At 44.3% G+C, this 57,671-nt stretch carries 49 protein-coding genes, 2 pseudogenes, 1 riboswitch and 1 other annotated feature (1 of these 53 only partly in view); of the genes and pseudogenes, 32 read left to right on the top strand and 19 right to left on the bottom strand.

The window, feature by feature from the left end; genetic code table 11:
- The 3 genes from D1970_RS02365 to D1970_RS02355 all read left to right on the top strand — a co-directional run.
- Positions 1–364: the 3' end of a CotH kinase family protein gene (locus D1970_RS02365; RefSeq protein ID WP_119111274.1), read on the top strand. The gene continues 725 nt to the left of window position 1, outside the view; 364 of the gene's 1,089 nt are visible here — the last part of the coding sequence; its start codon lies beyond the left edge, outside the window; the stop codon is at positions 362–364.
- A 124-nt stretch (positions 365–488) separates the two neighbouring features.
- Positions 489–1,463 (top strand): spore coat protein, encoded by a 975-nt coding sequence (locus D1970_RS02360; protein WP_119111273.1) that lies wholly within the window; start codon positions 489–491, stop codon positions 1,461–1,463.
- A 78-nt stretch (positions 1,464–1,541) separates the two neighbouring features.
- Complete coding sequence (locus D1970_RS02355) at positions 1,542–2,216, top strand: YwrJ family protein (RefSeq protein WP_119111272.1); 675 nt, start codon at positions 1,542–1,544, stop codon at positions 2,214–2,216.
- Positions 2,217–2,507: 291 nt separating this feature from the next.
- On the opposite strand, the gene D1970_RS02350 is transcribed toward D1970_RS02355, so the two are convergent.
- Positions 2,508–3,863, bottom strand: a complete 1,356-nt coding sequence (locus tag D1970_RS02350) for an ArsB/NhaD family transporter (RefSeq protein WP_119111271.1) — start codon at positions 3,861–3,863, stop codon at positions 2,508–2,510.
- Between the two features lie 373 nt (positions 3,864–4,236).
- Between D1970_RS02350 and D1970_RS02345 the strand changes: the two genes are divergently transcribed.
- From D1970_RS02345 to D1970_RS02335, 3 genes are read left to right on the top strand one after another with little or no spacing between them, the layout of a single operon-like run.
- A complete protein-coding gene (locus tag D1970_RS02345; protein WP_119111270.1) occupies positions 4,237–5,382 on the top strand; it encodes an exonuclease SbcCD subunit D in 1,146 nt (381 codons plus the stop codon).
- The gene (locus D1970_RS02340) at positions 5,379–8,519 is read left to right on the top strand and encodes an AAA family ATPase (protein ID WP_119111269.1); all 3,141 of its coding nucleotides are present in this window, start codon (positions 5,379–5,381) and stop codon (positions 8,517–8,519) included. The genes D1970_RS02345 and D1970_RS02340 overlap by 4 nt, the downstream gene beginning before the upstream one ends.
- Positions 8,520–8,554: 35 nt before the next feature.
- Positions 8,555–9,616 carry a DUF3900 domain-containing protein gene (locus D1970_RS02335; RefSeq protein WP_119111268.1) on the top strand — a complete coding sequence of 354 codons (1,062 nt, stop codon included), beginning with the start codon at positions 8,555–8,557 and terminating at the stop codon, positions 9,614–9,616.
- A 102-nt stretch (positions 9,617–9,718) separates the two neighbouring features.
- Here D1970_RS02335 and D1970_RS02330 read toward each other — a convergent pair whose 3' ends face one another.
- Positions 9,719–11,146, bottom strand: coding sequence for a polysaccharide deacetylase family protein (locus tag D1970_RS02330; protein ID WP_119111267.1), 1,428 nt, complete (start codon positions 11,144–11,146; stop codon positions 9,719–9,721).
- A gap of 341 nt (positions 11,147–11,487) precedes the next feature.
- On the opposite strand from D1970_RS02330, the gene selB reads away from it, so the two are divergent.
- The gene (selB, locus tag D1970_RS02325; RefSeq protein WP_119111266.1) at positions 11,488–13,371 is read left to right on the top strand and encodes a selenocysteine-specific translation elongation factor; all 1,884 of its coding nucleotides are present in this window, start codon (positions 11,488–11,490) and stop codon (positions 13,369–13,371) included.
- A gap of 728 nt (positions 13,372–14,099) precedes the next feature.
- Here selB and D1970_RS02320 read toward each other — a convergent pair.
- Both D1970_RS02320 and D1970_RS02315 read right to left on the bottom strand, forming a co-directional pair.
- Positions 14,100–14,396, bottom strand: coding sequence for a HesB/YadR/YfhF family protein (locus D1970_RS02320; protein WP_119111265.1), 297 nt, complete (start codon positions 14,394–14,396; stop codon positions 14,100–14,102).
- A 60-nt stretch (positions 14,397–14,456) separates the two neighbouring features.
- Entirely contained in the window at positions 14,457–15,587 is a 1,131-nt protein-coding gene (locus tag D1970_RS02315; RefSeq protein WP_119111285.1) for a TIGR04053 family radical SAM/SPASM domain-containing protein, read from the bottom strand.
- A 316-nt stretch (positions 15,588–15,903) separates the two neighbouring features.
- On the opposite strand from D1970_RS02315, the gene D1970_RS02310 reads away from it, so the two are divergent.
- Together D1970_RS02310 and D1970_RS22165 are read left to right on the top strand one after the other, a co-directional pair.
- Positions 15,904–16,599, top strand: coding sequence for a DUF421 domain-containing protein (locus D1970_RS02310; protein WP_119111264.1), 696 nt, complete (start codon positions 15,904–15,906; stop codon positions 16,597–16,599).
- 378 nt (positions 16,600–16,977) lie between these two features.
- Positions 16,978–17,115, top strand: coding sequence for a hypothetical protein (locus D1970_RS22165; protein ID WP_181213399.1), 138 nt, complete (start codon positions 16,978–16,980; stop codon positions 17,113–17,115).
- Between the two features lie 109 nt (positions 17,116–17,224).
- Here D1970_RS22165 and D1970_RS02305 read toward each other — a convergent pair whose 3' ends face one another.
- Positions 17,225–18,007: a GNAT family N-acetyltransferase gene (locus tag D1970_RS02305; protein ID WP_119111263.1), complete on the bottom strand. Its 783-nt coding sequence runs from the start codon at positions 18,005–18,007 to the stop codon at positions 17,225–17,227.
- 251 nt (positions 18,008–18,258) lie between these two features.
- On the opposite strand from D1970_RS02305, the gene D1970_RS02300 reads away from it, so the two are divergent.
- The 4 genes from D1970_RS02300 (at position 18,259) to D1970_RS22160 (ending at position 21,637) form a co-directional block, all read left to right on the top strand.
- Complete coding sequence (locus tag D1970_RS02300; RefSeq protein ID WP_119111262.1) at positions 18,259–19,518, top strand: S8 family peptidase; 1,260 nt, start codon at positions 18,259–18,261, stop codon at positions 19,516–19,518.
- Between the two features lie 155 nt (positions 19,519–19,673).
- Positions 19,674–20,894, top strand: coding sequence for a tetratricopeptide repeat protein (locus D1970_RS02295; RefSeq protein ID WP_181213400.1), 1,221 nt, complete (start codon positions 19,674–19,676; stop codon positions 20,892–20,894).
- A 263-nt stretch (positions 20,895–21,157) separates the two neighbouring features.
- Positions 21,158–21,289 carry a hypothetical protein gene (locus D1970_RS22720; RefSeq protein ID WP_259339540.1) on the top strand — a complete coding sequence of 44 codons (132 nt, stop codon included), beginning with the start codon at positions 21,158–21,160 and terminating at the stop codon, positions 21,287–21,289.
- Between the two features lie 192 nt (positions 21,290–21,481).
- Positions 21,482–21,637: a hypothetical protein gene (locus tag D1970_RS22160; protein ID WP_181213401.1), complete on the top strand. Its 156-nt coding sequence runs from the start codon at positions 21,482–21,484 to the stop codon at positions 21,635–21,637.
- Between the two features lie 110 nt (positions 21,638–21,747).
- On the opposite strand, the gene D1970_RS02290 is transcribed toward D1970_RS22160, so the two are convergent.
- The 4 genes from D1970_RS02290 to galU all read right to left on the bottom strand — a co-directional run bounded on the left by D1970_RS02290 (position 21,748) and on the right by galU (position 26,673).
- Positions 21,748–23,055, bottom strand: a complete 1,308-nt coding sequence (locus D1970_RS02290) for a hemolysin family protein (protein WP_119111260.1) — start codon at positions 23,053–23,055, stop codon at positions 21,748–21,750.
- A gap of 76 nt (positions 23,056–23,131) precedes the next feature.
- Positions 23,132–23,542, bottom strand: coding sequence for a MerR family transcriptional regulator (locus tag D1970_RS02285; RefSeq protein WP_259339542.1), 411 nt, complete (start codon positions 23,540–23,542; stop codon positions 23,132–23,134).
- 239 nt (positions 23,543–23,781) lie between these two features.
- A complete protein-coding gene (locus D1970_RS02280) occupies positions 23,782–25,458 on the bottom strand; it encodes an AAA family ATPase (protein WP_374978530.1) in 1,677 nt (558 codons plus the stop codon).
- 327 nt (positions 25,459–25,785) lie between these two features.
- Complete coding sequence (gene galU / locus D1970_RS02275; protein WP_119111259.1) at positions 25,786–26,673, bottom strand: UTP--glucose-1-phosphate uridylyltransferase GalU; 888 nt, start codon at positions 26,671–26,673, stop codon at positions 25,786–25,788.
- A gap of 156 nt (positions 26,674–26,829) precedes the next feature.
- Between galU and D1970_RS02270 the strand changes: the two genes are divergently transcribed.
- From D1970_RS02270 to D1970_RS02255, 4 genes and pseudogenes are all read left to right on the top strand, one after another.
- Positions 26,830–28,509 carry a DUF6044 family protein gene (locus D1970_RS02270; RefSeq protein WP_119111258.1) on the top strand — a complete coding sequence of 560 codons (1,680 nt, stop codon included), beginning with the start codon at positions 26,830–26,832 and terminating at the stop codon, positions 28,507–28,509.
- An 18-nt stretch (positions 28,510–28,527) separates the two neighbouring features.
- The gene (locus tag D1970_RS02265; RefSeq protein WP_119111257.1) at positions 28,528–29,562 is read left to right on the top strand and encodes a glycosyltransferase family 2 protein; all 1,035 of its coding nucleotides are present in this window, start codon (positions 28,528–28,530) and stop codon (positions 29,560–29,562) included.
- Positions 29,516–29,968: a GtrA family protein gene (locus D1970_RS02260; RefSeq protein WP_181213402.1), complete on the top strand. Its 453-nt coding sequence runs from the start codon at positions 29,516–29,518 to the stop codon at positions 29,966–29,968. Before D1970_RS02265 ends, D1970_RS02260 begins: the two co-directional genes overlap by 47 nt.
- 3 nt (positions 29,969–29,971) lie before the next feature.
- A pseudogene (locus D1970_RS02255) lies at positions 29,972–30,556 on the top strand (manganese catalase family protein); the annotation flags it as partial.
- 304 nt (positions 30,557–30,860) lie between these two features.
- On the opposite strand, the gene D1970_RS02250 reads toward D1970_RS02255, so the two are convergent.
- Complete coding sequence (locus tag D1970_RS02250; protein WP_119111255.1) at positions 30,861–31,013, bottom strand: YpzG family protein; 153 nt, start codon at positions 31,011–31,013, stop codon at positions 30,861–30,863.
- Positions 31,014–31,203: 190 nt separating this feature from the next.
- Here D1970_RS02250 and D1970_RS02245 point away from each other — a divergent pair, with 190 nt between their 5' ends.
- Positions 31,204–31,446, top strand: a complete 243-nt coding sequence (locus D1970_RS02245) for a YiaA/YiaB family inner membrane protein (RefSeq protein WP_119111254.1) — start codon at positions 31,204–31,206, stop codon at positions 31,444–31,446.
- A gap of 55 nt (positions 31,447–31,501) precedes the next feature.
- Here D1970_RS02245 and D1970_RS02240 read toward each other — a convergent pair whose 3' ends face one another.
- The gene (locus D1970_RS02240) at positions 31,502–32,167 is read right to left on the bottom strand and encodes an FMN-dependent NADH-azoreductase (RefSeq protein WP_119111253.1); all 666 of its coding nucleotides are present in this window, start codon (positions 32,165–32,167) and stop codon (positions 31,502–31,504) included.
- A 198-nt stretch (positions 32,168–32,365) separates the two neighbouring features.
- Here D1970_RS02240 and D1970_RS02235 point away from each other — a divergent pair, with 198 nt between their 5' ends.
- On the top strand, positions 32,366–33,298 hold the full coding sequence (locus tag D1970_RS02235; RefSeq protein ID WP_119111252.1) for an ABC transporter ATP-binding protein: 933 nt from the start codon (positions 32,366–32,368) through the stop codon (positions 33,296–33,298).
- Complete coding sequence (locus D1970_RS02230) at positions 33,295–34,242, top strand: ABC transporter permease (RefSeq protein WP_119111251.1); 948 nt, start codon at positions 33,295–33,297, stop codon at positions 34,240–34,242. Before D1970_RS02235 ends, D1970_RS02230 begins: the two co-directional genes overlap by 4 nt.
- A 60-nt stretch (positions 34,243–34,302) precedes the next feature.
- Here D1970_RS02230 and D1970_RS02225 read toward each other — a convergent pair whose 3' ends face one another.
- Together D1970_RS02225 and D1970_RS02220 are read right to left on the bottom strand one after the other, a co-directional pair.
- On the bottom strand, positions 34,303–36,408 hold the full coding sequence (locus D1970_RS02225) for a transglycosylase domain-containing protein (protein WP_119111250.1): 2,106 nt from the start codon (positions 36,406–36,408) through the stop codon (positions 34,303–34,305).
- Positions 36,409–36,633: 225 nt separating this feature from the next.
- A complete protein-coding gene (locus tag D1970_RS02220; RefSeq protein WP_119111249.1) occupies positions 36,634–37,062 on the bottom strand; it encodes a cell wall hydrolase in 429 nt (142 codons plus the stop codon).
- Positions 37,063–37,232: 170 nt separating this feature from the next.
- On the opposite strand from D1970_RS02220, the gene D1970_RS02215 reads away from it, so the two are divergent.
- Positions 37,233–37,544, top strand: a complete 312-nt coding sequence (locus tag D1970_RS02215; protein ID WP_142920988.1) for a hypothetical protein — start codon at positions 37,233–37,235, stop codon at positions 37,542–37,544.
- A 134-nt stretch (positions 37,545–37,678) separates the two neighbouring features.
- Here the strand turns inward: D1970_RS02215 and D1970_RS02210 are convergent.
- From D1970_RS02210 to D1970_RS02200, 3 genes and pseudogenes are all read right to left on the bottom strand, one after another.
- Positions 37,679–38,098: pseudogene (locus D1970_RS02210) on the bottom strand (manganese catalase family protein).
- A gap of 102 nt (positions 38,099–38,200) precedes the next feature.
- Entirely contained in the window at positions 38,201–39,283 is a 1,083-nt protein-coding gene (locus tag D1970_RS02205) for an NAD(P)H-dependent flavin oxidoreductase (RefSeq protein WP_119111247.1), read from the bottom strand.
- Between the two features lie 407 nt (positions 39,284–39,690).
- Entirely contained in the window at positions 39,691–40,062 is a 372-nt protein-coding gene (locus D1970_RS02200) for a Na-translocating system protein MpsC family protein (RefSeq protein ID WP_119111246.1), read from the bottom strand.
- 213 nt (positions 40,063–40,275) lie between these two features.
- Positions 40,276–40,417, top strand: a riboswitch (cyclic di-AMP (ydaO/yuaA leader).
- 410 nt (positions 40,418–40,827) lie between these two features.
- Here D1970_RS02200 and D1970_RS23330 point away from each other — a divergent pair.
- The 6 genes from D1970_RS23330 to D1970_RS02165 all read left to right on the top strand — a co-directional run bounded on the left by D1970_RS23330 (position 40,828) and on the right by D1970_RS02165 (position 48,861).
- Positions 40,828–40,905 (top strand): potassium-transporting ATPase subunit F, encoded by a 78-nt coding sequence (locus D1970_RS23330; protein WP_374978529.1) that lies wholly within the window; start codon positions 40,828–40,830, stop codon positions 40,903–40,905.
- 24 nt (positions 40,906–40,929) lie between these two features.
- Complete coding sequence (gene kdpA, locus D1970_RS02185; protein ID WP_119111243.1) at positions 40,930–42,603, top strand: potassium-transporting ATPase subunit KdpA; 1,674 nt, start codon at positions 40,930–40,932, stop codon at positions 42,601–42,603.
- Positions 42,604–42,675: 72 nt separating this feature from the next.
- Complete coding sequence (gene kdpB, locus D1970_RS02180) at positions 42,676–44,709, top strand: potassium-transporting ATPase subunit KdpB (protein ID WP_246370252.1); 2,034 nt, start codon at positions 42,676–42,678, stop codon at positions 44,707–44,709.
- Positions 44,710–44,730: 21 nt separating this feature from the next.
- Complete coding sequence (gene kdpC / locus D1970_RS02175) at positions 44,731–45,282, top strand: potassium-transporting ATPase subunit KdpC (protein WP_119111241.1); 552 nt, start codon at positions 44,731–44,733, stop codon at positions 45,280–45,282.
- Between the two features lie 65 nt (positions 45,283–45,347).
- Entirely contained in the window at positions 45,348–47,672 is a 2,325-nt protein-coding gene (locus tag D1970_RS02170; protein WP_119111240.1) for a universal stress protein, read from the top strand.
- 250 nt (positions 47,673–47,922) lie between these two features.
- On the top strand, positions 47,923–48,861 hold the full coding sequence (locus D1970_RS02165) for a magnesium transporter CorA family protein (RefSeq protein WP_119111239.1): 939 nt from the start codon (positions 47,923–47,925) through the stop codon (positions 48,859–48,861).
- A gap of 59 nt (positions 48,862–48,920) precedes the next feature.
- Here the strand turns inward: D1970_RS02165 and D1970_RS22715 are convergent, their stop codons facing one another.
- The 3 genes from D1970_RS22715 to D1970_RS02150 form a co-directional block, all read right to left on the bottom strand.
- Positions 48,921–49,157 (bottom strand): DUF3953 domain-containing protein, encoded by a 237-nt coding sequence (locus D1970_RS22715; protein ID WP_246370241.1) that lies wholly within the window; start codon positions 49,155–49,157, stop codon positions 48,921–48,923.
- Positions 49,158–49,291: 134 nt separating this feature from the next.
- Positions 49,292–50,242, bottom strand: a complete 951-nt coding sequence (gene corA / locus D1970_RS02155) for a magnesium/cobalt transporter CorA (protein WP_119111238.1) — start codon at positions 50,240–50,242, stop codon at positions 49,292–49,294.
- A 109-nt stretch (positions 50,243–50,351) separates the two neighbouring features.
- A complete protein-coding gene (locus tag D1970_RS02150; protein WP_119111237.1) occupies positions 50,352–51,932 on the bottom strand; it encodes an MDR family MFS transporter in 1,581 nt (526 codons plus the stop codon).
- A gap of 192 nt (positions 51,933–52,124) precedes the next feature.
- On the opposite strand from D1970_RS02150, the gene D1970_RS02145 reads away from it, so the two are divergent.
- The 5 genes from D1970_RS02145 (at position 52,125) to argS (ending at position 57,648) form a co-directional block, all read left to right on the top strand.
- Entirely contained in the window at positions 52,125–52,358 is a 234-nt protein-coding gene (locus D1970_RS02145; protein WP_119111236.1) for a group-specific protein, read from the top strand.
- 219 nt (positions 52,359–52,577) lie between these two features.
- Positions 52,578–52,763 carry a hypothetical protein gene (locus tag D1970_RS02140; protein WP_119111235.1) on the top strand — a complete coding sequence of 62 codons (186 nt, stop codon included), beginning with the start codon at positions 52,578–52,580 and terminating at the stop codon, positions 52,761–52,763.
- 113 nt (positions 52,764–52,876) lie between these two features.
- Complete coding sequence (locus D1970_RS02135) at positions 52,877–54,124, top strand: ATP-binding protein (RefSeq protein ID WP_119111234.1); 1,248 nt, start codon at positions 52,877–52,879, stop codon at positions 54,122–54,124.
- A 465-nt stretch (positions 54,125–54,589) separates the two neighbouring features.
- Complete coding sequence (locus D1970_RS02130) at positions 54,590–55,588, top strand: NAD(P)H-dependent flavin oxidoreductase (protein ID WP_119111233.1); 999 nt, start codon at positions 54,590–54,592, stop codon at positions 55,586–55,588.
- Between the two features lie 100 nt (positions 55,589–55,688).
- Positions 55,689–55,903, top strand: a binding site (T-box leader).
- A 50-nt stretch (positions 55,904–55,953) separates the two neighbouring features.
- Positions 55,954–57,648 (top strand): arginine--tRNA ligase, encoded by a 1,695-nt coding sequence (gene argS, locus D1970_RS02125; RefSeq protein WP_119111281.1) that lies wholly within the window; start codon positions 55,954–55,956, stop codon positions 57,646–57,648.
- Positions 57,649–57,671: the final 23 nt, after the last annotated feature.

Below are 57,671 nucleotides of genomic sequence, written 5' to 3'. Positions count from 1 at the left end.
ACTGTTTGAAATTTTGCCGTGGGATTATGATGCCACATGGGGGAGAGATTTGCATGGAAGATGGATGGAGCATGATTACGTTCCGGTGGAGGGTTTTAATTCCCTGACGGCTAGGCTGCTGGACGTGCCAGCCTTCAGGAAAAGATATAAAGGTCTCCTCCAGGAATTCCTGCAGAAACAATTCACGGTGGAGTACCTTGCACCGAAAATCGAAACTCTGGTTTCCTCCATACGGCCTTATCTATTGAAGGATCCTTACAAAAAAGAGCGCACCGAAGTATTCGACCGTGAACCGGAATTCATCTACAGCTTTATCAGGGAACGGAGCCGCTTCATTCACGATCAGATGTCCCAACTTGATTAAGAATTTCATATGCCAGTGTTTATTTTTTGCGGTAATTAGGTTTGTTACTCATGCCATAACAAAATGAGTCACGTATATATAAGGTATAAACATCCAATATGGACATATAACAAGGAGGATATCAATGAGAAACAAGAATATTGGCAGTCATAAACCTACAGCGTCTAACCATTCTTTTCCTGGGTCTCTGAGAGGCAAGACCGTAACAGTCTATCGAGGTGGACCCGAATCTAAAACAGGGAGATTGCTGGAGGTGGGTTCCGATTATGTAACGCTGTCCGTCCAGGACAGCAGCGATGTCATTTATTATCAGGCTTCACATGTAAAGAGCATTAGTGAGGATTCGAAAAATAATTCCATTCAGCTTGTCCAGGGTACGGAGGAAGAAGTAGATTATTACGAGGCAGACTGTTTCGCCTCACTTATCAATCAGCTCATTCAAAATTCCATTAAAATCAACCAAGGAGGACCTGAGTCGAAAGCTGGCACTTTGCTTGGCGCAAACAAAGATTTTCTAGCCCTATTTACGGAGGATGACGGCACTGTTTATTTTAACCTGCACCATGTAAAGAGTATTTCACTCAACAGCGATGAGCAGGAAGACGAGGAGGAGGGCAGCGGGCAGGAAAACGTCCAGTATCCTGCCATGATCAACGCGATGGACTTCCATGATGTTTTCAAATATTTGGAACATAACTGGGTATCGATTAACCGAGGTGGACCTGAGGCAATGGAAGGTGTACTGGTTGAAAACACAAGTGGTAATTATACTCTGGTATGCAATCAGGAAGTCTTGCGTGTGCATCCATTCCATATCAAGAGCATCAGCTGCGGGCCGAAGGGTAGTCTAAAGAAGCAGAACGAGAATGAAAATGAAATGAATGCAGGACAAGGGCAGAGCAATGGCGATGAATCCGAAAGTTCTGATCAGTACAATTCTAGTCATTATGAAGAGGAATCGTCCTCTTGTGAATCCTCATCTCACGATTATCACTCTTCACGCTACAGAGAGTTTCCTGATGAAAGACGAAGCCATTGCAGTTATACCCGTGAGAAGGTTACCAAGACAATTGATTATGTTTGGAAATGCTCTAGATGATTTTGAAAAATAAATGGTGCATTAGTGAATAGGACTGATGCACCTTTTTTCTAAACAGAGCGGAAGGGAGGGAACACGGTGACTAGCATTAAAAGTCTGCTAGGACTGGACGTGAAAGTTGAAATTTCAGGGAGTACCGTGGTCAGCGGGATCCTCATTGATGTGGGTCTTGATATACTTGTACTTTTCAACGGCAAAAAATATTTGTATATTCCGATGATTCACCTTCACAATATCAAGGAAAGGGAATTGGCTGGTTTCGAGGAAAAAACCGAGCAGCCTAAAGTCCCGATGCCATTAAAGAGCGAGGCAGAGAATATTTCCTATCGAAAAATCCTCACAAATGCCAAAGGACAATTCCTGGAAGTTTTCGTGACGGGAAATAGGTCCATCCACGGCTATATTACAAGTGTACTGAATGATTATATCGTTTTTTACTCGCCGGTATTTAAAACACTGTTCATTTCGATGCAGCATCTGAAATGGCTAACACCATATATGAGCAGCCTGGCTCCCTACAAACTGAGCAGCAGCGAACTTCCAATCGTACCCGCTTCTCTTGCATTGGCAAGGTCGTTTGAGGAGCAACTGAAAAAATATGAAGGCAAGCTTCTTGTTTTTGACCTTGGCGACCATCCAGATAAAGCAGGACTTGTAAAAGGAATTAACCATAATATTGTAGAATTGATCAATGCAGAAGGCCGGAATATTTTTTGGAAAATGCATCATTTAAAAACGGTCCATATTCCATAGATGAAGAAAAGAAAAATAGCTGGTTTAGTGCCTGGAGTCGGCATTCTAATACAAATGCTGTTCTTCAGGCTTTTTCGTGAGCCCTTCTACAAGAAATGGTCTCCTGTTCATTTACATAACAATGGCCCCCATTAATGAAAGAAAAGGGGACCATTTTTTTGTGAACTTTTTATTCCTCCCCTCAATTCAAACGGCGAATGGGTTGAGAAATGTCTGCCTAGAATACGTGTCTTTGATGCACTGTGAATTCTAAGTTTCTGGCTGTTCCCTTATAAAAGCCTGCTGCGAATTTTATAGATAAATGAAGCGAATCCATGCATATAGAACACTCAGGGTGAAGAGGACGGAAATGGGAATGGCAATGATGGTAACCTTTACATAATCACTCCAAGAAACTTTTACCTTGTGCTTTCGAAGGATATTCATCCAGATTAGTGTGGCGAGTGTACCGGTCGGCAGCAAAAGCGATCCAATATCACTGCCGATAATATTTGCCAGGTAAATGGTCTTTAAGGTAAGCGGGTCGAGGCCCATTTCAGCAATGGTAAGTGTACCGACCATCAGGGCAGGATGATTGTTGAACAAATTGGACAGCAAGGATAGGAGTGTTCCCATGATCAGTGTGGCATGGAAAAGATTTTCTGATACTATCGGTTCAAGGTATTCAATTAGCAGGCTGGTAAGACCGATATTATGCAGTCCATAAATAATGACATACATACTAAATGCAAAAAGGAAAATCTGCCAAGGCGTTTTTTTCACCATATCACTTGGGGGGATTTTGAGATAATGCCATCTCCATAGTAACAAGGCGATGGAGCCAAAAATGGCAACCGCTGAAACGGATACGCCTACATATGATGCAGCAAACAAGGAGACGCGGACAAGGAATACATACAGAAGTACATACTTCATGACTTTTGACCTCTTTTTAGAATCAGGCGGGTCAGCAGGTGATTGAAGCGGGTGTAGCCTATAGATGACATGCATTTGAGCATTTTTCCAATACGAAGGAAGCTTTACTGGGATTTGTTTGTAAAAAAGGGCAAACAGGATACTGGACAAAAATAGGAGCCCAATCGTTGCAGGTACAAACATCATCATAGTGTGTAAGTACAGGTCCATGTCAATCATTTGTAGTGATATTAGATTGACAATATTGCTGACGCCAATGGGAGCACTTGAAGCGGTTGCTATAATGGCACCGCTTATTAAATAAGGGAGCATCTGATGATTTTTCAAATCCAGGTATTTGAGAAGTAGCAGCAGGATCGGGGTTGTAATTAGGATGCTGCCATCATTGTTGAGGAAAAGTGTCATCAGGAAGCAGAGCAGGTTCGTCAGCCAGTAAAGTCTAATACCGGAACCATTTGAAGCTTTCAGCATTGTTTGGGACACCCAATGAAAAAAGCCGATGCTTTCAAGTGTGATGGCCATTACCATCGTGGCAACAATGGTAATGGTTGCACCCGTCACCTTCGAACTGATTTCTCCTATGTCTCCAAGCGTCACACTGCCGGCGATCAATACGATGACGGCCCCAATCGTGGCAGGGATGGCCTCATTAATGCCCATTGGCCTCCAAAAGATCAAGACCATGGTGAAAATAAAGGCGAACAGTGTCAAGAAGATGGTCAATTGTGTCATTTTTCAGCACCTCCCTTCCGGTGGTAGAGGGAAATAGTAATATAACTCACTCCTTTTTACATCATGAGAGTATAGATGTACTGTATCTATACGCGACCATAGGGGAGTCTGTACTAAACGTTTAAACCAAATCTGAAAAAATACGCGGCTGTCTTCCCTTGATATTTACCTATGAATCGCAAGCTAAGATAAAAGCAACTAGAAAACCTGCCAGTCCTTTGATAAGATAAGAACAAAGGTTCTGGCTTTTTCCTTCATTTGTAAGATTTTTGCAGAGCGCCAGTTTGGTATAATAGTAGCATTAATTAAAATCACTGAATCGTTATCCGCCGGAAGAGATTGCCGGCAGAACATTTCAGCAGGGGTGAAATACATGAAATTTATCCATACGGGTGACTGGCACCTGGGGAAGCTTGTACATGGCTTGTACATGACTGGGGACCAGCGGCATATTCTAGATCAATTTATCGGCCTTGTCGCAGAGGAACAACCTGACGCCGTCGTTATCGCAGGTGATTTGTATGATCGTTCCGTCCCGCCTGTTGAAGCAGTGGAACTGCTTGATGAAATCCTGTTCAGGATCAATGTGGAACTTAATACGCCGATCGTGGCCATTGCCGGGAACCACGACAGCGCCGAAAGGCTTTCGTTTGGAAGCTCGTGGTACCGCCATAACCATTTTTACCTGACAGGGAAGCTGACAGACCGCCCTCAGCCGATACATATTAATGGTGTCAATTTCCACCTTGTACCTTACGCTGAGCCGGGAACCGTCCGTTACTTGTATGATGATGCTTCCGTCCATACTCACCAGGATGCGATGAAAAGAGTCATCGGGAAAATTGAGGAGAGTTTGAACCCAAATGAACCCAATGTTCTGGTCGGGCATGCGTTCGTACAGGGCGGGGAGACATGTGATTCAGAGCGGCTGCTCTCCGTTGGAGGATCCGGAAGTGTCTCGGCAGATCTATTTGATGCATTTTCTTATACGGCACTTGGCCATTTGCATAGTCCAGATGCCATTCGGCATGAAAAAGTAAAATATTCCGGCTCACTCATGAAGTATTCTTTTTCCGAGGCAAAGCAGCGAAAAGCGGTATCGATCATTGAGATGTCCGATAACGGCACTTTCAAGGCGCGAAGCCATACGCTTGATCCAAGGCAGGATATGAGAGAGATTGCGGGCCATCTCGAAGAACTGCTTGATCCTTCTTTCTATGAAAAAGAAAAAACGGATGACTATCTTAAAATCACGCTATTGGACGATGGTGCACTGATTGACCCGATAGGAAAGCTTCGCCAGGTGTATCCGAACGTTTTGCATCTAGAAAGGAAGATTGAGGCAGCCGATAAAAAAGAAAAGCATAACATGATTTTTGCCCGGGAAGAAAAGAAATCTGAGCTTGAGCTCTTTGAACAATTTTACCAGGAGATGACGACAGCTGAATTCACCAGGGAAAAGCGAGAGGCCATTGCCAGTGTCATCGACGATGTCTTGAAGGAGGAGGGTGGGAAATGAAGCCGCTGAAACTCACCATTCAGGCTTTCGGCCCTTATGCCGGAACGGAAACAATTGATTTCACAGTGCTTGGGAATAGGACGATGTTCGTCATTTCGGGAAAGACTGGTTCAGGGAAGACAACGATTTTCGATGGAATCAGCTATGCAATTTATGGGAAAGCCAGCGGCGAGGATCGGAACGGTACAGACCTCCGAAGCCAGTTTGCAAGGGATCATCTGCCTACCGAAATTACCCTTGAGTTTTTGCTTCGGCAGAAAACTTACCGGATTTCACGCTCGCCCCAGCAGGAAAAAAGAAAAGAGCGGGGTGACGGCTTTACAACCGTCGGTGCTAAGGCGGAGCTTTACATGATCGATGATGACGGGAAAGCCCGCCTGCTTGCCGCTAATGTGCGTGATGTGGATGAAAAGGTCCGGGAAATTATGATTATCGACAGCAGCCAGTTCAGGCAAATCCTCATGATTCCGCAGGGAGAGTTCCGCAAACTCCTGACATCCGACAGCAAAGACAAGGAAGTCATCCTGCAGCGGCTGTTCCATACAGGCCTGTATAAAAAAATCGAGGAAAAGCTGAAAGCGGAGGCTGCAGAACTGAAGCAGCATGTGGAGAAGCAGGCGGAAGAACGAAATGCCGCTCTGTTAAAAGCCCACCCGTTTAAAAGCGAAGAGCTGAGAGCTTATCTTGATGCAGGCAGCACGAATGAAAGCCTGCTCATTCCTCTTCTGAAAGATGAGCTAATCCTTATGGGGGAAGAGCTTGAAAGACTAGCATTGGAGCGGGTTGAAAAGCAGGAGGAGCGTAACCGCCTGCAGCAAAAGCTGTTTGAGGCAGAGTCCATCTTAAAGCAGCTGGTTACACTGGAAGAATTGAGAGGAAAAATGGAAGAACTGCAGAGCAGAAAAGCAGAATTCGAATCCGTGGAAAAAGAAGCGGAGCTTGCGAAAAAAGCGGAATTGCTGGCAAGCCAAGAGGAACTATGCCATAGGCTGAAAAAAGACTGCGATGCGCTCGGGGGAGAGCTTGAAAGAATGGCAGCGGCCATCCGCTACAGTGAAGAGACTGTACAGAGCCATCAACAGGAATTCGAGAAGCTTGAGGCGCTTGAACATGAAAGAAAGGCAGCGGCCGACAGGATCAGCAGGCTCGACCATATCCGGGAAGATGTCAAGGCGTTTGACGCAACAATGAAACTAACCGGGAACCTGAAACAATCACTGACACTTTCGAAAAACAAGAAGCAAGTACTTGAGGGAGAGACTCTTGAATTGTCCTCTCGGCTGAAATCATTGAAAAAAGAGCGGGAAGCTGCTGAGAAGGCTCAAATGGACGCGGTCGAAAATCAACGGAACCTGGACAAGCTGGACTCGCAACTTTTAAAGCATAGGAAGCTGGAGTCCCACTTGAAACGCGAGCTAAAAGCTGTTGCTGATTTTGGTGGGAAACAAGCGGCTTATGAACATGCCTGCCGCCGACTTTCGGATGGGAAGGCGACGGTGGGGAAACTGGAGCAGCAATGGCTTGATACTCAGGCAGCAGCTCTTGCTTCCTCCTTAAAGACTGGATGTGCTTGTCCGGTTTGCGGCTCGGAAAGCCATCCAACCCCAGCTGCTGCTCCGCATGGCTTTATTCCGTCACAGGACGATCTAAAATCCGCACGTGAACAGGCTGGCATGCTAGAACAGCTTAAGTCAAAGGAAGAAAAGAATTTTATAGAAGCAGAATCCGCATTGAATAGCCTCAGGGAAACTGGCAGTGAAATGCTCAAGGAAATTTTGGCTGATGCTCCGGGTTTTGATAAAGATTGCCTCCGAGAAGAAACGGATCAGCTTGAGGCAAAAAAAGCAGACTCGGAAAATCAGCATGAATTGCTTTTACATGCTGCCAGGAAAATTCCACAGTTAAAAGAGAAAGAACATAAGGCTGAAGAACAGCGTGACTTGAAGGAAAAGAGCTTGAGAGAAATCGATGAAGAAATCGGAAGGCTGTTGGTTGAATATACAGGGAGAAAGACCACACTTGAACGTATGATGGTATCGGTACCTGAGAATCTTCGTTCACTGTCCGCTTTTAACGTTCAATATCAGCAGGCTGTTGACACACATAAAAGTATGATCAGCCAGCTGGAGATGGCCCAGCGGAAGTTTCAGGAAGCAAAGGAAAAACTCAGTGTTGAAAATGCAAGGGCTGATGAATTGGACAAGCTTCTCAAAGAATCCACTGAAAAGCTAGGAAAAGAACGTGAGCACTTCCGGTCGAACATGGTCAGCCAGGGATTCGAAAATTACCAAGAATACAATATTTCGAAACGGGAGCAAAGTGAAGTGCAACGTCTGGAGTCGGCTGTCCGCCAGTACCGGGAAGACTGGCGGTCTGTATCCGACCAGTATGATAATTTGTCAGAGATTTTAAAGGATGTCTCGAAACCCGATCTGAATTTGCTGAAGAGTAAACTGGAAGAAATAGATCAAGAGATGAAAATATCCGAAGAAACGTATCAAGCTCTGTTGTACTGTAAACGGGAAAATGACCAGTTGATTGCAGCCGTTGATAGAATCAACGAGCAAATCAGGTTCCTGGAAGAACGATATAAACTGGTTGGGCATCTTTCAGATATTTCAAGAGGACAGAACACTTACAGAATTACGTTTGAACGATATGTTCTTGCGTCCTTTCTCGATGATATACTTGCTGAAGCAAATATCAGGCTTGGTAAAATGACCGGCGGACGCTACCGGCTCCTCCGGAAAACAGACCGTTCCAAAGGGAATGTGCAAAGCGGGCTGGAGCTCCTTGTGTTTGACCAGTATACCGGGCAGGAACGTCATGTGAAGACACTCTCGGGAGGAGAGAGCTTTAAAGCTGCCCTGTCGCTTGCACTTGGTCTTGCAGACGTAGTTCAAAACTATGCGGGTGGTGTATCGCTTGAAACAATGTTTATTGATGAAGGCTTTGGGACGCTTGATCCGGAATCGCTGGACCAGGCTATCGAGGCTTTGATCGATATTCAAAGCAGCGGTCGCCTTGTCGGTATCATATCGCATGTACCAGAACTGAAAGAGAGAATTGACGCGAGGCTAGAAGTCATGTCCACACAGTCGGGGAGCCGCACGGAATTTGTTTTGATGAACGGTTAGAGAGTTGTATATTAAAGATTGCAGGGAGAGTATGAATGGATTTTCAGGTTCAATTTCTATCATTTTATGTAGTTACAGTCGATGGCAAAGGAGAGCAGGCAGACAAGCGCTGTCGTCATTTCCAGACATTGACGGAAGAAGAATACGAAGATAGTTCTCTTAAGGATTTTCTTGATGGGGAATTCACGAAAATTATGAAGCGGAAGGCAGACCGCCATCCAAAGACGGAGGAAGTACCGACAAAGATAGGATATTTCATTGTAGAAGAAGGGTATGATCTCACGTCAAACCCCAATTATAATTTGTTTAGCCGGGCGCGCCAGGCTGACACAAAGGAAGCGTTTATGGAAGAAAGCGAGAAGTTTGCCCTAGCGTATGTAGAGGCAAGCGCGGTCAGGGGCGGCGTTTTTATCGTGGCCAGGGCCAAGCTCAGGAAGTACTTTGACGATTCCTTCATCTTTGTCTTAAAATGCGACTTCGAACCGAAAGTGGCTGCAATTTCAGATGAAGCAACGTTAATCCGGAATGTGGAAATGGCCATTACGACAAAAGGTATGAAGTCGATTGTCTACCCATTTATGCCCGAGGAAGGCATGATCGAAGAGAATGAATTGAAGATTAACCAAGCTTCGCACGCCCGCTATTTCGAAGATTTTTTGAAATTTGTCGAGTATGGCCAGTCGATGCCCGAAATTGTTAAAACCCAGGTAATTGAAATGGTGCGCGGGCATATTGAAGATATGTATGAGCCTGAGAGTGAAGAACGAGAAGAACTTGAAAACTCGATGGAAATTTGGGCTGCGAGCGAAAAGCGGGAATTGCAGGAGCGTTTTGCCCCCGAACAGGTAATCGAGGCGGCAGCGCAGCTCGTAGAGCATACACCGGAACTTGAGCTGAAGATGAAGCTGGACCATGTCGCTGTCAAAGGGCTGCTGTCTGATTTTGGGGAGACTGTCCACCTGGCGAAAGTAGGAGGGAAATATGTTCTCATGATTGAAGCGGACTCTGTTGTGTTTGAAAAAGGTTTCTCACCGATTGAGTTTGTTAGGCCTGAGGAAATGGAAGCCGTGATTGAGAAGATCAGGAAAAAGCACTAAACTGGTCTGATTTTCCATAGCTTTGTTCAATACAAAATTAGCCCCCAATTATAATAAGAAAGGCCGAGACAGATATTTTCCTGTCTCGGCCTTTCTGTCTGTTTACGCCTGAATTTCGGAAACTGTTACAAAGTGGTAGCCCTCTGATTTAAGGTATTGCAAAACTTTATCTAATGCTTCAACGGTTGTCGCATGAATGTCATGCATCAATATAATCGAATTATCTCCCACATTTGACTTTACAATGGAGAGAACTTCATTCGGGTTTTTTGATTTCCAATCCAAGGTGTCGACTGACCATAACACAGGTGTCCCACCTGCAGAGTTTTTCACTTGGTCATTGAAAGCTCCGTATGGAGGCCGGTAGGCCGAAGAAGGAATGCCTGTAGCTTTTTTGATTGCATAATCCGTTTTTTTGATTTCATCCTGGACTTCGAAAGCCGGAAGTGTTGTCAAATCCTTGTGATCCCATGTATGGTTTCCAAGCTCATGTCCTTGCTCAGCAACTTGTTTGGCGACGTCCGGATAAAAGTCGACCCTGCTTCCCAGCATGAAAAAGGTTGCTTTCGCATCATATTTTTTGAGCAGGTTCAAAATGGCTGGAGTATTTTGAGGATGCGGGCCGTCATCAAACGTTAAGGCAACTTGCTTGCCGCTTTGAGGCGCAGGTGCTGTGGGCTCTTGCTGGGCACTTAACTTATTGTTCTCATTCTTCTTGTTTTGTGCCTCGGGATTAGATTGATCTTCCTTTATATTATCTTGAAGCTTCAGCCTTTTTTTCCATTGGGGAGCTAACAAATCCTGAACTTTAGATAAAGGAATCGAAATTTCAGGCATACCAGCCGCACCAGCCGTAACTTCGTATTTCCCAAACTTATAGTTCATCGATTTATCAGTCAAATACATATTTTCCAGGTTGGAATTATCTTTTATTCGCTCTTTTAACTGGTCCTCGAAATAATAATCCCTGTAATCTTTAGATGATTTGAATTGCTGATTGAGGAGAAGATAGAGTTTTTCACCAGCCTTTCTATCATCAGTAAAAATTTCGTGCTGTTTAATAAATTTTCCTTCTTTTGTATCAACTAAAAATATTTTTGTTTTGGCGCGGCCGTTTGCGCCGTTAACATAGCTTTCCTCGGAAAAGACAATCGAATAGACATCGTCTGCAGCTTCATATATATCGAACGAGACAAGCAGCGTGGCAGGATTTTCTTTCAGGTGTTTTTTGCTTTCTATGCTCACTTCTTCACGAAAATTATTATGAATTTTGGAGATGCTTTTTTCTATTTTTTTGTTCAGTGCTTCTTCTTGAAATATTGGATAGTGAATTGCGCTGTGGAATGTTTCTTCATCGCTGATTGCTGACTTAATATCGACTCCCTCGTATTTTGAATGCTCGATAGTAGTATTGTTGCTTTTCTTAACTTGCGCCGTTTGCTGGGCCTGATTTGACTTCAAGAGGAAGAAGAATCCTCCAATTAGAAAAACGAGAGTCAAAGCTAGGTAGGTAAACTTAGTGGGTTTCATTCTATCATCCTTAATATATACTTTTCTATCCGTCCGAATGGATACAAATTCAATTGTAAATCGATTGGGAAATAGACTGCAAGGGTTAAATTGGTTTTAGTGTATTATCAATTTATTCCAAACAATGAATCTATATTTGGAAAAGGGAAATGATTCGTTAAGGGAAAAATTATTATTTGGAATATGGAAATAAGGCACTGTATTATTATCGGATCATTTTCCTGCCTTGTTAGATATATGCTAAAAAAGCCTGCATTTTTTTTTACATTATAATGGTTTCTTGAACTCAAGCGGCTTTCACGATAAAGTAGGAGAGAAGATACATAAAAGTAGGTGGCAGCATGGTAAAACGATTTTTTACTATTGGAATGGCCGGCCATATTGACCACGGAAAAACCTCGCTTACAAAAGCGCTAACAAACGTGGACACAGACCGGCTGAAAGAAGAGAAAGAACGCCAGATTTCGATTGAATTGGGTTTTGCACCATTATATGAAGATGAAGAAGTCCAAATTTCGGTAATTGATGTTCCTGGGCACGAACGTTTTATCCGCCAGATGATTGCCGGTGTGGGCGGGATTGACCTTGTCGTTCTTGTTGTGGCGGCAGATGAAGGTGTGATGCCACAAACTAGGGAACATCTTGATATTCTCGGCTTCCTTGGAATCCAATCGGGAATCGTGGCAATTACAAAAATTGACCGGGTAGAAGACGAGTTTATCGATCTGGTCAAAGATGATATTCTAGGTGAATTGGAAGGAACCGTATTCGCAGACGCGCCATTTATGCTTGTCGATTCACTCGCAAAAAAGGGAACGGAAGAGCTGAAGAAGCTCATTATTGATACGCTGAAAAGCCAGGAAATGCGCGATGTCCGGGGGGCATTCCGTCTTCCGGTCGACCAGGTGTTCACGGTCAAAGGTCAGGGAACCGTTGTTAGGGGCACAGTCTATGAAGGCACGGTTGAAGAAGGACAGTCACTGATGGTCATGCCAAAAGGGCTGGAGGTAAAAGCAAGACAGCTGCAGGTTCACCATAAACAGGCAAAAACTGCTTTTGCCGGACAGCGGGCGGCCATCAACCTTTCGGGAATTTCGAGAGAAGACCTTGAACGCGGCGATGTGCTTGTCTCATCGGAGCAGTTTATTGTAACGAGGACAATCGATGTAGCCATCCGGGTCGTTGAAGATCTTGAGCATCTCGTCAAGCAGCGTACACCTGTTAAATGCCATATTGGTACGGCTGAGGTGATGGGGAGAATTGTCTTTTTTGACCGGAATGAGCTCAAGGAAGAATCCGATGAAATTCTCTGCCAGCTAAGGCTGGAAGAAGAGGCTGTCACAAAGCGCGGGGACCGCTTCATTATCCGCAGGCCAAGTCCGCAGGAAACAATTGGCGGGGGCTGGGTTATTGATCCCAGGGGAAACAAATACCGATTTGGCGAGCAGACGATACAAGAATTGGAAAAGAAAAAGGCTGGAACACCTGTTGAAAGGATTACAGCTGCCCTATATGAAGCAAAAAGTCTTTCGACTGAAGAACTGATCAAGAGAACGGCACTTCCTGAAGAAACGCTTCGGCAGCATTTGATGAGGGAAGAGTTTGTTCCAATCAATGGAAAAGAATTCACTGTACGTGGGCTGGCAGATGCAATAGAGGATGATATCACGGATCGTCTTGAGGATTTCCATCGAGAAACCCCAATGAGACAGGGCCTGAACAAAGCAGAACTACTGCAGACGATGCAAAAGGCCTTCCCTAAGACACTATTGGATTATGTGGTCGAAAACGGTTTGCAAAGAGGAATCTTTGCTCGAAAGGATCAGTTCATAAGGCTCGGGAAATTCATCCCGCATGTACCGAAAAACTGGGAAAAGCGCACGGCTGGCATGCTGGAAGCTTTGAAGCGCGATGGATTGCAGGTTCGCTATTTTGCGGACTATTTACAAGATGCTGGGATACCGGGTAACCTAGCAGAAGAATTGAAAAAGTTCCTTGAAGATGAGCGGAGTATTGTGCCGCTCGACCAGCAGTACTACTGGCACTCAGAGCTATTTGAACGTGCTGTTGACACAATGAGACGGGGAACCGGTACTGATTTTGAAGTAGGGGACGCCAAAGCAGCAGTGGGCCTATCCCGTAAATACCTGATTCCTTTCCTAGAACGACTTGATGCCATGGGACTTACAAGAAGAGTTGAAAACAAACGGGTTTGGCGAAGCTGAAAATATAAATAGAAAAAGTAGAGAGCCCCTGCAGCACAGGGGCTCTTTGAATTGAAGAGATAGTGACCTTTTTAAGTAGATGAATAAAAAAGTTGATCGTCATCCTTTAGCTAGCTTAGCTGAGAAAGACGATATATTTTTGTTTAAGGTTTTTTTAAAAAAACTGTTCGTTTTTTGGGGGAAACGTGATGGCCTTTCAAGGCATATTGAGGAGGAAATATGCTTTTACCCCCTTTATTAGCAAGTGGTCTCCCTGAGTACTATATGTAACCGGCTCCACAGAGGCGTATTGAGAGGATTTTGCTTTGGTAAGAATGCTATCTACGGTAATGGCTAATCTATTTGCAATTGCTTCAATGAATTTCCAATTAACTGCAGATTGGTTCGTATTCCGGTTAAAAAATCGACTCAATCCTCAACCCTGTCTATATCTATACGAATTACATTTGCATCTTCGTAATTGATTTTTCTCGGCAGCCTAAAAGCTAGAGGCTGAATGCTGAAGAGGCATTTGCGGGGGTTCTGGTTATTGGAGAATTACAGGGATTGTAATTGCAGGTCAAGGTAGTGCGGAAGACTCGTTTTTCAGTATCAGTATTTTTCGCATTTCTATTTTTGCTTAATTTTCACTGAAAGCTCAGAATGAATCCAGAAAAAACGCAGCACCGGGCCTAGCTCTTCAAAAAAACCGGCGCCCTCGCTGGGAGAGCACCGGAATTTATTAGAGGTTAATGCTGAGTTTCTTTATAGGAAGCACAGATTTCACTTGTTTGGTCGCAGACCTTAATTTCAACGTCTGTGTCTTGGAAAAACCAGGTGTCATTTGATTCGAAGTAGAAGGTAATGCCATCAATCTCCTGCTGCTCGGCAGCATTTGCCGGCTGCTCGAGTGAAAATGCAAGGCTGTAACCTTTGTTCTTCTCTCCAAATCCAGCGTATTGAGGGTATAGTCGGATGAAAAACGGCTTTTGTGTACTGAACTCACTTTCAAACCATTTTAATGCATGATTTTCGATTGTAATCATGGATACGGCACCATCCTTAAAAGAGTATGTTCAACAGGCAATTGCCATTTGAAGCCTGGTTCAACCGTGAACTTTTCCTTTTTTTCTCATTGCTTCGGGAATGTATACGCAGAATGGTTCGCTTTCCATGTAGTCACCGGTCATTGCGTATGTTCTGGAACGGGAGCCTCCGCATACATGCCTGAATTCGCAGACACCGCACTTTCCTTTGTAGTTATCAGGGCGGCGAAGGTCCTTGAACACTTTTGCTTCACGATAAATCTCTGCCAGCGGTTTTTCCCGTACGTTCCCGCCAACAATAGGGAGGAGCCCGCTTGGCATGACGTCTCCGATATGGGAAACAAAAGCAAAACCATTTCCGTCATTCACACCTTTAGGAGCGCGCTTTAGACCGTCAATAACAGAGGCCATATCTTTTGTAAGTGTATCAGCATAGTTGATCTCCGTTTTGTCCACAAGATGTTCCCGTGCTTTTTGCTGGAAAACGACCCGGCGGTAATGCTGGGCTGCAGTTGTCTTAATGTCAAAAGGAGCTGTTTTGCTCAAATCATAAAGCCACCTGAATACTTTTTCATGCTCTGCGGGAGTGAGGCAGTCTTCGATTTGACCGCGTCCTGTCGGTACAAGAAGGAAAATGTACCACATGACCGCTTTCATATCTGTTACAAGCTGCACCATTTCCTCAAGATGGTCATAATTGTATCTGGATATGACTGTGTTGATTTGCAGAGGCATATTAAGTTCATTCAAGTACTGGATTTTTTCAAGCGTTAAATCGAAAGCCCCAGGAGTACCGCGAAAATGGTCATGGATTTCCGGCGTTGGGCCATCTATGCTGAATCCCCAGCGCGACAGTCCAACTTCCTTTGCCCTTGCCATTTTCTCTTTTGTCACCGTTGGCGTTGCGCTTGGCGTCATGGAGACGCGCATGCCTTTTTTTACAGCATAGTCGGCGAGGTCAAACAGATCTTCCCGCATCATGCAGTCTCCGCCTGTAAAAACAAGCATAGGGTTGTCCATCTCGTAGATTTGGTCGATCAGGTTCAGCCCTTCCTCATGCGAAAGCTCGCGGGGATCGGGTTCTGTTTGGGCATCTGCGCGGCAGTGCACGCATTTTAGCTGGCAAGCTCTTGTAACTTCCCAGATAATAATATATGGATTTACATCGAAATCGACAGCACCAGGGTGCATGCCTTTTCCATGTGGGTGTTTCCCAATAATAGGCGTTCTTTGTCCATGCATGATCATCACCATACTTTACTTTTATTGCATGCAAATGAGTAAAAGCTTCATTGCATTTATAAGTTCATTATAAATTCGATATCAGTATAAAAATGTAGGGATTGTTACAATTATTCTACAATCACAAAATGTAAGCATGGAACAAAAGGGCTTTTTCTCCAATGCTGGTTTTGACTCTAAATGTATTTGCATACATTTTCCGGGTCTGTACACACTATTATATAGAAGGAAATGCATCAAAACTTGAATGTCTGGGGTGTATTCATTGCCGGAATATCTCGATTTAATCGTTAGATCGTTTATTTTTTTATTCATGCTCTTCATCATGACAAAGCTAGTCGGGAAAAAACAGCTTGCTGAACTATCCTTTTTTGAATATGTATCTGGCATTACAATTGGAAGCATTGCCGGGGAAGTGATCATGGGGCTGGAAAATAATATCTTACATGGAATCACGGCAATTGTTATTTTCGGGACGACGACTTATCTTGTTGATGTTTTATCCATTAAAAGTAAAACATTCCGGGACATTATCGATGGTAAAGCTACCGTCTTGATTAAGGATGGAAAAGTACTTGAGGAAAACATGAAAAAGGAGAAATACTCAATTGATGAGTTATCTTCCTTGCTTCGAGAAAAGAATGTTTTTACTTTTACTGACGTTGAATTTGCGGTCCTAGAGCCAAAAGGGGAACTGAGCGTCTTGTTGAAAAAGGAGAAGCAGGCACTAACCCCAAAGGATATTGGGCTTGAGACCGCAACGGAAAAAGAGACAATTACCGTCTTGATGGATGGATCTATTTTGGACAAAGCGCTTTTGGAATCGGGAAAAAGCAAGGCATGGTTGCAAGAAGAAATGGCCAAGCGGGGACTTTCCACAAAAGATGTATTTATGGCACAAGTGGATAGCAATGGCTGTTTGCATATTGATCTTTATAACGACCAATTGAAGGACAAATAAAAACAGACGTGAAAATGGAAGAAAAGGTTGCAAATATTAAGGTTACAGAGTCATTAAGTTTATGTTTTGGGAAGATTACACATTTTTAGGAACCAATGTAAAAAGAGCCGCAAACCTAGAAAAATCAAGGGTTTTTGGCTCTTTTTATAAAAAAATTTCAGGTTAATGGGTGGAAACATCTTCATTCTTAACAAGCTTTTATTGAAACCAATCTATTAACCAGAACTTTACTATTAGTCTGTATCATTACAAAGGAGCTACTAACATGAAAACCATCTAATCACAGTTGCCGCGACCGCTGGAATATTATTCACTTCATTCAATGGTTGGGCGATATTTAGAGTAACGTGACTTTTTACCTACAAAAGGAGTATGCACATGATCCAGGAAGAAGAGAAAAAGTTTTTCATCAAGGAACTTGGCCGGCTGATTCATGACTATGAAAAGTGCCGAGAACAAGAATTTAAGCAGCAAATCTATGAGGATATCATGTTGCTGATTAGTGTACTTCATTAACTTTCCCGAGTTTTATAGAATGGCTTGCCAGTGTGGATGCTAATTGTTCGATTAATGGAGGATAAGGGGCTTCCTTTACCCGTCTGGCAAAGAAGAGGCTCTGTTTGCGTTATCTGAACATGGTCCACATCCCAATATCTTTGAAGCCTAGGCGCTTATAGATCCGGCCTGCTTTCGGATTGGAGTAGAAGAGGCAAAGAACTTTATTTTCAGCAAGCATATCACAAATCAACCGTTGCATGACTGCTGTAGCGAACCCCTGACGACGGTATTCCTTCAGGGAACAAACAGCTACAATCATCGCTGCATTTGAACTTTCAGCGGTTGTCGAGGCGGAAGCAATCATTCTTCCTTCCTCTTCCATATAGTAAGTTCGGCCTGTTTTACTTTCGAACGTTTTCAGAAGCAAATCCCGGGCATTAGGCCCCATTTTGAATTCCCCGATGGAGGACCGCAGCCCGATAATTCGGTCAATGTCCTCAATTGTCGCCTTTTTGATAGAATGGTCGCTTGTTCCTATCTCACTGAGAGAAAGAAGCTCCGCAAAATAAGTTTCGTTCTTCTCACCAAGATTTAGTCCTGACATATGTTCAAATTGTTCAGCTATCTCTTTTTTTCCTGATAATATAGGACTGCTGCAACATTTTTTTATGATGTTGCCGAAACCCTCCACATCAAAAGGCCCCTTTGCGTAAGGAATGAACATTTCAAAATATCTTAGCAGGACGGCACGAAGCTTTCCGCTTTCCGAGAAATCCCCCCATAACTCCTGAAAATCAGTATCATATCCAAATGCTTCAATATCTCCAATGATAAAGAGATTCATAGATCGCTCTTCTGCTAGAAATTCTGACAGTTGGGCATTGTCTTCTTCCTTTAACTTTTTTATCATTTTTTAAGCTCCTCCTTGTAACATTTAAATACGACTCTATATTTGTTTCAATATTCCAGTAGTTTGTAAAAGGAGTCAATCTATTTTTCAATTAAACATGGAAAAAGATACCGGATTCAGCAAACTGCCAAGAGAGCAAGGGATTTTCCCAATTAGAATATCCTGTCTGATGATTGCGGATATCAGAAAATTGAAATTATAATGATGAAGCAGCCACAGAAGGCTGTGAATATTTTGGAAGAGGTGAAAGGATGAGGAGAAAAAAGGTTTTCGGTTCTACACTACTTAGTATGCTGTTACTTCTATCAGTTTTTGCTACGGGTGCTTTCGGACAGGAGGCAGGCAAGCAGGAAACATACCGGGTTTTAATAAAAGGAACAAATTCAGCAGAGGCGATGGCAAAACAGAATTATGGCAAGCGCTGGGATTTTGGCGGGGAGGGTTTCACGACCACTGTTAACTCCAGCCAGTATCTGGCTCTCAAAAAAAATAAAAACCTGAAAGTAGAACTAGTACCTGAAGTGACTCTCGATACGACTGTGGAAACAAAACCTGGCGATGCTTCAGCGCTCGCTATCCCTTCAGACCAGACACCATGGGGAATTGCTGCCATCTATAATGATTCAGCCATTCAGTCGACATCCGGCGGCGATGGAGTCAAGGTTGCAGTCCTTGATACCGGGATCAATAGGAATCACCCAGATTTGGCCAGCAATGTAGAACAATGTAAGGATTTTACCCAAACGAGTGCACCGATTATCAATGGTACATGCGTTGACCGCCAAGGACATGGAACACATGTCTCCGGAACAGCAGTAGCGAATGGCGGCAGCACGGGTTCAGGCATTTACGGTGTCGCTCCGCAATCGGAGCTTTGGGGATATAAAGTACTAAATGACAGCGGATCAGGTTATTCTGATGATATTTCTGCAGCAATCCGACATGCAGCAGATGAAAGTGCGCGAACGGGCACGAAAGTTGTCATTAACATGTCTCTTGGATCAAGCTCAAAAAATACCATGATTGCCAGCGCTGTTGACTATGCCTACAGCAAAGGTGTCCTAGTCATTGCGGCAGCTGGAAACAGCGGGCCGAGCAGCAATACGATTGGCTATCCAGGCGCTCTTGTGAACGCAGTCGCGGTAGCATCGCTTGATAATACTTTTGTCAATGGCACACATAAGGTTTCCGATTTTTCATCAAGAGGCAATCCAAACACTGATGGAGATTACATCATTCAAGAGAGAGATGTAGAAGTTGCAGCACCGGGCGGATCTGTTTACTCGACTTCCGTTTCAGGCGGCTATACGACTATGAGCGGAACATCCATGGCTACACCGCATATTGCAGGACTTGCAGCTAAACTGTGGTCTTCAAATAAAGCATTGAGCAATGTCCAGATGCGTGTAGAGCTGCAAAGGCGTGCAAAGCTTTATGACATTAAGGGTGGTACAGGCGCAATGACGGGAGACGATTATGCATCAGGTTTCGGATTCCCTCGCGTAAGATAGTTAAAAGAAAGAACAGCTGGTGGTTTTTCCTCCAGCTGCTTCTCTTTTTTTTAATAAATCATACAAATATAGTGAAAAATGAGAAAAATGAGACTTTATGACTGTTTACCTTCAGTGAAAAAATGTTACATTTAATATAAATGGCAGGTGAACACATGGAATTCGGTCCGTTGATCAAATATTTCAGAACGCAATTGGGCATGACACAAAAGGAACTCGCGGCAGGAATCTGTTCTGTTCCCCATTTGAGCAAAATCGAAGGCAATTCGAAGGAAGCCAATGAAGAAACAGTAAAAATGCTGCTTGAGCGCCTAGGCATCGATCAGGAGGAAATCCAGGGACAGGAAGGCCAAATTAAGGGACTTCTAGCCGAACTGAACGAACTGATTGATTACCAACTGAAAGATGATGCCGAAATTTTGATGAGCAAATTAAAGGAAAAGGAACACGTCATTCCTTTTTCCTCCAGCCTCTATTTATATGAAATGGCCAAGTACCGATACTTAATCTTTATAGGAAAAATTCCTGAGGCGGAAAAGCAGCAGGAAATGCTGAATAAACATAAGAAAAATTTTTCCCAATATGAGAATTGTTTATTCCGCTATCTAAATGCTGTATTGTTATTGAAGAAGGGGAATTACCAAAAAGCGGATGAAATACTTATTAGTCTGCTACCGGAATGGATGGATGGTATTGACCGTGGAGAACTTCTTTATGATATCTCGCTTTCAAAAGCATTCTTGGAGCAGACGGGACATTCAATACATTTTGGAAATCAGGCCCTTCAATCCTTCAAAAACACTCATAACTTTATTAGGATTCTTCACACACTCATGCTTCTAGCTATAAGCTATACCCAGTCTAAAATTTATGAAGAGGCGTTAAGCTGCTTGCAGCATTTGATCAGAAATTTGTCCCTGCTAGAAGACCTCGTTTTTAAGGCGCAGGTATTTCACAATATGGGCTATTTGCAGTCGAAGATGGGTGAGACCGAAAAGGCTCTGTATTATTATAAGAAGAGCCTCTCACTTCAAAAGCCGGACACCTTTAATTATCTTGTAACATTGTTTTCAATTGGAGAAACCCAGTATGAATTAGGTGAGCAGGAAGAGGCAAGAACAATATTTTCCCAAGTGAATGATTTAGCTAAAGAACTTGATAACAAAAGATATCTAATACTTGTGAATTATTATTTGCTTTCAATTAACTCACCTGACAAGTCTGTTGAATATCTTGAGACAAAGGTTCTACCTGCTGTCAACGGCTGCAATGCGCTGACCGTTGACCTTAACAAATTTTATAAGCTGCTTTCCAGCCATTATAAAAGCATTGGGAAGGCTGATAAAGCGGTCTTATATTTAGAAAAAATTATTTAAGGGGAGGAAGAAAAATGACTCAATTTTTTCAAACTGTAGTTTCTCGAAGCGCATCACTTGGACCGATTTGGCCTCCAATCTGAGGAAAAACTGAATTTTTAGAAGAGAAGGCCTTCTTTTTAGGCCTTCTTTTTATTTCCTCGAAATTTCTCTTTAGCTTTTGTCACAAGTTTCCCATTTAGCCCCAGAAAAGTGTGTAATCTTCCGAATCTTATAGTAAATATAACGCTGCCGTTAGAGGCGGGGGGATGTGGAGGTGCAGTATGCTCACATTGCGCACGGAGGATATTGACGATTTGCTGGAGGCAACAGAAAAGCTTGCCCAGGATGGCACTGCCATCATCCTGAAAGAGATTGAAATAGACAAGCTTTTAGAAAATACCCGCCATTGGTAAGTGGGTGCACACGCTCAAAAATTGGAATTAACTATAGAGGTTTAATAATTTAGGTCACGGGGTAAAGTTGCAGGTGTCATCCTTTTAGATACAGCAGTGCACCATTGCTGGGAAGGGAAGGCTGCCATCGAATAAATTCAGGCCGCTTGTTGTCATGTCGTCCGGGTTTAGCATGCATAAAGGGGTTTGCTTATGGCAGAAGTAGAAGAGGTTATGATCTTTATGGAGGAACTGGGGCGCCTTTTTAAGGATTATGAAAAATGCAGTGACAAGAAAATCAAACAGTTGATCATGGAGGATATCATCCTTTTGGAAGAGGCAATCGACCCCAGGAGATATCCGCGCTAATGGCTAACAAGTAATATAGTATGTGAAAAATGTACCTCGCCGCTAGTAAATCTGGCGGTATTTTTTATGGATGAGAAGAGGGGAATGACTGCAAGAAAAAAGCTGCAGGGTCAAACACGATCCGCAGCTTTTTTTACTTCAATATAGACAATATGGTGTCCATCTAGTTCTTTCACTTTGAAAAAGTAGCCTTCCTCCGCTATTTCATCACCAAGCTTAACATCGTAATGGTGAGATAGGAACCAGCCGCCAATTGTATCCACTTCGTCCTCACACAAATGGATACCAAGCAAGTCATTTACATCTTCCATCAACACGCGGCCACTTAAAATATAATGGTTTTCGGCAATCTTACGGATGTCGGAAACTTCATCCGCGTCAAATTCATCGCGAATTTCACCGACAATCTCTTCAAGGATATCCTCTACTGTTACAAGTCCGGCTGTTCCACCATACTCGTCAGTTAAAATAGCCATATGTGTACGCTCTTTTTGCATTTTCAGCAGCAGGTCATGAATCGGGATTGTTTCGATTACCCGGATTACAGGTTTGATGAGCGATTCTAATTCAGCCGTGTTTTTAGGCCTATGGCGCTTAATAGAAGCGACAAGAATATCCTTTATATTCATCATACCCAAAACATTGTCCTTGTCTCCACTGACAACGGGATAACGGGTATATTGTTCCTCCTGGATAGTCGCCAAAATATCTTCAAGCGTATCTTCAACCGAAAGCGTGACAATCTCAGTTCTTGGAACCATGATTTCTTTGGCTATGCGGTTGTCGAATTCAAAAATATTGTTCACATACGTTAACTCAGATTGATTAATTTCACCACTTTCGAAGCTTTCCGATAGGATGATCCTCAGCTCTTCTTCCGAATGGGCGATCTCGTGCTCCGCAGCTGGTTTTAATCCAAACAAACCAGTAACACCACGTGCAGAAACATTCAAAATCCAGATAAATGGATAAGCAATTTTGTAGAACCAGATAATTGGCTTTGCCAGCATTAGGACCATTGTTTCGGTCTTCTGGATCGCGACCGTCTTAGGAGCTAGTTCGCCGACCACAACATGCAAGAATGTGACCACTGCAAAAGCAATGATAAAAGAAATCACGCCCTCAATCGATTCGTTAATGTGGAACTCTTTAAGAATAGGGTGCAGCAGCTTTTCAAAAGTAGGTTCACCGAGCCACCCAAGGCCGAGAGCTGTGATGGTGATGCCGAGCTGGCATGCGGACAAGTACTCATCCAAATGGGTAACGACTGTTTTCGCAGCCATGGCATTTTTATTTCCTTCCTCGATAAGCTGGTCAATCCTTGATGTACGCATTTTTACGATAGAAAATTCAGTTGCAACAAATATAGCCGTTAAGGCAATGAGTGCGAACACGAGAAACAAGTTTAACATTTCCAAATTTATGCCTTACAGGGTAAGGCGCACACCTCCTAAAATGATACGTTTACAAAAGCATTCCCTCAGATTCGGGCGGTTATTTGATTAAAGGCTTAAGAGCTTTAATCAGACTTTGGCCTCGCTCGGAAAGCTGACGTTTAACTGCAATTTTTTCGGCTTCACTGCTGTTTTTTAACAGGGAGAGCTGGTTCAGCAACTCCTGTTCAAGCGACTGCATTTTTGCATTGAGCAGCCTGATATCGACTTTTTCTGCTTCTCCCCCCTGCAGCAGGCTTTTAATTTCCTCTAATGTTAAATGGTCTTTTTTACATTTTGCAATGAATTGCAGCTGTTCGACAGCTGACTCATCATAATATCGATAGTTGGAATCAGATCGCTTGGGTGTCAGGAGGCCGATATGCGTATAATAGTCAATTGTTCTTTTGGTCACGTTGGCTTTCTTAGCCAATTCGCTAATCTTTAATTTCTCTGCCCCATTCGAGTTCACTCCCAAACAATAACGTTATGGTCTCTATTCTAGTATAGTGCATTCCGGCTTCCTCAACAAACCAGCAGTATTTTTGGTTAAGGAAAAAGCTTTTCTATTAGCCTTATTCCCGCAGGACAGGCTTGGAAACACAACATATCAGGAAAAGTGGTAAAAGGACAAAATAAAAAAGCTTTTGCCTGGCTGCTGATCGGGAACAGCCGGCAAAGGCTTTAGCTTGCATAATAATAGAAGGGGTTTTAGGCAAAGATGACTTCCTCTAAAGGCTGAAGATTATGGACAATTTCTTCGACCTCGTCTCCTTCAAGTGTTTCTTTTTTCATGAGGCTTTCAACTAGAGAGTGGAACTGAGATTCACGGGAACGGATGATCAGTTCGGCTTTCTCAAGTGCATCCTGGAAAAGCTCCTGCATCTTCGTTTCTTTGTCACCTTTGTTAAAAGTTAGTGTGAATCCTTCCTGAAGCAGTCCTGTGTCCACCATCTGCTCGATAATCTGCTTGGCCTGCTGGACATCGCCGCTGACACCGATGCTGTGCTCGCCGAGGATTAGCCGCTCGGCAACACCGCCGGCAAGAATCATGGCAACACGGTCAAGCAGGTCGCTGGTAGTCGAGAGCTGCAGCTCTTTTGGGACTGGAGCGACATATCCAAGTGCCTGTCCGCGCGGGATAATGGTTGCTTTTCTGACAGAGCCCGGCTTTGTAACGGATGAAACGAGTGCGTGCCCTGCCTCGTGAATGGCAACCCTACGCTTTGTATCGAGGTCCTGAAGGGGCCTGTTTGTATTGCCGAGAATCGTTCTGTCAAGGGCATAATCAATATCGCTTTTTTCGATGGTATCCTGCCCGTTCCGCAAGGCTCTGCGGCTTGCCGTTTCAAATAGAGATTGAAGTTCGGCACCCGAGAAACCTGATGTGCTTTCTGCGAGATTATCGATCGAATCAAGGACACCTTCTGAAATATTTTTTCCTTTCAAATGGATGTCGATGATTTCCCGTCTTCCTCTCATGTCCGGAAGGGGAACCTGAAAGCTGAAATCAATCCGTCCTGGACGCAGGAACGCATCATCGAGCATATCTTTTCGGTTCGTAGCAGCGATAAACAATATTCCATCGTTATCATGGCCGCCGTCAAGCTGGACAAGAAGCTCAGTCAATGTTTTCTCTGCTTCTTCTCCTCCATGTGGTTTCCTTTTTCCGGCGAGTGCATCAACTTCATCGATGAAGATAACGGCAGGTGTCTGCTTTCTTGCATTTTGGAAAAGGCTCCTCACTCTTGAAGCTCCAACACCTATGAACATTTCATTGAAGGCAGATCCGCTGGCTGTGAAGAAGTTCGCATTCAGTTCATGGGCCATTGCCTGGGCGAGAAGCGTCTTGCCTGTTCCTGGAGGGCCGTAAAGCAAAATCCCTTTTGGCGGTTTAATCCCCATTCGCGAAGACCGGTCCTTGTCCTTAAGAATAGAAAGTGTCTGCAGGATTTCTTCTTTCATTTCATCCTGGAGTCCGCCTACATCGTCGAGCGTAATATCAGGAAGCGGGGAGGGCTTTGAGACACCGGATTTCAATTTGCCGCTTGTGCCGGCTCCGCCCTGTGCTTTTCTTTGGATGACAATGGCCGTGCCGGTCATGGCAACAAGCACACCTGCGATGATCCAAGTACCGTATTTACTATTATTTGAATATACATAGTTTACATTATGGTTTTCGACAAGCTTTTCGACCATTTGGCTGTTAGGAGGGACTTGAGAGACATATGTTGCGTCCTTTGTCTGGAGTTCAAGAGAGCCGTCGGCCTGTTCGGTGAGTGTGGCTGTTTCTCCGTTAAGTCTTTCAACCGTATTTGCCATGGAAGAAAAAGGGACAGTGATTTCATGGCTCGCTGACTGAACAAACCAAGTCAGAGTGGCAATCATGATGAGTATCGTAAAAACTAGTATCGGGACAATTTTTGAAAGACGCTTTGAATAATTTGAATTCAATTTGCCCAACTCCTTATCGAATCTATCTATCATTATAAGTAATAAAAGCACGATATAAATAGGATTATAGTAATTTCCTGGTTGGTAATTTTATGTAACAAGTGGAGTGAGGTATAAAACAGAAATCTGCATAAAAAAGAGCTTAGACCTTGTCATGACAAGGTTTAAGCTGCTAATGGAGAAGCGGGGCGGGCGATAGATGAAGGGACGAGAGCATTATTGCCCCCCTAAAAAATGTGAGTGAATTGTGACATTGAACGCTCAATGTGCGGGATATTCATCTTTTTCCATTAAGTCGAGGCCATCGATGTACTCTTTCATTTGGCTTTTTAAATCATCGCGTCTCAGGGCGAAATCGATATTGGCCTTCAGGAAACCGAACTTATCTCCGATATCGTATCGTCGCCCGTTTATTAGGCAGGAGTAAATTTTTTCTGTTTCCAGAAGATGTCCGAGGGCGTCAGTCAGCTGTATTTCTCCTTTGCTGTCAGCAACCACTGTGGTTAAACTGTCGAATATGGCTGGTGTCAGGATGTACCTCCCGATGATCGCCTGTCTGGAGGGTGCGGCAAGAGGGTGAGGTTTTTCAACGAGCTGTTCAACCTGGAATAATTCTCCCTGTCGGCCGTTATAGCCAACGATTCCGTATTTTCCTACGTCGCTTTCTGGGACCTCACTGCAGCCAAGAATGCTTGAATGAACCTGGTTATACTTTTGGATCATTTGCAGCAGGGCAGGGGTTTGACTGTCTATAATATCATCGCCGAGCAGGACGGCAAATGGTTCATTTCCGATGAATTTTTTAGCACACAGAACAGCGTGGCCCAGCCCTAGCGGCTGTTTTTGCCTGACATAATGAATGTCGGACAGATAAGAAATTTTATCCACAACCTGGAGGAGGTCAAGCTTCCTTGTTCGCTTGAGTAAAAGCTCAAGCTCAACGGATTTGTCAAAATGGTCTTCAATTGCCCTTTTATTTCGACCCGTAACAATGATAATATCCTCAATACCCGATTCGATCGCTTCCTCGATGATGTACTGAATGGCCGGCTTATCGACAATGGGCAGCATTTCCTTAGGTTGGGCTTTCGTGGCCGGCAAAAAACGTGTGCCCAGGCCTGCTGCGGGAATGACCGCTTTTTTGATCATCAGTTTTTCCTCCTTCTGTACGAAAAGAGTTTCATTGTTATCGTATGAAGGGCGGGGCCCGGACTATCCCGCGTTTTGGAAAAAAGGAATAGTATCATTTTAAAAAGCCAATCTTAAAAGTATTGAACTTGACCTTAAGGCTGATGGGGTGTGGAAATGGCTTCACTTGAAAAGAAAAAGGACAGCAGGATGATCGCTGGGGCGCTTATTGTCCTTGCGCTGTATCTCTCGCCTTTGGTGATTCTTGGGGAGGATGCCCATATCCGTGTACACGATAATCTGGATTCCAATCTTGCCTGGTATAAGGTGTTAGCCAATAGCGGGGAAATGATGGGAGACGTTGATGCGCGGATTCCGCAAATCATCAACGGGCAACTGCAGCGGAATGCATTTGGGACGGAATACACCCTGATTGTCTGGCTGTATGCCCTATTGCCGACAATGGCAGCCTATACGCTGAGCCAGGCAATCACAAGATTCGCTGCCTTTTTGGGAATGTATCTTCTCTTAAAAAAACATTTGCTTCCTGATTCCAGGATGTCATCCATTACAGTCCTCTCTGCGCTCGCATTTGCCCTTACACCCTTTTGGCCATCAGGGATGCTGAGCACACTTGGAATGCCGCTTGCTCTATGGGCATTTCTCAATATCAGGAATGGGGAGAGGGGCTGGGTTAACTATTTGGTCCTCACACTGCTTCCTTTTTATTCGAGCATCGTCCTCGGCTTTTTCTTTTTCATTACGATGATGGGAATTTTCTGGCTTACGGATGTCCTCAGGGGGAGAGGATGGAATTGGCGCTTCCTTCTTTCAATTGCCTATATGACGTTTGTGTACCTATTGCTTGATTATAGGCTCGTCTATTCTTTTTTATTCGACCAGGAACCAAACAGCCGGGACGAATATTTTCATGCGAGGCTTTCATTCTTTGATTCCGTCAGGTTGACCTTCAAAAATTATTTGCTTGGCCATACACATGTATTGACACTGCATACACTCGTGATCCTGCCTGTCATATTTACGGCTTTATTTATGATTTGGAAACGAAACAGCTGGCGGGAAGAAAAAGTCTTTACTTTTCTGTTTGTACTGAATTTCCTGCTGTCCCTTTGGTATGCTTTTTGGTTTTACAAGGGCTGGTTGCCATTGACGGAACGATTCCATTTTCTCGATACGTTCAATTTTGCCAGATACCACTTTGTGAGGCCACTCATTCTCTATCTGCTGTTTGCATTAGGCTTGAAAGTTCTTTGGCATGCTGGCGGAGGAGGGAAAAAAGCAGTGTCGTGGCTGGGAGCGGCACAAGTCATTGTTCTTCTGCTCGGAAATGACGAAATTGTATACCGCAACAAGCCGAGCGTAAAAGAATTTTATGCGGTGGAGCAGTTTTCAGATGTGAAGGATTATATCGGGCTGTCACAGGAAGAGTACCGGGTTGCAAGTCTCGGTCTTCATCCAGCAATATCTCAGTACAATGGCTTCTACACTCTTGATACGTACAATAATTTTTATCCGCTTACCTATAAAAGACAATTCCGGAAAATCATTGAAAAAGAACTGGAGAAAAGCAGGCGGCTCCGCATTTATTTTGATGAGTGGGGGGGGCGCTGCTACCTTTATAGCGCGGAGCTTGGAAAGCATTATAGCTTCAAAAAGACGTCCAGAAAAAAGATTGAAAAGCTTGAATTGAACACGGAGCAATTCAAGCAGATGGGCGGAAGGTATATTCTGTCCGCGCTGCCGATTCAGAATGCCGCGGATAATAGGCTGGAGCTTGAAAAAGTGTTCCATTCAGACACTTCAGCGTGGAAAATTCATCTTTACAGAGCCATCTAGCAACAGGAGGAGACAGCAATGCAAGCACCTTTACTTACTATTGTGATACCATGCTACAACGAAGAAGAAATTTTGCCGGAAACGATTTCCGCCCTATCTGCGCTTCTCGAAGATATGATTGGGCGGCATCAGGTGGATCAGGGAAGCAGGCTTCTGTTTGTCGATGACGGAAGCAAGGATCATACATGGAAAATCATCTACAAAGAAATCATCAAAGGTGGGTTTGTCAAAGGGCTCAAGCTTGCTAGAAATGCGGGACACCAGAACGCGCTTCTCGCGGGCATTTCTGCTGCTAAAGAAGCATCGGACTGCATGGTAACGATTGATGCGGATCTCCAGGATGATATCCATGTCATTCCTTCGTTTATTGAAAGATTCAAGGAGGGTTGCGAGATTGTTTATGGCGTCAGGGCAAAACGAAAGACTGATTCCTTTTTCAAGCGGACGACAGCAGAAAGCTTTTATAAGCTGATGGGACGAATGGGCGTCGACCTTGTCTATAACCATGCGGACTTCCGCCTGATGGGACGAAGGGCTGTCGAGGAGCTCGAAAAGTTCGGGGAGAGCAATATGTTTCTTCGAGGCATCGTCCCGCTAATTGGCTTCAAGACGGCAGAAGTCTATTATGACAGGAAAGAGCGGCTAGCAGGCGAGACGAAATATCCGCTGAAAAAAATGCTTGCATTCGCATTTGACGGGATCACATCATTTTCCATTACACCGATTCGAATGGTGCTGCTCGTTGGGGTCCTATCCTTTCTCGGAAGCCTAGGGTTTGGGGGCTATTTTCTCCTGCTGAAGTTCTTCGGGGAAACCGAAACAGGCTGGACTTCGCTGATCACATCCATCTGGCTGATTGGGGGGCTTCAGCTTATGGGTTTAGGGCTTGTCGGGGAATATATTGGTAAGATTTATAAGGAAACTAAAAGGCGGCCGAAATACATAGTTGATATGGATTTGTTCAATTTTCCATTGCCGAGACATTTATTGAATGGAGAGAGGACGGATGAGTACTATAGCATGGATGCTGGACAGCTGCCTGAAACGAACTAGCCCGTTCATCCGTTTTCTGCTGGTCGGTGTGATTAATACAGCAACTGGCCTTACCATCATGCTCGTTCTGCTTGAACTGCTCCGCTGGCCTTATATGCCAGCGACACTGGCAGGAAATGCAGTCGGCGCAGCAGTCAGTTATATATTGAACCGGTCATTCACATTTCGCAGCAATGCAAGTGTACCGGAAGCACTTCCGAGGTTCATTACCGTCATTCTTCTCTGTTATATGTTCAGTTATGGGACCAGCAGGGTGGCTGCCGGCTATTTGCTTCCTATATGGATGCAGGGTTTCTTTTCAGCAGATGTATTGGCCGTCTTTATGGGCACAGCCTTATATACCATTTCCAATTATGCCGGGCAAAAATATTGGGTGTTCCGGCAAGGAACAGGAGAGTTAGTGTAGCTGGAGCATGCCATTGTTTCCGAACTAGGAGCTTTGGCTGCAGATAGTGTTGGAAACAGGTGGACGGCGGATTATATAATTCCCACGGCAATTTACTTGCCGATTTTAGGGCGAACCTTAACGCGGAGTCCCAAGGAAGGCTTCAGGAAGTCAGGCTGTATGAGACTGTATCCAACCGGAGAGTGAAGGATATGCTATCGTGGCTAAATTGCCCGGGATACAATGCACCAGAACCAATGGATTGCTGCCATCAAGGAATTATAGGGAAATGAAAATACCGTCGTACCGAGCACGGCCCCGCGCAGCCTCGAAAAGCGTGAGGCTTCCCAAGTTTTGTTCAACTTATCAGCAGGGAATGAGACCGCAGGAAGATGGGAGAGCGGACCGAACATGGATGGGGAAGGAGAGTTCAAGTTTGTTGAAAATCCTTTGCCATGTGCGAAAAAGCCTGTCCTGAAACCTGCTCCTCTATATATTAATGATACCCCGCTTTCACTCATCAAGGGAGGCACTGTTCCTTCATCAAACAAAGCGCCTGTTATAAAAAAGAGAGACGCCCAAACGGCGTCTTTCTCGTTCTGGATGTAAATATGTTCCTTACCATAGATGGCCGATGCAGCGGAGGTGACTGCAAAGCTATTTAACCGAAATCCGACTGTAGGGCTTGGAACTAATCATGGACTAGTAATATACCCGGTACTCCAGTTTCCAGGAATGATGCGATTTATTTCTTTGTGACTCCAAATATACTCAAAGTGCTGTATACACGGTATTTTTAGCGACCGCCATTTAATGTTTTCATAACCTTCAAGAGCAGCCAGTCCCCTTTCACCAATGTAAGAACAGGAAAGACGCCAAACCTGCGTCTTTCCTCATTCTTGATGCAAGTTCCTTACCAACGATGTGCTTTGGCATTTCCTCTGGCAATGATTGTATTGAGTGTTACACGCGTCTCTCCGTTAACCTGAGAGTTCAGGTGCTTCGGCCTTGTCCATGGATAATGGAAAAGTTTCGATTGCGGATCTAAATGATCTCTGTAACTCATCAAAATCACCTCAGGAATGGATTTTGGAACATGCTGATATTCTGCAGAATATCTTACTTAGCATCTGTCAAAACCGCCGGGATTATGCCCTTAATCCTTAAACAGAAAATACGTTTAATTCATGAAAAAATCTAGACATTTTACCACTGTCGATATATTATAAATACTGGAAGGGGAGGTTGATTTTGTAATGGCGAGAGTAAGAAGAAGAAACACACCCGCTTTTACTATGCTTGCATGGTTGGGGCTGATACTGTTTTGCGGACTGAATCTTGTTGGCCTTTATACATTGAAAGAACCATTAATGGTTAAAGGCTATTATCTGATGGGAATGGTAGGCATCATTGTTTCATCATTTACAGTAGCAAAAGTTGTCCGCGATAATGAAGAGGATGAAAGTGAATTCCAAAAGCATCATGTGGAACCTAAATAAAAACCGCCTTGGAAGTCCTGAAATCAGGATTCTTCCGGCGGTTTTTTTATTCAATCTATAGATTGCTCCTTGCAGTCATATGCGCCATTTTGCATGCTGCTTCTCGTGCTTGTTCCTTTGCTGCAGCGACAATTTCAGGAACCTTTTTCGGAAAATGGTCCAGCCCTTCTGCAAACACGGTATCCAACATTTCAATACCAAGGAATGTGAGTGCGATTTTTAAGTAACGGTCTCCTGATTCTAGTTCTTTTAAAGGTCCTGATGAATAAATACCACCCCTTGTCTGGATGTGAATGGCTTTCTTCCCCGTTAAAAGACCTTTGGCACCAGCCGGAGTAAAAGCGAACGTCTTCCCGTGGACAAAGAGATTGTCTAGGTAAGCCTTCAGGACAGCAGGAGAGCCGAAATTCCATACTGGAGATACAAACACAAAATAATCATGCTTTACAAATTCATCTGCGAGTTGATGCATTTTAATGATTTTCTCACGTTCAACAGGTTCTAGCTGTTCAAGCGTCATGCCATAGCCGCCAATTTTTCCGCGTGCAGAAACAAGGTCCGCATCCATTTCAGGGATGTCAAAATGAAAAAGATTGTGCCTTGTGATTTCGATGTTCTGCTTCTCTTCTGCAAAGCGCTCAATGAAAGCTTCACCAATTTGCAGGCCTTTTGAAAGCCCGGATCCTTTTGGATTGGCCGTAATATAGAGCAATTTTGCCATGATATCAACCCAATTCTATAAATATTTTCCTTTAGTCAAATTATAGAAGAAAATATTACCTTGAATCATGAACAAACCGTGAATTTGGTGAACACTGGATGAAATTATGGAAAATATGGATAAATGTGAAACTAAAGGCTGCTTTTTATCGTATATATATCTGCAGGAAACTTTTGTGAATAGAAATGAGGGAAAAACATGTCATCTTTCGCCCTTGAAGTAAAATCACTGACGAAAAAAATCGGCAAAAAGACAATTGTCGATAATGTCAGTTTTCAAGTGAAAAAAGGGGAAATCTTCGGATTGCTCGGACCAAATGGCGCCGGGAAAACAACGATCATCAGAATGATTGTCAGTCTAATTAACCGGTCAGGCGGGGAAGTCATCATCAATGGCCGCGACCTTGACGATGAATTCACGCTGGCAATGGACAATCTTGGTGCCATCGTTGAAAATCCAGAGTTTTATAAGTACTTGAGCGGTTACAAAAACCTCCGCCATTATGAACGCATGGCGCTTTCAGACATTCCAGGCAGCCGAATCAAGGAAGTGACGGAGCTTGTCGGACTTGAGGAAGCGATCCATGATAAAGTCAAAACGTATTCCCTAGGAATGCGACAACGACTAGGCGTGGCACAGGCAATATTACATAAACCATCACTATTAATCCTGGATGAGCCGACGAATGGGCTTGACCCGCAGGGAATCCGCGAATTCAGGGAATATCTCAGAAAGCTTGCCAATGAAGGGACCTCCGTTCTTGTATCGTCACATCTGCTGTCAGAAATGCAGCAAATGTGCGATCGTTTTGCAATCATAGAGAGGGGGAAACTCGTTGTCATTTCGTCTATGAATGAGGAAAAAGAGACGGACATTCATGATGTCGAGTTTGAAGTAAATGATTCTGTCCGGGCAGCAGATCTGGTCCGGAGATATTTTCCGGATGCTGGACTTGCGGCAAAGGGGCTGCAGCGTCTATCTATATCAGCAGCACGGGATACCATCCCTGAAATCAACCGGATGTTGGTCGAGAATGAAATTCTGGTTTATGAAATCATTAATGTCAAAGCTTCGCTTGAGGAGCGTTTCCTTGAAATTACCGGAAAGGAAAGGGAGGCGTATCAAGCATGATTGGGTTAATTCAAAACGAAATGATGAAAATATTCGGCAAAAAAGCCAGCTGGATTTATATGGTTGCCATCGTCCTCGCCATTTTAATCGGTGGGATTATCTATGTGAAATTTACTGAGGATTCTAATCCTAATTGGCGTAGCGAGATGAAGGCGGAAGTAACCCAGCTCGAAGCACAGGTAAAATCCTCTAAGGATAAAGGGGAAAAAGAATTTTTACAAAGGGAAATCGAACAAAAGCAATACTACTTAAAAGAAAATATCGATCCTAACTCCAAAACAAGCTGGCATTTTATGAATGAAGTTGTGATGGGTGTCAGTTCGCTTGTCACCTTGTTTGTCGTGATTGTCGGCAGTGCGAATGTCTCGGCAGAGTTTTCCGATGGCACAATCAAACAGCTGCTCATCCGGCCTCACCGAAGATGGAGCGTCCTATTAAGCAAGTATATAGCTATGGTTCTTTACGCATTGATGATGGTCGCAGTGCTCGTTGTTTCAGGATATTTAATCAGCATCATCTTGTGCGGAAACAGTGATTTCAACATGAAGATGTATGAAATGACGCTGGATGGACAAAAAATAGCCGAGGCTGGCCCTCAGTTCTTCATGAAGATACTGTATCTTCTCCCGAGCCTTTTTGTTATCATGACGATTGCATTCATGCTGTCAACCTTGTTCAAAAGCCAGGCCTTGGCCGTGGGAATCGGAATCTTTGTTCTATTCTTTTCGTCAACCGTCGGCGGCTTAATCGTTATGCTTGCAGACAAGTATACATGGGCTAAATTTCTGATCTTCCCGCATCTTGACTTGAAAATCTTTGCCTTTCAGGACAAAATCATGGGAAACATTACTTTGCCGATGTCGCTTGGGATTCTCGGTGTCTACTATTTAATTTTTATCGTTGTTACTTTTGTTTTCTTCCAGAAAAGGGACATCAGTATATAGAGAAATGTTAAAACAGCCTTGCACCATTTTGGCGCAAGGCTGTTTTTTTGTTTCTGTTTATTATTGACCATTTAAACCTTTTAGTTTTTCTTTTATTTTACTGCCGAGTGAATTCGCATCCTCCTTGGCTTCTTCCATGACTCGCTTCCACTTCGGTGCTTCTTCCTTAATTTTATCTTCTACTTTTCCTGCCCGTTCACGAAGCTCTTTCTCGAGCTCCTTTGCTTTCTCTTTAAAATCCTGATCTATGCTATCTTTCTCTGCATTCTTTTCATTGATGGATTGAACATCAAACTCTGTTTTTTCCAGGTAAGGAGAAGCCTGCTCCATGATTTTCCGGAAGAGGGGAACGACATTTTCAGAACTGCTGCTCGACATGTAATGTTCACGGTCGGTCTTGTCGTATCCGAGCCAGACAGAACCCACAAGTTCCGGTGTATACCCTACGAACCATTGATCTTTTGTTCCATCAATGTCACTGTAAGGGAGTTGGGTTGATCCCGTTTTCCCTGCAATCTCAAGTCCCGGTATATTTGCCCTTCTGCCTGTGCCTGTTTCGACAACATTCAGAAGCATGGATGTCATATCCCTTGAGACTCGTTTTGTAGTGACTTTTACTGTTTCTTCTTCATGTTCGGCAATTGTTTTTCCTGTGGGTCCGACGATTTTCGTAATAAGATGGCCATCTTTACGAACACCCTCATTTGGAAAAACAGAGAATGCCTCAGCCATTCTTAACGGCGAAACGCCATGATGGAGGCCTCCTAGTGCAAGAGCCAAGTTTTCATCTTCTTTTTTCACTGGGATTCCAAACCGCTGCGCCGAATCAACCCCTTTGTCCAGGCCGATTTTGTCCAGAAGCCAGACAGCGGGAACGTTCAACGATTTCTCAACTGCCTCGTACATCGGAACTTCGCCGGAATAGGTCCTCGAAAAGTTCTGAGGCTCATAGGTACCAAAAGAAGTTTGTTTATCCTGCAGGATGGAGGTTGGTTTGTAGCCTTCCTCAAGAGCTGGCGTGTAAACTGCGAGCGGCTTCATTGTCGATCCCGGCTGCGCCTTCAGGTGGGTTGCCCGGTTGAAACCGCGGAAGACATGTTCACCGCGCCCGCCGACAAGTGCACGAACACCGCCCGACTGTGCGTCAAGAAGGACGCCGCCGCTCTGTACAAGCTCGCCGCCTCGGCCGACAGGGAAATTCCAGTCCTCGGAATAAACTTTTTCAAGGCTTGTCTGTAAATTTTGATCAAGGGCTGTGTAAATCTTGTAACCCCGTGTCAGGATTTCTTCCTGTGTCAGTCCATATTCATCGATAGCTTCATCGAGAACTGCGTCCATATAATATGGATATTTTCGGTCTACAACGCTTCCGCCTCCGTCATTTAACTCGATGTTTTCATTGATGGCCTGATCATATTCTTCCTTGCTGATCATCTTGTGTTCCTTCATTTTGCCAAGCACGACGTTTCGCCGCTCCATGGCCTTGTCATAATGCTCATACGGATCAAGGGCAGACGGTGCCTGAAGGAGTGCTGCTAGCACTGCTGCTTCACTGACCGTCACATCACCAATGTCCTTGTTAAAATACTTTTTGGATGCGTTGCTGATTCCCCAGGCACCGCTGCCAAAATACACCTGGTTCAGGTACATCTCCATGATTTCTTCTTTTGAATAAGCTTTTTCTATTTCGACTGCGAGGAAAAGTTCCTCAATTTTTCGTTTATACGAGCGTTCAGGCGAGAGGAGAGCATTTTTGGTCAACTGCTGCGTAATAGTGCTTCCGCCTCCAGTGATCCGGCCTGCAAATAGGTTGCCAAAAAAGGCCCTTGCGATTCCTTTTACATCAAATCCGTTGTGTTGGTAAAAACGCTCGTCCTCAATGGCGATGACGGCATTTGGCACATGTTCTGGCATGTTATTGAATGTGACACCGTCAAGTCGGTCCGTCGCAACCTTTCCGGCGACATCTCCATCCTTGTCATATATTACAGTAGATTCTTTCAATCCATCTTTAAGGCTTTGGACATCCGTTTGGCTTGCAATGAAGGCAAAAAAGAGGATTGTCAGCAAAACGACAACTAGTCCAATAAGCAAAAGTATTTGGGTAAGATGCTTCCGTTTCCAAAACCGGACAACAGCCTCCCACAGCGTATTTAATTTCCCCATAGTATCTCCCAACTTTTTCCGCCAGTGGCTAAAAAGAAGCCGGCTGGTTGTAATGTGCAGAACTTATGATTCATTTATTATAAATGATTCAATCAAAAAGTGGTATTGGAAGATGATAAGGTGGAAAATTTTGAAAATGATGTTATGTATATATTGATAATAATTTTATTATGTAAACTATACTGTAGGATGAAACAGCCGATCAACGGATGTTTCATCCTTAATTTAAAAAGTGTTGTAAATATTTTCACATTCTGTTCCTGTTGGTTCATAGAAGCAGTGAAGTTTATATCGGCCTACTAGCGGCTGATTATACCAACGGGCAGGACAGTCTCCGGGGGGTCTGAAATACCAGAGGCTGAACCTCCCAGGCCACAACCTTTCGCCATTGACAGCACGCTTTGCGAGGCGCCTCTCACTGTCGCGTGCCCGCTGGTAAAAGTATCCCTTGATAGTAGCTTCAAAAGCATGTGGCTGATAGACCATCTGGGGGATTGTTCTTAAGCCTTTGAAGTCAGAACAATTAGCCCTGATTCTGTTAATCCCGACATTGCCTACAAGCAGCATGCCCTGTTGTCCTTCGCCTTCTGCTTCGGCCCTGAGCAGCCTGGCCAATAGGTCAATATCTGCCGTTCTTGCCTTCACAACTGCCATGCTATACCTCCTCTTCAGCTTAGTTCATTTTATGGTGTGACAGCTTAGGCTATGACCAGCATTATGAAATTGGTTTTGGTGCGGGGAAGATGGGTTAGTCTTGGAGGGTTTTTTACAATAATTGTCTATCGAGGAGAATGAAGCTTTGATGGGGGAGAATGAAGCTAAATATGGATAGAATCAAGCATTTTTCGCGGAGAATCAGAGAGTTTTTGAGGAGAATGGCCACCATTTTGGGAGAATGCAGTAAATCGGCTCTACTTGGCTGGCTAAAATCGATCACTTGTAGCGATAATGGAGTGATTCGGACACAAAAACGGCGGATTCGGACAAAAAACCCGTTGATTAAGACAAGGAAGCAGTTGATTCGGACAAAAATCCCGTTGATTAAGACAAGGAAGCAGTTGATTCGGACAAAAAACGGATTGATTAAGACAAGAATCCTACTCATTCGGACAATTAGACAATATATAGGAATTTAGATAACCAACTTTGCAGAGAAAAACGCACCAAACTGTAAATTATTTTTAACATGCCTCCATATAACTCACTAATTTTATAAAAAAAATACCAACAATAAAAGAAGGAGCCAACAGGCCCCATTCTCAAATTTTTTTTATTGACTGAATTTTGTTCCATCCGCCGGAAGGGTGTTGTGCAGATTGGATGGAGCTGGCTTCTGCATTGGTTTTTCGCCTTCAGGCTTGGGATAGCGAACATATTCAAATGCGCACTGCCCATCGATGCTTGTACCTTATACCCATCGTCCTGTGCTGCTATCTTCCCCTTCAGAGAAATTGAAGAGTTTGTAGGCGACATCCATACGTTCTTTTTTACGAGGGAAAGTCCATGGAACAAGAAAGCCTTCTTTTTCTTCAATCTCTGCGATTGAAGAAGCCCACTGATTTTGGTGGTAGGAGGCCCGGGCTCATTTCTCCATATTGCCCGCCGATTAATTCCTGGAGCTTTTCGCATAGAGCGGATCGGGCCTGTCTGGTTTTGCCTCGAATTGCAGCTGTTTTACATGATAAAACATTTGGTATCCTCCCATCGATTTATCTTTCGGGCCATGGCTTTGGCCTTAAATAGGACTATCTCCTCATGTCGCAGAAGGAAACAGAAAAATTAAAATTTGTAATTATTTCATCCAATCCCTCTCCGCTATTTTTGCCTCCTCCATCACCTTTAAAACGAGGTCACTTGCGGATAGTGGTCGGGCGAGCAGGGGGGATTGGCCCGACCATAGGGACATATAATCAGGATTCTGTTGGAGCGAAGCTGTTTTTCGTATTTTTGACGTTAAGGTATTTTGAACCGGAAATTCCGGGAATTCTTCTTCGTAACCCTTCAAAGATTGAATAAATACGTTATTGATTCCGCGTGCAAGCTTTCCGGAAAAAGAGCGGGTCAGGATGGTACCATCGTCACAGGCCTGCAAAATCGCATCTTTATGTACAGTATGAGCTCCGCTTTCGTTACATACTAGAAAAGCACTCCCCATTTGAACTGCGGAAGCTCCGAGAATTTTTGCAGCGAGCAGACCGCGACCGTCCATGATCCCGCCAGAGGCAATCAACGGAATTCCAACCTTGTCTGCCGCCTGCGGAATCAGTGACATTAACCCGACTTGCCCCTTTTCTGGAGCTGCTGCAAATGTCCCCCTGTGCCCGCCGGCTTCGCTTCCTTGCAGGACGACAGCATCCATTCCTGCCTTCTCATTTAGGGATGCTTCTTCGACCGTAGTTGCTGTTCCAATCACAAAGACACCTTCCGTTTTCAATTTTTGGATGACTTCTGCTTCCGGAATCCCGAATGTAAAGGAACAAATGCGTACACCTTTTTTCAAAAGGACATCAATATGCTGTCGGAAGGTTGAGTCAATTTCTTCCTGTGAAGGAAGTGGAGCACTGTTATTTTCAATTCCAAGTTGTTCTGCGAGAGGGGATAGCAACTTTTGGGATCTGTTGATTCTCTTTTGATCAATATGTACTGTAGACGCAACAAATAAATTAACACCAAACGGCTTGTCTGTCATTTCCCTGATGGATAAAATTTGCTCCGAGAGCTGACTGGGATTCAGGTAGCCTGCCCCAACCATGCCAAGCCCTCCAGCATTCGAAACAGCTGCCACCAATTCATTCGTCGTGACTCCGCCTGCCATAGGGGCCTGAATGATGGGATAATCAATCCCCATCTGTTTAAGAAAATGGCCTTTTTTCATTAAACAACATCTCCTTAGCGTTATTTATAAGAATCATAACTTTCTATTATTGATTGGTAATTACATCGTTGGTAAGAAGAATCTAAAAATAATATGACACATAAAGAGTTTATGATGTGGAACCTATATGATTGCTTATTTATCACGGAATATCTGAGGATTCTCTTTGGGGCATAGCGCGGCATTCAATTATTTTGTTTAAGTGAGGGAGCATTGAACGAGGAAAAGACAGTACAGTCTATTTTCTAGCTGGAATCGGAGGTCTGACACTTATGTACTGCCCTTATTAGATTTCAGATATTCCCACAAACTTTAGGCGAAAAACCATTAGTCCGTATCAATAGCGAAAGAGACGAGAGGGATATGAACCTTGAATGCTGTAAAAGCCTACTGTATCAGAAACCTTTCTAGTCTTGGCATAAATACTTCTCAAGATCTTTTTCCAAAATAAACACTTCAATCCGCTCCCCAATTTTTGTGCTGATGTCGCTGTGGCTGCAGATAACTTTACATTTTGTGTGTCTTTCCACGATTTCCTCGAATTCCTTGCTGTACATCTCTCTTAAGAGCTGCCGCATTTGCTTCACCAGTTTTTTACCGTTTTCATTTTGTACGAGGTGTTTTTCTTCAACAGTCAATACCCCTTTGAACCTTGTAATCACCATGTCTTTGACAATATAAGTCTTGGTTTCCTGGGGGCCTCGTCCAATGAGTTCTCTCTGAAATTTAATGAAAGCCTCGCTCAAGTCGGCTTCGAGCTTCTTTTTAACGTTCGTCATAAGGATATCCTCCATTGGAAAAAAGTGATAATAATCATTGCCAACTATCTTACTGACTCTTCTTGAAATTTGTCAATGCTGTAAGATAGTGAGAAAAACGTAGCATTTAAGAGATAAACATAGAAATTGATGAAGAATCTTTCGAAAATGAGAAATATTAAGGCTTTTTGCGGTTTGCAAGTAAAAGGATACGAGGTTAATATTTCCTCTAACAGCTTAATTCGGCCTAATCTCGAAACGAGAGCGGAGGAACCAATCAATTGGGGTTAATTTTGTACACAGTACAGAAGGGATGAGAATGCTCTTTCGCCATCCTACCCGTCAGCTAACTTCGTCGGCTAAAGCGAAGGAGGTCCAAAAGACCGCCTTATCCAGGGGGCTTTTTTTGTTGCGGCGAGCAGCAGAGGAGCAGTCTGGCGAATAGCAGGTCTTTTTGCTATGCCTATTAAAGGAGGCTGCATGGGAGACAGAACGCATGAAGGGCATTCACCCGTCTGGCGTTAAGTAGACCAGTGCATACTTTTTTCAAACATGGATGTAAGGATGAGTTTCCGCAATGACGGTCTCAACCTGTATTCACTAATTGGAAAAGTGCGCACTGGTCTTTTTTGTATTCCAGAAAGGATCTGCAAAAAACCAGAATGTACGGGAGGTGAAAAGGTTGGACATTGTTTCCATTCTGCTTGCATTGGCGAGCCTAGGTCTGTTCCTTGGGTTCATCAGCTTTTGCGACTCGATTATCAACAGGGAAAGGAGCGGAGAAAAATGACGGTACTCGCAGTCATCACCGGAGCATTGTCTCTTTATCTATTAGATGCATTGCTCCATCCGGAAAAATATTAATCATTTAGCAGGGGGAATAGACAAATGGATTTATTGCAAACCGGAATTGTTCTACTCATGGTAGTAACACTTGCCGTTCCAATGGGGAAGTACATAGCTGCTGTTTTCTCGCTGGAAAGCACGAAGCTTGATAAAGGATTTGGAAAAATAGAAGGTATTATTTTCAGGCTCGGAGGGATAGCAGGAGATAGCATGACATGGAAACAGTATGCAAAGGCAGTCATCATCAGCAACTTTGTCATGTTCGGAGCGGGTTATCTGATACTTCGCCTGCAAACCTTTCTACCGTTAAATCCGAATGAGATTGGAAACATGGATCCTTTGCTGAGCTTCAACACGGCGGCAAGCTTTTTGACAAATACAAATTTGCAGCATTACAGTGGGGAGTCAGGGCTCACGTACTTGTCACAAATGATGGTAATTATGTTTTTGATGTTCACGACACCTGCAACAGGCCTTGCGGTCTGCATGGCCTTCATCAGGGGGCTGACAGGGAAAGAAAGCCTTGGCAACTTTTATGTTGATCTCGTCAGGGCGCATACGAGAATTTTGCTCCCTTTATCCTTTCTTGTATCAATGCTGCTCGTGTCCCAAGGTGTTCCGCAGACTTTGAGTCCGAATGTGGAAGCTATGACCCAGGAAGGAAACGTGCAGCAAATTGCGAGAGGGCCCGTGGCGGCGCTTGAATCGATTAAGCATCTTGGGACCAACGGGGGTGGTTTTTTTGGAGTCAATTCTTCACATCCTTTTGAAAATCCCACGCCGCTCTCTAATGTCATCGAGATTCTGTCCATGTTTCTCCTCCCTGCATCGCTACCGTTCGCGTTTGGCAGCATGAGCGGCAGAAAGAAGACTGGCCGGATGTTGTTTGGAGCGATGGCAATCATGTTTTTAGGTTTCCTGTCTGTTGCTTACATCAGCGAAACCTATGGGAACATGGCATTACAAGAGGCTGGACTCTCCCAGGAGGAAGGGAACATGGAAGGGAAGGAAGTAAGATTTGGCATTGCCCAAAGCACATTGTTCACAGCCGTGACGACAGCTGCCACGACAGGTACGGTCAACAACATGCATGATACGCTGACGCCGCTTGGAGGAATGGTGCCGGTAGCGCAAATGATGCTAAACTGCGTGTTTGGCGGTGACGGGGTAGGACTCATCAATATCCTGATGTATGGCATCCTTGCCGTTTTCATCGCTGGGCTGATGGTTGGGAGGACACCGGAATTCTTGGGGAGAAAGATAGAAGCGGGGGAAATGAAGCTGATTGCCATCACCATTCTTATCCATCCATTGATCATCCTAGTTCCATCGGCAATCGCACTTGCGACAGGCATGGGCTCAGCCGCAGTATCCAATCCAGGCTACCATGGCATCTCACAGGTTCTGTACGAATTTACTTCTTCTGCTGCGAACAATGGGTCTGGTTTTGAAGGACTTGGCGATAACACACCTTTTTGGAATATATCTACAGGTTTGGTTATGCTGTTTGGACGATATTTTTCCATCATTGCCATGCTGGCAGTCGGTGCATCAATGATGGTGAAAAAACCTGTACCGGAAACAATCGGTACCTTCAAAACCGATAACAGCACATATATGGCGATCCTCCTTGGAACGGTCCTTGTTGTCGGAGCGCTGACGTTCTTTCCTGTCCTCGCGCTTGGCCCTGTGGCAGATGCGCTGACACTTCGCTAATGCTAATTGAAATTGAAAAGGAGTTTATGAGAAATGGATACTTCTAATAAAGCAGTAATCGAAAATCCGGTGATGCTGCCGGGGACAGAGCCAGCATCCGGTCAACGCCCATCAACCATTAAAAAAGCCATCGTGGAAGCGTTTATAAAGCTGAATCCGGCGGTGATGATCAAGAATCCGGTCATGTTCACAGTTGAAGCCGGTTTTTTCATCACCTTGATACTTACTGTTTTTCCAGGGATATTCGGCGAACCGTCAGACCGGATCTACAATGGCGCAGTATCCATGATACTTCTTGTCACCATCCTGTTTGCAAATTTTGCCGAGGCGCTTGCTGAAGGACGGGGCAGGGCACAGGCGGAGAGCCTGAAAAAATCGAAGCGCGATGTCGAGGCGAAGCTGCTCGTAAAAGATGGTTCCATCGTGCCGGTTTTCTCGCCGGAGCTTAGGAAGGGAGATATTGTGCTTGCCGAGGCGAATGATATCATTCCTGGAGACGGCGAAGTCATCGAAGGCGTGGCCTCAGTCGATGAGTCTGCCATCACTGGGGAGTCGGCACCTGTCATTAAAGAAGCAGGTGGAGATTTTTGCTCCGTCACTGGAGGCACAAGGGTGGCGAGTGACTGGATCAAAATCAGGATCACTGCGGAGCCGGGAGAGTCCTTCCTCGACAGGATGATCAGTATGGTCGAAGGGGCGAAGAGAAAGAAAACACCTAATGAAATTGCTTTGAACACATTGTTGATCAGCCTCACGCTTATTTTTATCGTCGTTTGCGCGACTCTTGTCCCAATCGGCTCCTATGTGGATGTGCACATACCTGTATCAACGCTGATTGCGCTCCTTGTCTGCCTGATTCCCACAACGATTGGAGGGCTGCTTTCCGCCATCGGGATCGCCGGAATGGACCGGGTTACGAAATTCAATGTCATTGCCATGTCGGGCAAAGCAGTTGAAGCCGCAGGTGATATCAATACGCTCATCCTCGATAAGACGGGTACCATTACATATGGGAACAGGATGGCTTCTGAATTCATCCCTTGCGGCGGTTATTCCATAGGGGAGCTGAGCGAGGCAGCAGCGGAAAGCTCGCTTCACGATGAAACGCCGGAAGGAAAGTCGATCATCGGGCTATCTAAGAAGCTTGGTGAGAGATTGCCGACTGTTAAAAATTCAATAGGCATCGAATTTAAGGCTGAAACGCGCATGAGCGGTACGGATTTTCCCGATGGAAGAGCTGTCAGGAAAGGGGCGGTCGATGCCGTAAGAAGATATGTGGAGAGCTTTGGAGGAACAATCCCGGGTGACATGGACAAATTGGCGGAAGGCATTGCCAGGGAAGGGGGAACACCGCTGGCGGTGGCGGATGGGAATAAAATCCTAGGTCTCGTCTATTTAAAGGATACTGTGAAGCCGGGAATGAAGGAACGCTTTGCAGAACTTCGCAAAATGGGCATCAAAACTATCATGTGCACAGGGGATAATCCTCTGACAGCGGCAACAATAGCTAGAGAGGCAGGTGTCGATGATTATATTCCTGAAGCCCGCCCGGAAGACAAGCTTGAGCTGATTCGCAGAGAGCAGGGGGAAGGCAAACTCGTTGCAATGTCAGGGGACGGTACGAATGATGCCCCTGCCCTCGCACAGGCAGATGTAGGAGTTGCGATGAACAGCGGTACGGCTGCTGCAAAAGAAGCGGCCAATATGGTCGATCTTGATTCCGACCCGACGAAAATCATAGAAGTCATTGCGATAGGCAAGCAGCTGCTCATGACACGGGGGGCGCTGACGACATTCAGCATCGCGAATGATATCGCAAAATACTTTGCCATTATCCCGGCAATGCTACTTTTGGCCATACCCGAAATGGAATCATTGAATCTGATGGGGCTCGAGACACCGGAGAGTGCAATACTGTCGGCGCTTATCTTTAACGCTGTCATCATACCGATTCTCATCCCCCTCGCCATGAAAGGTATCGAATATGTGCCGATGAGTGCAACAAAGCTATTAAGAAAGAACCTTTTAATTTACGGGCTGGGCGGAGTGGTCGTGCCATTTGCCGGTATCAAGCTGATCGACCTTGCTCTTGCATTTGTTTTATAAATAAAGAAAGCGGTGAATTTTATGTTTAAGAATTTGCGAATTGTCCTTGTGCTTCTATTTGCGTGCGGCCTTGTTTATCCGCTGGCTGTAAATGGCGCAGCGAATCTGCTTATGCCTGAGAAGGCCAATGGCAGCTTAATCGAAGAAAGCGGTAAAGTGAGGGGATCGGAATTGATTGGCCAGGCTTTTAACGAACCAAAATATTTTAGCGGTCGTGTTTCTTCCATCAAATATGACGGAGCGGGATCTGGCTCTAATAACTATGCTGCTTCCAATGAGGAGCTTGCAAAACGGACAAAAGACGACATTAATGCCTTCCTCGTTGCCAATCCAGGGGTGAAAAAAGAAGACATTCCGGCAGATTTGCTGACAAATTCAGGTTCGGGACTTGACCCGCATATCTCGCCGCTTGCCGCTTTGATACAGGTTCCTCGTATCAGCAAAGAGCGGGGCATACAGGAAGAAGTGCTAAGAAAGCTGATCAAAGAACAGACGGAAGGCCGACAGCTAGGCATTTTTGGAGAGCCTAGAGTGAATGTACTGATGCTTAATCGAAGTCTTGATGAAAAATAGATACGGTGAGAAAGGGGAGGATTACACCTCTCCTTTTTACCATTTTTTTAAGAGGGGGAAAACTTGTGAATGAGGAGTTTGGCAGAAAGTCTGCGAAAGCATATTTGGCTGCCCAGGAAAAAATGGGCAGAGGCAGCCTAAAAATCATTCTTGGGGCTGTCAGCGGAGCAGGAAAAACATTTCATTTGCTGGAAGAAGGTAACAGGCTTGCGGCCAAAGGAATTACAACCTGTATAGGGATTGCTGATACATTTGATTATCCCGGATTGCGCGACCAAATTGGTTTTCTTGAAATCTTTCCTCCTGTGATTTGGAATCATAAAGGACGGGAGAACCATGATATCAACCTGGAACGGCTGCTCGATACGAACCCTGAAGTGGTTCTCATCGATACGCTTGCCGGCAGGAACCGTCCCTGTGCGAGAAATAAAACAAGGCTTGAGGATGTGAAGGAACTTCTTGCCGCAAATATTTCCGTCATTGCCACCATGAATATCACCGATCTAGAAAGGGTTGGGGAACTAGTCCATTCACATACAGGCATCAAGGTGAAAAGCTGCCGCCTCCCTATTTCCATCCTAGAAATTGCTGATGAAGTCAAATTGCTTGATGTATCGCCTGAATCCATTTTCGCAAGGTCAAAGGAAGGAAATATCAAAATATCGAAAAACGGTGATATACCCGAAATAATCATGAGAAGGGCTGAACATCTTGCAATCCTGAGAGAGATTTCCCTGCGGGTGCTGGCCGGGGAAGTTCATGCCGACCTTGAAGAGTACCGCATCAGCCGAGGGATGAAAGGAGCAAGTGGTTCAACTGAGAAAATCATGGTGGCTGCACAGTATCATTGGAACGGATCCATTCTCGTGAGGAGAGGGCATCAAATTGCCAAACGTCTTGGTGCAGAACTCGTGATTGCTTGTTTCTTGCCGAAAAATAAAAAGCTCACATTGGAAGAGGCTGCATTCAAAGCATCCCTGGAGAAGTTGGCGGATAAACTTGATGCGGGAATTACCGAATTACGGGTTGTACAAAAACATATTGCGGATGAAATCGTGGAGTATGCAATAAAAAGCTGTGCCACAAGGCTTGTAATGGGGCACTCCAAGCAAAGCCGCCTCCAGGAAGCATTTCATGGGTCAATCCTGAACCACATTTTGAAAAAAGCAAAAAACATCGATGTCATCCTTGTCCCAGACCGTGCCGATACGTATGGAGAGAGACTGCTGCCGGCAAAAAATGAAAACCAGCGGAGAAAGGAAAGCTTTAAAAGGTTATCGGAAGAAGAAAAGCAAAAGCAGTTGGAAAAGCTGCACCGCGGGAAATTTAAAATATACATCGGTGCAGCGCCTGGTGTCGGGAAAACCTATACTATGCTAGCGGAGGGAAGATTTTTAAAGGAAAAAGGAGCAGACGTAGTCATTGGTCTTCTTGAGACGCATGGCCGGATAGAGACACAGGCACAGGCTGAGGGCCTTGAAACAATCCCGCGTAAAAAAATCTCCTATAAAACAGTATTGCTGGAGGAAATGGATACAGAAGCGATCATTGAACGGAAGCCGGAGGTGGCCCTGATCGATGAACTAGCCCACACGAATATCCCTGGCAGCTTGAAAGCTAAAAGGTATGAAGATATTGAAAGGATTCTCTCAGCAGGTATCTCTGTCATCGCGACATTGAACATTCAGCATGTGGAGAGCCTAAATGATGCCATAAGGCAGATTACAGGCGTAAAGGTACGTGAAACCGTTCCTGACTATGTGCTTAAGGAAGCGGATGAAATGGAGCTTGTCGATCTCTCGCCCAAAGCCTTGAGGCAACGGATGAAGGATGGGAATATATATCGGAGGGATAAAGTCAATCAGGCACTGAACAACTTTTTTTCACTAGGCAACCTCATCGCTTTAAGAGAGCTTGCATTGAGAGAGCTGGCGGATGATGTAGACGAGCGGCTCGAATCCTGGGAAAGGAACAAAGGGATGAGAGGACCATGGCGAAAAGAAGAAGCCATTTTTGTATGCATCCCGTTACGCCCTGACGGTGAGAAGCTGGTCAGGAAAGGGTTTCGAATGGCATATCGGCTAAAGGCGGTCTGGTATGTGGCGCATGCAAAAGAGAGGGGAACGTTTTCGAATGATGAAAAAAAAATGCTGGGCAAACTGAGAGCATTGACGGAAAATCTTGGGGGGATATTTATGCTCATTGAAAGCGGGACAACCAAGAGGGTTGTAAATCCTCTTTTAAATGAAATGGAGAAAAGAAAAGTAACTCAAGTGGTGATTGGCCATTCCTACAAGTCATTTCTAAAAGGTTACGTTGGAGGTAACATCGTGAAAAAACTGTTAAGGTGCACTCGACACCTGGATGTGCTCGTTGTCGCTGATTCCTAATATACCAATGAAATTCCAATGGCTTATTCAAAAAAATGGTTTGTCGTTTTTCCTTTAGAGGAGTAAGATGTAAGAGGATATAAAAAGATGCTGAAAAGGAGTTGATATTGTTGAGTTATTCGTCAGAGCCTGAACCCGCCAGGCCGGAGGGAGCCGGGGTTATCTTTGAATTGATAGATTTGGATACCGCAAGAATATCAACTCTTACAAGGTAAGATGGCTTCCTCCTATCAGAGAGGAGGTTAATGGAATGCTGGAAATTTTCAAAAGCACGGAAACAAAGGAATTAGTGGTATTAAATGAAATTGAAAAAGGCTGCTGGGTGAATATGGTAATGCCATCCTCCCAGGAAATTTCCCGGATTACGAGCGAAGCTGGGATTGCTGCCGACTTCATCCAAGACGCGCTCGATGATGAAGAACGGCCGCGAATCGAAAAGGACGACGGCAATGTCTATATTATTGTCGACTATCCGTATTTCACCTATGATGAATCAGGCTTTCCCATTTATGAAACGATTCCTGTTGGGATTGTTCTCACACCTGAATGTATCATCACTGTATCGCTGAAGGATACACCAATACTCGGAGCATTTAAAAACAGCAAAATCAAGGAATTTTTCACATATAAGAAGACAAGGTTTGCGCTGCAAATCCTGTTCTCAATCTCTTCCTATTATCTTCGTTACCTGAAGCAAATCAATAAGAAAACGAATGAGATTGAGCGCGAGCTGCACCAGTCGATGAAAAACAAAGAACTGTACGCATTCCTCGCTCTGGAGAAAAGCCTGGTTTATTTTACAACCTCGCTGAAATCCAATAAAGTGGTACTGGAAAAAATCATGCGCTTCAATTACATTCGCATGTATGAGGAAGACAAAGATTTGCTCGAAGATGTCATCATTGAAAACACTCAGGCAATTGACATGTCTGACACATACAGCTCCATCCTGAGCGGTATGATGGATGCCTTTGCGTCCATCATTTCCAATAACCTGAACATCGTCATGAAGTTTTTGACCTCGATCACAATTATATTGTCATTCCCGACAATCGTGGCCAGCTTCTACGGTATGAACGTAAAGCTACCATTCGCTGATAACCCGTACGCCTTCTTCATGACGCTCATCGTAGCGCTCTTCATGGCGACGATGACGGCATTTATATTTTGGAAAAAGAAATACTTTTAATAGAGACTGGCTGAAAATGGCCGAATTTGAAAAACATCCATTTGTGGGTGTTTTTCTTTTTAATAGAAAATAGTATAAACTGCGATCCATAAATTGAAGATAGAAATAAAGAAAAAACTGTAAGCTGAAAATTTATGTTTATTTTTGAGTTTTGAAAGCCCCAATCCAAAAAGCATTAATCCTAGAAATAAACTCATAAAAGGCATAATCCAAGTGTTTCGTCCGTCCGCAATCAGCAAAAAAATGGCGATTATTGCTGCGATAAGCCCCGTCACTCTTATATAAATTTTTAACAAGCAGGAACCCTCCATAATTTTGATTTTTCATAATTATATTATGGGCCTTTTCTGATGTCGAGAAGCAAACAGCTTTGACACGTATCACAAAATACTGATATAAGGGAAGAGACTGGCCATGAGGCCAGTCTCTCCTATTTAAACCATCCCTTGTTTTTGAAAAAGAGAAACATGACTCCACCGATGGTGGCCATTGCAAAAAGGGCCATGAAATAGCCGTAATGCCACTGGAGCTCTGGCATATGCTGAAAGTTCATTCCATAAAGGCCAGCGATGAAGGTGAGGGGCATGAAAATCGTTGTGATCACGGTTAAGACTTTCATTACCCGGTTTGTTTCATGTGCATTCATTGACAGGTAGCTGTCGCGGATGTCGGTTGTCAGTTCCCGATTGGATTCAGTCATTTCGTTCAGCTTCAAAAGATGGTCATGAATATCATGGAAGTATTCCAGTTGCTTAAGCACAGTAGTGAGTCTGTGAGAATTGAGCATCCTGTAAACCAAATCCCTCATGGGTACGACTGTATGCCGGAAGGAGAGAAGGTCGTGACGGATGTCAAACAGTTGATCAAGCAATAATTCCATTGACTTTCCTTTACTGTTATCCTCCAGTTCGTTCAAAGCATCCTCAAATGAATAGACAATCGGAAAATAGTTGTCGACAATCTTATCGAGCACATGGTAAAAAGCAAGACCTGGATTCCACTTTTTCAAGGTTTTTGTCAGCAAAAGCCGGTTCCACACCTCATCAACTTCCATTGAACTTTTATTATGGTAGGTAACGATATATGAATCACCAAGGAAAATATCGACTTCTTCCTTTCCAAGTGTCTTAGGGTCAAGCTTATGTACGACAAAAAAGGTATGGTCCTCATAGTAATCAAGCTTTGGCCTTTGAAGCGTATGGATACAGTCTTCAATGGCGAGCGGGTGGAAGTGAAAGGTTTCCGACAGCAATGCCATTTCCGTTTCTTCCGGCACGTCAAAATCAACCCAGAACCAGTTGTACTGACCTCTTACAAGCATTTCTGGAGGAACATCCTTTACGATTTTTCCGTCTTTGGTGATAGCAATTGTTCTAATCATAGAAGGTCTCCTTCCCAGCTTACGAATGCATTTTTCCCAGTCGAGCTGGCACAAGACCTATTTTAACATGTTAGAGAGCCAATGATAAAACCATTGCAGGGATTTAGCATTATTCTGCTGCCCCGTTCTCCTGTTCTTTGGGAAGATCGCTGTCCCGCTTGATTTTCCCGTTTCCCACCGACAGGGCAACAACTATGCCAATTGAGATAAAAATCAATCCAGTCAAAAAGACCGTAGAGAATGATTGTGTCCAGGCCGTTTCGATTCCTTCAATAACAGGTTTTTTTATTTCCGCTGGTACTTTCAGCAGTTCAGGTTTTACCAGGATACCAAATAAGGCATCTGTTTTCTCGCCAATTTTGGTTAAAATTTGGGCGATGATTGGATTTTTTTCAGTCTCAATGACATCAGCAAGGTTTTTCTCGAGTGAATGGTTCATGACTACGTTCAGGACCGTAACACCAATGGTTCCTCCGATTGACCGGAAAAAGGTTGATGCAGAAGTGACAGCGCCAAGCTTGTTTTTCGGAAATTCATTCTGTATGGCAATCATTAGCGTCGGCATAACAAGCCCCATTCCAAATCCTAGGATGACCATGTATGAATAAGCAGTAAGTGTGCTCGAATCCGGCCCCATTGTGCTCATGAAGTAAAAGCCGGCAACCGCAATAGCCATCCCAGCGGTTAAAACAGTTCGGAACCGGAATTTTAATAACAAGCGCCCCCCTAGTACGGAAGCGAAAATCAGTGCAATCATCATTGGTGTCATTGTTGAGCCAGCCCGGGTTGGAGTTACGCCGAGAATTCCCTGCATGAACATTGGTACGAACATAATGGCCCCGAACATGCCAAGCCCGATTAGGAATCCCAGTCCGCTAGTCGTTGCGAAAACACGATTTTTAAAAAGGGATAAATCAAGAACAGGTTCTTGCGCTTTTCTTTCAATCACAAGGAAGGCTGCCAAAAGGATGGCCGCACCGCCAAAAATGAATAAGCTTTCCATGGATGCCCACGCAAATTTGTCTCCTGCAAACGTGAGGCCGCCGAGCAAAAGGACAACTGCCGGAATCATTGTGAAAATCCCGCCAAAGTCGATCGGCGCATTTTTCTTTTTTTCAAACGTTTCATGTTTGAGTCCAATAAAAATTAGGATGGCAGATAGAAGACCGAATGGCACATTGATTAGAAAAATCCAATGCCAGCTGATCGTATCCACAAGAAAGCCGCCAAGAAAAGGCCCAATGACAGAGCTTAAGCCAAAAAGTGCTCCAAAGACACCCTGCCATTTTGCCCGCTGCTCAGCAGTGAAAATATCCCCGACAATGGTTTGTGAAAGTGGCATGATCATCCCACCACCGATTCCCTGGATGCCGCGGTACAGAATAAGCTGCTCCATGGTAGTTGCTGTTGCGCATAGCCCGGAGCTGATGATAAATATGATAGTTCCTAAAAGGTAAAGCACGCGCCGGCCATAAAGGTCGGACAGTTTCCCGACAATCGGGATGACTGTCGTTGAAGAGATCATATAGGCGGTCGTAACCCATGCGAAAATGGAAAATCCATTCAATTCGGCAATGATTGTTGGCATTGCAGTCCCCACAACCGTCTGTTCCAGGGCGCTAAAGAACATCCCGATGATCAGGCCGGTCAAGACAAGCCGTTTATTCATTTCTTGTTTCCCGTGTTTCATTTTGTACATCTCCTTGAAAGCTAAATGCATTCATACAATCTAATTGTTGAACGATGGAGGTTATTTTAACCTGAACTAGTTGGCCAGTCAATAAACAGTTTGCCTAAATGGTGCCAAGTCTTATGCACATTATGAAGTAATCTCTATCCTATTTTGGTATGGTATAAGAAGGAATGGAAAGGAGGCAGAATAATGAGTGAATGCAAGATCGACCACAGCCATGAGGATGTCAGCAAGAAGTATCAGGAACAGGCAGCATATTTGCCGGAGGAAATGCGTCCGTTATTTCAGCAATTTTTCGCAGAAGAGCACACGCAGGATATCTTGAATCAAGCGTTTCACCTCCTCAAAAAATATGACCTTGCCTCGGAAGAAGAGCGCAGTGAGCGAAACAAGAGGCTATATATGGTCTTGAAAAATGTATAATTTTGAAAAAGCGCCTGCGGGGTGCTTTTTTTGCGTTTAAGGCTCATAATTGCCAGATATCGACCTAGAAAATAAAGATATCGATCAACTTCGCGAAAATATCGACCTAACCAAATACAAATGACAAAAGCAGGGGAAAATCGAGTCTTTGGCGAAATATTCCTAAATACTGTTATTACATAATCATGCAGTTTACTCAACTAGAAGGGGGCTGAAGGGATGCTCAAATGGATGACCGTTGCGGTTGCTTTCATAGTTTTACTTGTCCTGATTGAGGAAGCGGCCCAGTATTTGTTGAAAAGATATATGCTTGGTGCTGAAAATCATAATGATGAGCGGACAAAAGTAATAAAAATGAAAATAAAAGATTTTGTTGAAAAATATAAAAAGTCTGCGTCTCATTAAGTCGTTATCCAAGAAGAACTTATCTTTTAGTCGAAAAACAGGTAAATATCCTGTTGTTTTCTCGGTGAATCATCTTGTGAAATTTTCCTATATTTGTATTTAGGAGGTGTAATATGGAAATTACCAGGCATTTTTTTAATATCCTCGCTTTAATGATGATTTTGTTATTTTTTTGTCTTGTGATCTTCGACAGGAAAATAAAATTTAATTTTTCACAGCCGAAGCTCTTTATCGGATTTGTTGCTTTGATATGGTTTTGCATACATATGGCGTACAATCCTGTCCCAGAAGTCCGTTGTGACTTGCGTATCATTCCTTTTGTCATTGGCGGTCTATATCTGAAATACGGATATTTGCTAGCTTTTGCCGTCATCGGAATCAGGATGCTGTACGGTTTGGATGCAGGATTTGTTGAAACCCTTATTTTATACGTTGTATTTTCTTTTGTGCTGCGCTGGATGCATCCATGGTTTTTGAAACTTAAGTCTGATTATCGGATTAGATATTCTATTTTGCTAGGAATGTTACTCGGAGCTATCATTGTAATGTGTATGGAATTTATCCATACTCCAAATGAATGGTACGATCTGTGGTTTGCGTATTTGGCAATCAGTCCTCTTGGAATCGGTATTATTTCCTATCTGATAGAATTTGTTAACAAAAACATTGAAATTAGGAATCGGGTTATCAAAGCAGAGAAGCTTCAGGCAGTTGAACAAATGGGAGCTGCAATTTCCCATGAGATTCGCAATCCTCTTGCCGCTGCGAGCGGGTTCGTCCAGCTGCTGAAAGAAGCCGAGCTTCCGCCAGTAAAAAGGGAGATTTATCTTTCACTTGTCAGGGATGAGCTGGATGCCGCCGAGAAAGTAATTAGAGATTATTTGACTTTTGCCAAGCCGGCGATCGAGAAGCAAGATGATTTTTCTGTCATCGAGGAAGTGGAGCATGTCATCCGGGTGGTCCAGCCGCTTGCCAATCAAAATTCTGTCGAAATTGCGACCTTTTTTACCGGCAGCGGCTGCCTAAGAGGCGATCGACAAAAATTTCATCAGGTGTTCATCAATGTCTTGAAAAACGCAGTGGAAGCAATGCCGGGCGGCGGATATTTAACGATACGGGTCACGTCTAACCGTTCTGATATCTCGGTTATTGTGACTGATACCGGAATGGGAATGACGAAAGAGCAGGTCGAGCGGCTCGGGGAGCCATATTATTCGACAAAAGGAAAAAGGGGAACGGGACTTGGCATGATGGTGGTCTACAGTATCGTTCGTGCGATGGATGGAACCATTAAGGTAAACAGCGAAGTCGGCAAAGGGACAACCTTTTACTTCAAATTTCCTGAAGCTGCTTCTGAATAGAGAAAAGGGGATGCTGTACTGCAGCATCCTTTTTGGTGTTCAGGAAATCTGCCTTTCGGCTCATTTAACAATAAATAGAAAAAGTCTTTTCTACATTGAAGACTCCCGCTATCCTATGTCCGCTGGCTCCAGTCCATACGGCACTAAACGGGCGCTTTCGCTTTTCTTTGTCCAGCTACAGCGCCCAGCGCCTAGTGGACTTCGCCCACCTCTCTACGACGAAGCACAGGATGTACGAGTAAGGCGTTGCGCACAGGACGTGCCTGCCCTAAGCGTTATAAGTCAACATCGAATCGCTAGTGCTCTTCGTGTTTCCTTTATCTCAGTCGGTTGTGCTCCAGTCTATACGGCGCTAGACGGACGCTTTCGCTTTTCCTCTTTCCATTTGTAATTTTTGGATAAATAAATTATGATGGAATAAAGTTAATTCAGAAAATTTAGAAATAACGTCAGGAGGACTCAAGAATGAGAAAAGGTATTCCCGAAACGTGGCAGGACAGTATGGCTCTGCCGGCTATTGCCGCGCCGATGTTCCTGGTATCAGGGCCAGAGCTGGTAAAAGCATGCTGTTTAAATGGTGTTATAGGTTCTTTTCCTGCTCCGAATGCAAGGCCGATTGAAGTGCTGGACAGCTGGATGACAGAACTGAGCAAAGCGGTCACCGAGGCAAGAGCAACAAATCCGGAAGGTAAAATCGCTCCGTGGGCTATGAATATGGTGACGCACAGTTCATACAGCCGCCTGGAAGAAGAACTAGAACTGATCAGGAAGCATCAGCCAGAGCTTGTGATTACTTCGCTCGGCAGCCCCAAAAAAGTCGTGGAAATCGTCCATGGATACGGAGGGCTTGTTTTTTCCGATGTCAGCGATGTGAAGTTTGCGAAGAAAGCTGCTGAGTCAGGAGTGGATGGGCTGATTCTCGTTGCAAGCGGAGCCGGAGGGCACGCTGGTGAAATCAACAGCTTTGCCTTTGTTGATATGGTACGTGAATTCTGGGAGGGCATCATCATTCTTGCTGGTTCCATATCAACTGGTAAAGGCATCCTTGCGGCACAGGCAGCGGGAGCCGACCTTGCCTATATGGGCACAAGGTTCATCGTGGCAACAGAAAGCAGGGCTTCAGAGGATTACAGGGAAATGCTTGTGGAAGCAAGCCAGGAGGACTTAATTCTGACAGATGCTTTTTCGGGCGTACGGGCGAATATGCTGAAACCAAGCATTGTTAAGGCGGGACTTGATCCGGAGCAGCTGAAGAAAAAAGATAAAGTGAATTTTGACAGCATGCAAAAAGAAACAGATGCTAAGGCGTGGCGTGATATTTGGTCTGCTGGGCATGGAGTTGGGGCAATCCGTCAGATACAATCAGCAGCAGACATTATCGACCAGCTCGGTCAGGAATATAATGATGCGCTTGAAAGCGTAAACAAACGTGCAGAAAAGTTGCGGGGAGCAAACGTAAAATAGCCTGCAAAATAGTTTTGAGAAAAAAATCCGCGAAACAGGAAGAAAATCTCTGGTAAAAAAGAATGATATTCGATATAATGGCGATAATATATTGTAATAGTAAAAATCAATGAAGAAGAGAGTAGCTTTCGGCAAAGGCCAAGCGAACCGGGGATGGTGGAAGCCCGGTGCGGAGCAGAAAGTGAAACGCACTTTAGAGATGCTCTCCTGAAACTTAGTAGGGACAGCCGGGGCTTCACGTTACGAAGGAAAGCAGGTCTGGAAATTTTCCGGACAATTTGAGTGGTACCGCGGGATTATACTCTCGTCTCTTATTTAAGAGACGGGAGTTTTTTATTTTCTAAAAAAGGTGGATGAATCCTATGATTAATTTTAAAAAGGAATTTGCACAGCTGCTTTCGGCACAGGTTGACGGACAGCTGACAGCAGAACAAATTGAAATTGTACTTGAAAAACCGAAACAGCCTGAACACGGGGACTTGGCTTTCCCATGTTTCTCGCTTGCGAAAATTTTCCGCCAGGCTCCGCAGAAGATTGCTGCAGAACTAAGCGAAAAAATTTCATCGCCACTTTTTGAAAAAGTAGAAGTGGCCGGCGGTTATGTGAATGTCTTTTTTAACAAGGAAACAGCTGCATTAGACATCCTTAAACAAGTATTGTCAGAGCAAGGAGAGTTTGGCCGCTCCGACGCTGGCACCGGCGGCGTGATGACGATTGACATGTCATCGCCGAACATCGCTAAGCCATTCTCGATGGGTCACCTCCGTTCCACTGTCATCGGTAATTCAATCGCATTGATTGCTGAGAAATCCGGTTTCAAGCCGTTTAAAATCAACCATTTAGGCGACTGGGGTACACAGTTCGGGAAACTGATCACGGCTTATAAGCTATGGGGCTCTGAAGAAAAGGTTTCTCAAAACCCGATCAAGGAACTGCTATCCTTATATGTTAAGTTCCATGAGGAAGCGATTAATAATCCATCCCTTGAAGACGACGGGCGTCTTTGGTTTAAGAAACTTGAGAACGGCAATGAAGAAGCGATGGAGCTGTGGACATGGTTCCGTGACGAATCACTGAAAGAATTCACGCGCATTTATGATTTGCTCGGCATCGAGTTTGATTCAAGTGCCGGCGAAGCATTTTACAATGACAAAATGGACCGTGTCATTGACTTGATCGAGGAAAAGGGCTTGCTGGTCGAATCAGATGACGCAAAAGTGGTGGATCTGTCCGACCTTGAGCTTCCTCCATGCCTCATCAAGAAGTCCGACGGTGCAACACTTTATGCAACGCGTGACCTTGCAGCCGCATTGTACAGAAAAGAAAACTACAATTTTGTCCAATCACTTTATGTTGTTGGGAATGAGCAGAGCCTGCACTTCAAGCAGCTGATCGCTGTACTTGATAAAATGGGATATGAATGGGCAAACACAATGAAGCACATTCCATTCGGCATGATGCTGAAGGATGGCAAAAAGATGTCTACCCGTAAAGGCAAGGTCATTCTGCTTGAAGAAGTGCTCGCTGAATCGATTGCGATGTCTGCGAAAAATATTCAAGAGAAGAACCCGAACCTCACCAATAAGGATGATGTTGCCAGAATGGTGGGCGTGGGCGCTGTCGTGTTCCATGACTTGAAAAACTACCGATTGAACGATATTGAATTCTCGCTTGAAGACATGCTTCGTTTCGAAGGGGAGACCGGCCCATACATCCAATACACCTATGCGCGTGCGTGCTCTATCCTTCGTAAAGGAAATTGGGATAAATCGGAGATTCCGGCAGAATTCCCATTATCCTGGACCGAAGAGTGGAAAGTCATCACTGCACTGGCTGAGTTCCCAGAAGCGGTCAAGAGAGCAATGGATAAGTACGATCCATCTCAGATTGCGAAGTATGTAATTGACCTTTCACGTGAGTTCAACAAGTATTATGCAGAAGTCAAGATCCTTGAGCCGTCCGAGAAAAAACCAGCCCGCCTGGCACTTGTCTCCGCAGTCACAATGGTCGTTAAAGAAGGTCTCCGCCTGCTTGGTATGGAAGCGCCAGAAGAAATGTAAGAGAAGAGAAGATGCCCGCACAG

Origin of the sequence: Mesobacillus zeae, from assembly GCF_003570705.1 — a bacterium.
Classification (GTDB): domain Bacteria; phylum Bacillota; class Bacilli; order Bacillales; family Cytobacillaceae; genus Mesobacillus_C; species Mesobacillus_C zeae.
Note: the sequence above shows the minus strand (reverse complement) of the source record. Positions and strands in the feature narration are given on the sequence as shown.

Bases quoted from the DNA above. Each gene is read 5' to 3' on its own strand.
- D1970_RS02360 (WP_119111273.1), top strand. From the start codon at position 489: ATGAGAAACAAGAATATTGGCAGTCATAAACCTACAGCGTCTAACCAT.
- D1970_RS02350 (WP_119111271.1), bottom strand. From the start codon at position 3,863: ATGACACAATTGACCATCTTCTTGACACTGTTCGCCTTTATTTTCACC.
- D1970_RS02345 (WP_119111270.1), top strand. From the start codon at position 4,237: ATGAAATTTATCCATACGGGTGACTGGCACCTGGGGAAGCTTGTACAT.
- D1970_RS02340 (WP_119111269.1), top strand. From the start codon at position 5,379: ATGAAGCCGCTGAAACTCACCATTCAGGCTTTCGGCCCTTATGCCGGA.
- D1970_RS02335 (WP_119111268.1), top strand. From the start codon at position 8,555: ATGGATTTTCAGGTTCAATTTCTATCATTTTATGTAGTTACAGTCGAT.
- D1970_RS02330 (WP_119111267.1), bottom strand. From the start codon at position 11,146: ATGAAACCCACTAAGTTTACCTACCTAGCTTTGACTCTCGTTTTTCTA.
- selB (WP_119111266.1), top strand. From the start codon at position 11,488: ATGGTAAAACGATTTTTTACTATTGGAATGGCCGGCCATATTGACCAC.
- D1970_RS02320 (WP_119111265.1), bottom strand. From the start codon at position 14,396: ATGATTACAATCGAAAATCATGCATTAAAATGGTTTGAAAGTGAGTTC.
- D1970_RS02315 (WP_119111285.1), bottom strand. From the start codon at position 15,587: ATGCACCCTGGTGCTGTCGATTTCGATGTAAATCCATATATTATTATC.
- D1970_RS22165 (WP_181213399.1), top strand. From the start codon at position 16,978: ATGATCCAGGAAGAAGAGAAAAAGTTTTTCATCAAGGAACTTGGCCGG.
- D1970_RS02305 (WP_119111263.1), bottom strand. From the start codon at position 18,007: ATGATAAAAAAGTTAAAGGAAGAAGACAATGCCCAACTGTCAGAATTT.
- D1970_RS02300 (WP_119111262.1), top strand. From the start codon at position 18,259: ATGAGGAGAAAAAAGGTTTTCGGTTCTACACTACTTAGTATGCTGTTA.
- D1970_RS02295 (WP_181213400.1), top strand. From the start codon at position 19,674: ATGGAATTCGGTCCGTTGATCAAATATTTCAGAACGCAATTGGGCATG.
- D1970_RS22720 (WP_259339540.1), top strand. From the start codon at position 21,158: ATGCTCACATTGCGCACGGAGGATATTGACGATTTGCTGGAGGCAACA.
- D1970_RS22160 (WP_181213401.1), top strand. From the start codon at position 21,482: ATGGCAGAAGTAGAAGAGGTTATGATCTTTATGGAGGAACTGGGGCGC.
- D1970_RS02280 (WP_374978530.1), bottom strand. From the start codon at position 25,458: ATGATTGCCACTCTGACTTGGTTTGTTCAGTCAGCGAGCCATGAAATC.
- galU (WP_119111259.1), bottom strand. From the start codon at position 26,673: ATGATCAAAAAAGCGGTCATTCCCGCAGCAGGCCTGGGCACACGTTTT.
- D1970_RS02270 (WP_119111258.1), top strand. From the start codon at position 26,830: ATGGCTTCACTTGAAAAGAAAAAGGACAGCAGGATGATCGCTGGGGCG.
- D1970_RS02265 (WP_119111257.1), top strand. From the start codon at position 28,528: ATGCAAGCACCTTTACTTACTATTGTGATACCATGCTACAACGAAGAA.
- D1970_RS02260 (WP_181213402.1), top strand. From the start codon at position 29,516: ATGAGTACTATAGCATGGATGCTGGACAGCTGCCTGAAACGAACTAGC.
- D1970_RS02250 (WP_119111255.1), bottom strand. From the start codon at position 31,013: ATGAGTTACAGAGATCATTTAGATCCGCAATCGAAACTTTTCCATTAT.
- D1970_RS02245 (WP_119111254.1), top strand. From the start codon at position 31,204: ATGGCGAGAGTAAGAAGAAGAAACACACCCGCTTTTACTATGCTTGCA.
- D1970_RS02240 (WP_119111253.1), bottom strand. From the start codon at position 32,167: ATGGCAAAATTGCTCTATATTACGGCCAATCCAAAAGGATCCGGGCTT.
- D1970_RS02235 (WP_119111252.1), top strand. From the start codon at position 32,366: ATGTCATCTTTCGCCCTTGAAGTAAAATCACTGACGAAAAAAATCGGC.
- D1970_RS02230 (WP_119111251.1), top strand. From the start codon at position 33,295: ATGATTGGGTTAATTCAAAACGAAATGATGAAAATATTCGGCAAAAAA.
- D1970_RS02225 (WP_119111250.1), bottom strand. From the start codon at position 36,408: ATGGGGAAATTAAATACGCTGTGGGAGGCTGTTGTCCGGTTTTGGAAA.
- D1970_RS02220 (WP_119111249.1), bottom strand. From the start codon at position 37,062: ATGGCAGTTGTGAAGGCAAGAACGGCAGATATTGACCTATTGGCCAGG.
- D1970_RS02215 (WP_142920988.1), top strand. From the start codon at position 37,233: ATGGATAGAATCAAGCATTTTTCGCGGAGAATCAGAGAGTTTTTGAGG.
- D1970_RS02205 (WP_119111247.1), bottom strand. From the start codon at position 39,283: ATGAAAAAAGGCCATTTTCTTAAACAGATGGGGATTGATTATCCCATC.
- D1970_RS02200 (WP_119111246.1), bottom strand. From the start codon at position 40,062: ATGACGAACGTTAAAAAGAAGCTCGAAGCCGACTTGAGCGAGGCTTTC.
- D1970_RS23330 (WP_374978529.1), top strand. From the start codon at position 40,828: ATGACGGTACTCGCAGTCATCACCGGAGCATTGTCTCTTTATCTATTA.
- kdpA (WP_119111243.1), top strand. From the start codon at position 40,930: ATGGATTTATTGCAAACCGGAATTGTTCTACTCATGGTAGTAACACTT.
- kdpB (WP_246370252.1), top strand. From the start codon at position 42,676: ATGCTGCCGGGGACAGAGCCAGCATCCGGTCAACGCCCATCAACCATT.
- kdpC (WP_119111241.1), top strand. From the start codon at position 44,731: ATGTTTAAGAATTTGCGAATTGTCCTTGTGCTTCTATTTGCGTGCGGC.
- D1970_RS02165 (WP_119111239.1), top strand. From the start codon at position 47,923: ATGCTGGAAATTTTCAAAAGCACGGAAACAAAGGAATTAGTGGTATTA.
- corA (WP_119111238.1), bottom strand. From the start codon at position 50,242: ATGATTAGAACAATTGCTATCACCAAAGACGGAAAAATCGTAAAGGAT.
- D1970_RS02150 (WP_119111237.1), bottom strand. From the start codon at position 51,932: ATGAAACACGGGAAACAAGAAATGAATAAACGGCTTGTCTTGACCGGC.
- D1970_RS02145 (WP_119111236.1), top strand. From the start codon at position 52,125: ATGAGTGAATGCAAGATCGACCACAGCCATGAGGATGTCAGCAAGAAG.
- D1970_RS02140 (WP_119111235.1), top strand. From the start codon at position 52,578: ATGCTCAAATGGATGACCGTTGCGGTTGCTTTCATAGTTTTACTTGTC.
- D1970_RS02135 (WP_119111234.1), top strand. From the start codon at position 52,877: ATGGAAATTACCAGGCATTTTTTTAATATCCTCGCTTTAATGATGATT.
- D1970_RS02130 (WP_119111233.1), top strand. From the start codon at position 54,590: ATGAGAAAAGGTATTCCCGAAACGTGGCAGGACAGTATGGCTCTGCCG.